This is a genomic window from Marinobacter sp. RI1, from assembly GCF_041155085.1.
Classification (GTDB): domain Bacteria; phylum Pseudomonadota; class Gammaproteobacteria; order Pseudomonadales; family Oleiphilaceae; genus Marinobacter; species Marinobacter nauticus.
In genome coordinates this window covers 2,809,301-2,865,276 of the sequence record NZ_AP031605.1, presented here as the reverse complement: position 1 = coordinate 2,865,276, position 55,976 = coordinate 2,809,301, and the positions used below count along the sequence as shown (strand labels likewise).

The window sequence follows — 55,976 nt, the reverse complement described above, 5'->3', positions numbered from 1 at the left end:
CACTGCTGCGGCGTTCCTGCCATTGCTGGGAGCACTGGCCATGGCGCAGGATGTGTCACCGTTGCTACTGACGGTTCCTGCCGCGATTGCGGCCAGTTGCGCGTTTATGATGCCGGTGGCTACGCCGCCCAACGCGATTGTTTTCTCCAGCGGTCACATGCAGATTTCAGACATGATCAAAGCGGGCTTTGCCCTGAATCTGATGGGCATTGTGGTCGTCACTCTCATCACATACGGGTTGCTGGGGCTGGTGTTCTCGCTCTGATGCTCCCCGCCACTTCATGGCTTTGCCTCCGGTCTTGAACCAGTTCTCATACAGGTTCCCGGAGGCCCCTTCTGCAGCGACAGATTTGAGGCACAGTTATCTTTAAGCCCGTTACGATTTCGGTATCGTACGGTAACAACATGTAACCCGATAAGTTGCACGTCTAATAAAAACAGGGACTTTCCAAAATGCTGCTGGTGCTGGCCGGATCCATTCTCACGTTCACCATGGTGCAGGAAGCCACCGAGGTCGAGCCATTCGATCGTGGCACGATTGTTCTGGAACAGAAGGTGGATGCCAGCCCTGTCGAGCTTCGATGGGATACCCGGGTCGAACCCCTGGTAGAGCAGAAATTCCGCAATATCGTTCGGCAGGCTTACGACTATAGTTGCGGCAGTGCGGCCCTGACCACAGTGCTCAATTTTTATGTTGGACGGTCTCTGACTGAACGGCAGGTGATGGAAGGCTTGCTGCACTACGGCGAGAGCGAGCGAATCGTTGAACGCCGCGCTTTCTCGATGCTCGATATGAAACGGCTGGTTACGGCGCTGGGCTATCCCTCTGGTGGTTTCAAAGCGGAAATAGAAGACCTGATGGAGCTGGACCATCCAGCGATCGTTCCCATTGATCACGCAGGTTTCAAGCACTTTGTAGTGTTGAGAACCATCCGGGACGGCCGCGTGTATCTGGCTGACCCGGCGGTTGGCAACATTTCCTTCACGGTGGCGCAGTTTCAGGAAAAGTGGGACGACAACGTACTGTTCATTGTCTTCCCGGGCAGCGACAAACCCCTGGATAACCTTGAGTTGAAAGAGGAAGACCTGCGCTTTGTGGATGACCAGACAATGACTCTGCTGGCCATGCAGCAGATTCCAGCGTTCCACGAGTCAACGGAGAGACGCATTCAGAACTTGCTGGAACGCCAGAAGAATAATCCGGACGGTAGCGTGGAAAATACCCGCAAACAGCTCCATTACCGTCGTCATTAATTTTCCCGGTTGTTTGATCGGGCAGGAATAAAACAAATAAAAGTAGGGAGTCAGGATGAATCGTTGGTTTGTGCGAGGTTTTATCCTTGTTTCCGCGGCTGGGCTGCTTCCGGGCATGGCCATGGCTCAGGAAGGGAATGTGGATCAGGCGCGGGAGGCACTGGCGCGTCAGGAAGGGGATGAGGATTCTACCAAACAGCTGGAGGAAGTGTTCCAGGCTGCCGAAAAGAACTACTCACTTCAGAAGAAGGGCACCCACTCCCTGAACTATTCGTTCGATTATTCCTATACCGGCGACCAACGGCTGGATCTGGCAATATCGAACGGCTCGGTGCGTAATCTGGACGTTGTTCCATCGGCCACCCATAACTTCACAAATGCCTTTTCCTACGATTACGGGTTACTGGATAACCTGACGATCGGCACCCGTGTTCCACTGGTGGTGAAGTACGACACCCAGGACGAGCTGAACGTTTACGACTTCGGCGACATCTCCTTCACCGGACGTTGGCAGCCGTTTGCCTATGTGCCTGGCAAGATGTCGACCACCTTCTTTGGCACCCTGAACAGTAAAACCGGCGTCAGTCCCTACGAAATTGACATCAACGAGCAGTTGTCCACCGGCAGTGGCTATTACTCCGTGGGCGGTGGCCTGAGTATGTCGAAGGTACTGGACCCGGTGGTGGTCTTTGGCTCGGTCAGCGCAACCTACAACCTCACTGTCGACGGTCTGGAACAGGTTCGGGGCGCCCGGCTGCTACAGGAGGTGGAACCAGGGTTCGGCTTGTCCGGTTCTCTGGGTTTTGCCTACTCCCTTTCCTATGACATCTCTCTCAGTGTGTCTGGCCAGCTCAGCTACAGCGACGAGACGGTGCTGACCTTCTCCAACGGTGACCAGGCCGTGGCCCAGGACCAGATGACTGGCTTCCTCAGTATGTCGCTGGGCACCCGTCTCAGTGACATGACCATTGTAAATACCAGCCTCGGGATCGGTTTGACGGAGGACGCGCCGGACTTCTCCCTGGGTGTATCCCTGCCCATCAATTTCTCTGGCCTCAAAGAGTGATTGAAGTCGAGGACGTTTCAAGGGAAGGGGAAGGATTTCATGGGACAAGCTAGTCACAAGCGACATCTTCTGGCCGCCGCCATGGTCGCAGGCGTTTCCTGCGGGGCCCAGGCACAGATGACGCAGAACCTGACGATACATCCGAAGGCGCTGGCACTGGGTAACGCCGTTACAGCAGATCCCCCGGGGCTGATGGCCATTCACTATAATCCTGCGGGCCTGACCAAGCTCGACGGGCGCCAGCTTGAGGTGAACCTGCTTAGTATCTATCTGGATATTGATGCCGACTTCTATGCAGACGAAGATTACGAGATATTCGGAATCAGCGGGCTCGAAACAGACCCTTTAACCGGAAAGCAGCGCGACCCGATTGCGAACAGCAGTAGTCATACCAACAACGTGGCGCTTTATGTGCCGGGTTACGGCATTCTTCGTATGCCCCCTGGCCCTGCCGTTGCGCCATCAGCGGGTATCAGTATCAAGCCGCCGGGTTCGAAGCTGACGTTCGCCAACGCTTTTTATCTGCCGATGGCCGCAGGCTTCTACCGGGATAAAAACGACCCCGGTCGCTACCAGCCCCAGGCGGCCACCCTCCAGCGGACCACCTACCTGTCTCCCACCGTCGGCTATGAGATCAATGATGAATGGTCTGTCGGCGCGGGCATTCATCTCTCGCATTTCGGCTTCGCAGCGGACCAGTACATGCGGGCGCCAAACCTGCTGATGGGGGTGGCAGAGGTTCTGCAGGATGCCTTTAACTGTGAAAGCGGTGACGAGCCCCTGCAGCCCTGGCTTGCGTTGTGCGGCGGTAATGTCGGCCCCTGGGATGATATCGGGGCCATGAGCCTGAATCTGCAGGAAACCATCTCGCCCACCTACGCCCTGGGCGTTATGTGGGAGCCGACGGACTGGTTCCGCTGGGGGGCCAGTTATACCTCAGAAGCCGACATGAACCTCAAGGGGCAGTTCGAGATACAGTACACCGATGACTGGTCCGGATTCTGGCAGAGTGTGAATGGCTCTATTCTGGGCGCCATATCATCGGCCATTCTGAGCCTGCCCTCCGGCGCACCGCGGGAGGCGGGCAATGTCAGCATGGATCTGGTTTACCCGCAACATTTTCAGACCGGTATCAGCGTGGATGTTCATCCCAAGCTGACCGTGAACGCGGATGTGGGCTGGACGGATTTTGCCCAGTGGGATGCCTTCAATTTCCAGTTTGATCGTAACCTCGAGTTCCTGAACGCGGCACGCATTCTGTCGCCGGACAATGCCACCTCGGATACCCTGCGCTTGCCGTTGGGTTTCAAGAGCCAGTGGAACTGGGCTTTTGGTGTGGAGTTCCATGCATCATCTCGTCTGGATCTGCGGGCTGGGGTGGAAATCCGGGACTCGGTTATTCCGGACGACCAGCGCTCGATTATGGCGCCATTCGGGGGCGCGAACCTGTACAGTATTGGCATGGGGTACAAGTGGGATAAGGACACGGAAATTGATATGAACCTGTCGTATCTGCAATCGATTGAGACCATTCCGGCCGACACCAGTTGCAACGTGAACTGCGACAACATCACCAACATCATCTATAACCCCTATGCCGACCTCACCATCAAGACTTCCCTGCGGGTGGTGATGGCAGGCTTGAGCTTCCGAACCAAATTCTGATCCTGACAGGGGGGCTGTGATGGGACTTGGTCGATACAGCGGACTGGCGGTCTGTGTGTTTGCGCTCGTGTTGCTGGCAGGTTGCCAGACCGGAAGCAGCGGCGTTGCCGAGCGGGAAGGCTACTTTTCCTGGGTGGATGAGCAGGGCAGGGTGCGTTATTCCCGGATTCCCGACGCCCAGCGCGAAGACGTTACCCCAGGTGAGCCGGATGCCAAGTCCGTCGCCATCTCAGGCGAAGCCACCGGGTCTGAGGCTTATCGGTCGGCCTCTGGCAGCGACCGGGGCGCCGCCGCAAAGCTGGAAGAAAACCTCGAATACACCACCGAGAATTATCCGGATGGTGAGGAGCTGGCGAAAAAAGGGTTTATCCGGCCTGGCCAGCGGCAACCCTATTTCACATGGCGTGATGCCGACGGCATTGTCCGTGTCAGCTATTACACCCCGGATATGCGAACCGAAGAGCAGAAACAGGCGGATCAGGCGCCGGTCATGCTCAGCGATGCCAGCGTATACCTGCCGGTCACTGTAGATGACCATACGCCGGTTGAGGGCCATGATCCCGACGCCTTTGCCATACTGGGGATTGAGGAAACGGATTCGTTTTTCCGGGTATTTGCCGAAAGCTGTTGCCAGACCCTGCCTGCCCGGGATTTCCTGCAGTGGCAGGAAGGCCGTGAGTTTGGTGTTGATTTTGAGGAAGACACGCCCCGCCACCGTTTCAGCACGGGTGATTCGCCCTATCGGCTGATTGCCCTGCCATCCAGCACCTTTGTCCCCGGGTTTGTGATGCGGCTGCGTTCCTACGCCCACAATGGCGTGCTGGTACCAAGCCTGGCATTTCTCGACAAGGACTTTCAGCCCGTGCGGGTAGTGACGGACCTGGTTATGAACTACGAACCGGAAAACTGGCGTCGTCGCGGGTATCTGGAAAGCTGGGTGCCGGCGTTTCCCGGCCAGGGCGAGCGCTGGCTGGTGGTATTCACCCGCCCGGAAGACCTGGCTGGGCAAACGGTGACGGAAGCGGGCGACACGCCCAAAGCGATTCCACACGTTGAAACCGGAGAAATTGGCATCACGACATTTGAGGAGTGATGGCGACCATCAGTCTTCCGGTGCGTCCAGATTCAACCACTGCTGGGACAGCCAGTAGAAGCTGCCGTTACCCGCCGGATGGGTACAGTTGTATCGGAACCGACGGCTGTTGATGGCTTTGGGTGCCTGCACCTCTATGCTATCTCCCACCACTTCAAAATTGATTCGACCGAGTCCTGACGCGAAACAGGTAAGCCGGGAGGGGCTGATGGCATCGGTGGGCGTAAACCTCAAACGCGGCGGATTCTGCTCGAACACCCCGTCGGGCAGGTCTTTGGCCGGTACCGGAAAAGCCTTGCTCATCAGTTTGTCTTTCAGACTGCCCAATTGGCCGTAGGCATTGGCCATGGGGAAACGGGGCAGACGGGTTTTACCTGAGTATTGTCCGATAGCTCCCGATTGTTGCCCGTATCCAAGCCAGCCTCTCTCGCTGAGCTTCTGTTCCAGGGCTTGATCGAATTCGCCGTAGGGATAGGCGAACAGAGGTTCCTCCACGCCAAGACGGTTCTTCAGCTCTTGCTGAGCCTCGTCCAGGCTGCTGGTAATCCGGTTTTCCCATGCCTCTTCGGGTTCACCCCGTCTGCGTGCCAGGTGAGCGTGATCCGTACTGTGATTGGCGATGGTTGCCAGCTCGTTGTCTGCCATTGTGCGGAGTTGCTTCCAGGTCATGTAACCCTTGGCGCCCACTGCGTCAGTATTGACGAAGACAGTGTATGGAAGCCCGAGCCTGTCCAGTAACGGCGCAGCAAAGGTATGGACGGATTCATAGGCATCATCGAAAGTAATGGCCACTTCATTGGTGTCAGGGTGTTCGCCGGCCAGTGCCGCCCTGGTGCCGGCTTCCAGCGGCACCACGTCAAGGTCAAGATCCCGGATCATGTTCATTTGCGCCTCAAACAATGATCGGGACGTGCTGGTCGCCGGAGGTGTACTGTCATCCACGTGGTGATACTGCAGAACCACCAGGTCGGCCTGAGCCTGTGTTCCGGCCAGCAACAGGGCACTGATCAGGGGATACGCAATCAGTTTGTTTATTCGAAGCATGGTCTTGTTTCCTGACACACGGGATCTCGTAGGATGATTTAGGCGTAATGGGCTTTCAGAACCGAGAAGGCCTGATTCAGTTGTTGGATTTCTCCGGTATCACCGCCCCGGTCCGGGTGCGCACGCATCACGAGTTTTCGGAAGCGCTTCTTGACGGTAGCGAACTGCCCCGGTAATTCATCGAAACCCAGCGTCCTGGCCGCCTCGGCGGCTTCCGAGTGCTCGGGCCGGGACAGGGTGTTGCCGGCCCAGAAGTTGTCCATCATTTCCTGAATGGCGGCTTCGGAGAGAAAGTACTGTGATAGATCCAGATAGAACTCACGCAGGGCGTCGGTAGAATCCGGCAGTGCCGTTGATTCGGTGCGCGTCACCATTTGTCCGATACTGAGCCGAAGCGGAGAGATATTCAGGCTCTCGCCCTCCAGGGCAATCTGATCGCGCAGACGGTAGAGTACGTGGAACAGCAGGAAGTGCACCGGGTACAGTCGATCGGGCTCGTGAAAGTCGACGGTGCCAATCAGGCTCCAGCGCTCGCCCTGCAAGGCCCGAATTAGCTCCAGCTCGGATAGCCCGGCCGGGCCTGCGGCCCGCAGCTCGTGCTCCACGGCAACCAACAGGTGCTGCACCTGTTGCTGTAGCCAGCTGCGCTCTTCACCACGGGCTTCGGGTGAGTCATCGAGTATCTGGTTATCTGCGGAGATGGTCATGGCCATCATGGTATGCCAGTCAGCCTTCGCTTGAAAGCCTGGTCAGGGCCGGGAAGCCGCCCAGAAACAGCTGGGTGGAAAACTCAGCCGCTGTTCTGGCTTCGTCCTGGGCGAGTTCCGGCTTCTGGTGAGCCCGCCTGGCCACCAGCATGCTGGTGTCGTAGGCCACGCCAAAAAACGCGGCGCAAAGATAGTCCGCATCGACTGCCGGCAGCAGCCCACGGGTCATGGCGTTGCGAACGTCTTCCTCAAGGGACAGCATGGTCAGGCCCAGAATATCTGAGCCGAACAGGTTTCTCAGGGCGCGCTGATTCTGATGGGCCAGTTCATACACCACCGGATCTTTCGCGGTGGCACTGTAGAGCGCCAGATAGGCACGGTAGACAAATTCCTGGGTTGAGGATGCAGATTGTCGCTGCTGGCTCATGTCGTTGTTGAGCGAGGTCAGGAAATCGCTGAGCAGGGCCGCGAAGATATCCTGTTTGCTGGAAAAGTAGTTGTAGAAGGTGCCGGCGGCGAGACCGGTTCTGCGGACAATGTCCCGAATGGTGGTGTTGTCGTAACCGTGTTCCTGAAAACAGTCTCTGGCCGCCCTGAGAATGGCGTGACGATTTCGGATACGGTTGAGCGCGCGCTTGCCCGTGGCTTGTGGTGAAGTCAATTTCAACATATCCATGTTGCTATCCTGTCCCTGATGGTTTGTGGCGCGTATAATTGCCCGCTCACTTACCTTGTGAGCGTGAAAACGAATGCCCGAAGCAATGACTGCCAGCCCTGAGAAGACACCGGCTTCTGATTACGAACGTCGCCAGAAACTGGAGCTTAACAAATTGCAGAAACGTCTGCGCCGTGAAGTTGGGCAGGCGATTGCTGATTTCTCGATGATTGAAGCCGGAGACAAGGTGATGTGCTGTCTGTCCGGCGGCAAAGACTCCTACGCCATGCTCGATATTCTGCTCAATCTGCAGAAGAGTGCGCCAGTGCGTTTCGAACTGATTGCCGTGAACCTGGACCAGAAACAACCGGGTTTCCCCGAGCATGTCCTGCCGGACTATCTTGAGTCGATGGGTATCGAGTATCACATCATCGAGAAAGACACCTACAGTATTGTTAAGGAAAAAGTGCCTGAAGGGAAGACCACTTGCGGACTGTGTTCACGCCTGAGGCGGGGCATTCTCTACAATTTCGCCGAGGAGCATGGTGTAACCAAGATTGCCCTGGGCCATCACCGGGATGATTTGCTGGAAACCCTGTTCCTCAACATGTTCTACGGCGGCAAACTCAAATCCATGCCACCGGTGCTCCACAGCGACGATGGCCGCAATACGGTTATTCGTCCTCTGGCCTATGCCAGGGAGAAGGATATTGCCCGCTACGCGTCACTTCGGGAATTTCCGATCATTCCCTGCAATCTCTGCGGCTCCCAGGAAAACCTTCAGCGACAGGTCATCAAGGAAATGTTCCAGACCTGGGACAAACAGCATCCTGGCCGTCTGGAAACCATGTTCCGGGCCCTGTGCAATGTCGAGCCGTCGCACCTGGCCGATCCGGAATTATATGACTTCAGGGAAGGGCGGCGTCTTGGCGGCAAGCGTCAGGCCGTTCAAACCGCGGAGCCCCAGCAGGATTTTGGCCGGCTGGATGTACTGAATCTCTGATCGTCAGTGATTCAGCAGGGCCTGGAAAGGCAGCGTCCAGAGGCCAAACAGGATTAACAGCAGGCCACTGAGCTTGCGGAAGCTCTGGTTGCTTTTCAGGCCTCTTATCCAGTTGGCGGCGAAGCCCGTCACCAACATCGACGGCAGGGTTCCCAGTCCGAAGAACATCATCGTGAGAGCGGCGCTGCTGACGGTTGGTTGGAGCGCCGCCCATCCCAGTGTGCTGTAAACAAGGCCGCAGGGCAGCCATCCCCACAAGGCACCGAGAGCAAGGGCCTGGCCGCCATTGTGAACCGGCAGGAACTTGCGGGTAAGCGGCGACAGGAAGCGCCATGCCGGCGCCCCGACCCGTTCGATGTAGCGAATACCCTGCCACCATTGCCCCATGGATAACCCCATCATGATCAGCAGCAATCCCGCCAGGGTCATCAGAGCCAATCCGGCACCATGCCACTGGCTGGCGGCACTGGTGCTGAGCAGGGCAATCAGGGTTGCGATCAGGGCGTAGCTGGCAATCCTGCCAAAATTGAATGCCAGCAAGAGCAGGGTCTGCCGAAAGCGGAAGCCCCGGCCTACCGGCAATGCCATGGACAGCGAGGCGCTGATGCCGCCACACATGCCCAGACAATGGGTACTACCGAGCAGTCCTATCAGGAAGGCACTGGGGTAGCTCAGATAGAGTTCAGGCTGCATCCGCTATCCTGTCAGCCCTTGTCGGTATCGGTATCGGTTTGCTCCGCTTCGTCTTTCTGGCCGTCAGGTTTCGACTCGTTACGGCGGGCTTCCTTGGGAATCATATCCTTGTCATCGTCGTAGAGAATGCGATGAGCGGGGCCGTCCATGTCATCGTACTGCCCGTTCTTGACGGCCCAGGAAAACAGAAGGACGCCCAGCGCCACCAGGATGAGCATAAGCGGAACCAGTATCATGACAATCTGCACGATAACCTCCTGTTCATAAGTGTATGGCCCAAGGTATCAGGCTGCTTCTGGTGCGCCAAGGGTGGCCTCCGGGGGCGGTGTGCCCTTGTTGGACCGGCTGAGTCGTAAGGCGTTCAGCACAACGATCAGTGAGCTCAGGGACATGCCGATGGCAGCAAGCCAGGGGGGCACCAGGCCGGCTGCGGCCAGGGGCAGGGCGCAGACATTGTAGCCGAACGCCCAGATCATATTCTGGCGGATGATTTTCCGGGTTTGCTTGCTGGTTTCAATCGCGGCGACCAGGGAATTCAACTGGCCGTTAAGTAGCACCGCGTCGGCTTTCAGTTGAGTCAGGTCTGCCGCTGTACCCATAGCCACTGAAATACCGGCTCCGGCCATGGAGGGCAGGTCATTCAGTCCGTCACCCACCATCATCACCCGGTGCCCGTCCGCGCGAAGCTGTTCCAGTACTTCCAGTTTCTGCTCCGGTGAGGCTTCACCAATGGCTCGGTCAATGCCCAGTGCATGAGCCACCTGCTGCACGTGGCCGGAGCGATCCCCACTAAGCAGCAAGGTCTCGATTCCGGATTTCCGTAACGCCTGCAAGGCTTGTGACGCGTCTTCCCGTATCTTGTCATCCAGCCGGAAGCGTGCCAGCCATTCCTTGTCTGTCGCGAGCCAGATTTCCATGCCTTGGGCGTCTTCACCTTCTGGCGCAATTGCTGACGTGTGCTCGGCGACAAAGGCTTTGTGCCCGATGTAGACCGCTCGGCCATGGTAATGCCCGGACAAGCCACCGCCCAGGTGGTTACTCACCTGGCTGACGGTTAGCGAAGGCTGCTCGTGGAATACCCTGGCAATCGGATGTTCTGAATGCTTCTCCAGCCCTGCGGCGATCCGGATGCAGGTGTCCTGATCCAGACTGCCGAACACCGATTGATCGGTCAGGCTGAGTTCTCCCCGGGTCAGAGTCCCGGTTTTATCAAACACCACGGTATCGATGGTGTTCATGGATTCCAGGGTGTGACCGCGAGTAGGCAGGAAACCAAGCTTTCTCAGGCGCACCGTGGCAGATGTGATCGCCGTTGGCGTAGCCAGCGACAGGGCGCAGGGGCAGGTAACCACCAGTACGGAAAGCGTGATATCGAAGGCGTTGTCGGCGCCGGCCAGCCACCAGCCTGCCCAGACCACTGGTGCCAGTATCAGCACGCGGCCAACGAACTTGCCCGCAATGCGATCGGCCATTCGGGCCACCGGCGGCTTTTCGGACTGTACGCGATCCAGAACTCGCAAGATGCCGGACAGCCGGGTCTGGGCCCCGGCATGGGTGACGCGGATGTCGAGCGGATTTTCCCCATTTACGCTGCCGGCATGAACGGTGTCGCCCGGCTTGCGGGTTTCTGGAAGGTATTCACCGGTGAGAGCGGCTTCGTTCAGGGTAGACTCCCCCGAGACGATTTCGCCATCCACAGGTAGCGTTTCCCCTGGTCGAACCCGGATCACATCACCCGGTTGTACCTGGTGAATGGCGATGATTTCTGCCTCACCGTTCAGGACCCGCGCCGCGACAGAAGGCTGGAAGCCCGCAAGGGCATTGCCGCTCAGTCCGGCGCGATAGCGAGCCTGAACTTCAATGTATCTGCCCAGCAGCAGGAAGAAGGTGAACATACATACGGATTCGAAATACACTTCCTCGCCGCCGATCAGCGTTATCCAGGCGCTTGCGCCGTAGGCAAGCCCGATGGCGATGGCCACCGGTACGTCCATGGTCAGATGACGGGAGAGCAGATCCCGGCGGGCATTGGTAAAAAATGGGCGAGCGCTGTAGAACACCACCGGAGTGGCAACCAGCAGACTGAACCAGCGGAAAAAATCCACAAAATCCGTGGAAAGATCACTGACAAGTTCAAAGTACAGGGGAAAAGCCAGCATCATGCTCTGGAAGGAACCGATCCCGGCCACCGCCAGACGAATGAGCATCGAGCGGTGCTCTGCCTTGAGCGCCTGTTCGGCTTCGTCTGCCTGATAGGGGCGGGCGGTGTAGCCAAGTTCGTGGATGGCAATCAGAAGGTCGCTGAGACGTGCCTTGTCCGATGCCCAGACCAGGCGAGCCCGCTGTGTGGTGTGGTTTACGGTAAAGCTCTGCACGCCTGGCTGCTGCTTCATGTGATTCTCAAGCAGCCAGATGCAGGCGGCGCAGGTAATACCGCCGATCAGCAGCTGTGCCTCCTGGCCAGCCTTGACTGGTGCCACAAAGGCTTGCTGAACCAGGGGGTGATCCAGTTCCCGGATACGATCGAGTTCTGACCGGGTCAGCTCTCTTGGCGTAACGGCGGGTTCGGTGCGAAACTCATAGAAACCGGTCAGACCCTCCTGGTGGATGGTCTGACACACAGCCTTGCAACCCTGGCAACAAAAATGCCTTTGCTGTCCCTGCAGTTCCAGGGTGATCGGGGGTTCGCCATCCGCTGGTTCTCCGCAATGGAAGCAGTTCAGGGTGGTCACCCTTGGGCGTCGCCTTCTGCGTTAATGCGTATAGGGGTGGAGGAAGGAAGCCTTACCTCACCCTTTACCCGCCAGTCGTTGTCTGGCCCCTGAAGGTCGTAGTACCAGCGACCACTGACATCCTCAAGGAGCTGGCCCCGGTATTGACCAGGAGCAACCTGGGTAAACTGGATGGTTTTATCCTGACCAGACAATGTCGGGTGATACAGGTTGAACACCAGATACGGGTAATCGGCGGCACCATTCACGGTGCTCAGATCCAGTGTTGCAGAACGACCATTCAGGCTCAGCGTACCCGCCATCTTCAGATCGGCCGCCTTTTCATCACGGGCAATGGACATATTGATGCCACGGCCCTGTTTGGAGTAGTCGTCGGTTACCAGCGAGTTGTCCATGCTGGACGATACTGTCAGGGCAGTGATTCCCCACATGATCGACGCCAGCGGAAAAATGGTCAGGAACCAGAACCACGGCTGGCGATACCAGGGGGCAGGTGTTGCGTTATCAGTCATTACGGTCTTGTCTCGGTTTATGGCTTCAGAGCCGGTTGTCGGGCCCTCTTGTTAGCGGGGCCTTGGACCAACAAACCGGCTTTCAGTTTCAAGTTTAATCAATGAATCCGGTTGGGACTCGGCGTAGAAACGAATGTCGTTATTGGTATCCACCAGCGCTTCCGGTGGCACATCAACAACCGTGGGCAATGAGAGATTCTCGCCACTGCTCACCGTTACCGTGGTGTCTGTCAGAATACGCATGTCTTCAAGGCCGTCCACAGACAGGCTGAAGGTTTGCGGTACTTCTGACATGTTCTGGATCTTGACGGTATACGAGTTTTCCACCCGCCCTTCGCCGTTAAAACTGAACAGGGCGCCGCGATCCCGCAGTACATCCATCTTGGCCGGAACCCGGGTGGCAATGGTAAAGATCACCGCGCTGATCATCAGTATGAGCACGGCGCCGTAGCCAAAGGTACGCGGCCGTAGCAGTTTGGAAGTTTTACCCTCCAGTTCGTTCTCAGTGGTGTAGCGAATCAGCCCCTTGGGATAGTTCATTTTCTCCATAACTTCATCGCAGGCGTCGATACACAGGGCGCAGCCGATACACTCGTACTGGAGGCCGTCACGGATATCGATGCCGGTGGGGCAGACCTGAACACACTGGCCGCAATCAATACAGTCACCCAGGCCAACTTCGGCGGGTTCGACGCCTTTCTTGCGGCTGCCGCGTGGCTCGCCCCGGTTGGGGTCGTAGGAAACAACCCGGGTGTTGGGGTCAAACATCACGGATTGGAATCGGGCGTACGGGCACATATACAGGCACACCTGCTCCCGCATCCAGCCGGCGTTCAGATAGGTGGCGACGGTAAAGAAGGCTACCCAGAAATAGGCCCAGCCGTTGGCCTGTAAAGTGAAGAGGTCAACGATCAGTTCGCGGATAGGGTAGAAATAGCCAACGAAGGTGACGCCAGTCGCCAGCGCAACAAACAGCCAGAGCGCGTGCTTGATCGATTTTTTGGCAAGTTTCTCCCTGGAGTTCGGAGATTTATCCAGTTTCATCCGCTTGTTGCGGCTGCCCTCAACCTTTTCCTCGATCCACATGAAAATAAAGGTCCAGACAGTCTGGGGGCAGGTATAGCCACACCAGACCCGACCGAACAGAGTGGTGATGAAAAAGAGTCCAAACGCTGAAATGATCAGCATGCCCGATAGCAGGAAGAAATCTTTCGGGAAGAAGGTCACGCCGTACAGGTGAAATTCTCGTGCAGGCAAGTCGAAGTGGATCAGGGGCTGCCCGTCCAGGGTAAGCCAAACGAAGAGAAAGTACATGCCCATCAGCAGGGTCAAGCTGACATTCCGGATTCGCTGGAAAAAGCCTTTGACTTCCTTGACGTAGATTTTCTGTCGACTGGCGTACAGGTCGACGGTTTCTGGCTTTTTCTTGTTATTGGAGGAATCGCCGTTCGGGTCAACCTGTTTGACCGGAATCTCGTTGCTCATGGGTACCTCCCGGTGAGTGGTAAAGCTGGGAGCGGGCCTCGGAGGGTCAGCTGATCTTCTCAAGCCTGTACCCGCGGGCGCAGATACAGGGTTGAGAAGACCAGGCCAGGGCGAGCCTGGCCGGGTCGGATTCAGTTAGACAGGCTGTAAACGTATGCCGCCAGGATCTGAATCTGGTCGTCGGTCAGGCGACCGCCTTGTGCAGGCATCTGGTTCTGGCGACCGTTCATCACGGTCTCCTTGATCCACTCATAGGTGGAACCGTAAAGCCAGACATTGTCGGTCAGGTTGGGCGCACCCATGGCTTCCATACCTTTGCCTTCCGGACCGTGGCAGGCAACGCAGGCCTGAGCGAACACCTGGGCGCCAGCTTTGGCCGCTTCGGCATCTTCTTCGCGTCCACTGAAGCTCAGCACGTAGTTAACCACCTGGTCGACCTGCTCATTGGTCATATTCGGCATGACGCCCTTTGCGGGCATATTGCCGTTACGACCCTGGGCAATGCTGTGCAGGATCTGGTCTGGTTGACCACCCCACAGCCAGTCGTCGTCGGTCAGGTTGGGGAAGCCCACCTGGCCGCGAGCGGCGGTGCCGTGACAGACCGAACAGTTGTTGGCAAACAGGCGCTGGCCGATCTTCATGGCGTCATCGTTCTGCGCCAGTTCAGGAATGGCAGTGTCGCCGAACTGGGCATAGATTTCGCCATATTTCTCTTCGGCAGCTGCCACTTCCGCTTCCCACTGGTTGGTGGATGTCCATCCCAGCAGACCCTTGAAGTTGCCCAGGCCCGGGTACAGAGCCAGGTAGCCAAGGGCGAAGATGCAGGTTGCTACGAACAGGTAGAACCACCATTTCGGCAGAGGGTTATCGTATTCCTCAATGCCATCAAAGGAATGGCCCATTGTCCGGTCGGTTTCAGTATCGGTTGTCTGGCTCTTGCGGGTGGCCCAGAGGAGCCACCAGCAGCCGAAAACGGTACCGAGCACGATCACACTGACCCAGATGCTCCAGAAGGTACTCATTGTTTCTTCTCCGTTTTTTCCTGTTCGAGAGTACGCTTTTCGACTTCGTCGTCATCGAAGGGGAGGTGTGCTGCCTCGTCGTTGGCCTTCTTGCGGTGGGCGCTGTACGCCCACCAGACGATTCCGAAGAACGCTGCCATTACCAGCAGCGTGTGAATGCCGCGTAACTCATTAATATCCATGGGATCACCGCTTCTCTGAAATCACAGTACCCAACTGCTGCAGGTATGCGACCAGCGCTTCGATTTCAAATTTGCCTTCGATCTCATTCGCTGCGTTGGCAATCTGTTCGTCGCTGTATGGCACGCCGAGCGTTTGCAGCGTCTTCATCCGGGACTCAATGGAACCGTGATCAACACGATTCTCGAACAGCCACGGGAAGGCAGGCATGTTGGATTCGGGTACCACGCTGCGCGGATCGTACAGGTGCTGGCGCTGCCAGGCATCCGAGTAACGACCACCTACACGAGCCAGGTCCGGCCCGGTACGCTTGGAACCCCACAGGAACGGACGGTCATAAACGAACTCGCCCGCAACGGAGTAGTGACCATAACGCTCAGTCTCAGCCCGGAACGGACGGATCTGCTGGGTATGGCACACGTGGCAGCCTTCACGGATGTAAATGTCCCGGCCTTCCAGTTCCAGAGCGGACAGAGGCTCCAGGCCTTCGACCGGCTCGTTCACCTCTTTGTGGAAGAACAGGGGCACCACTTCCGCAAGGAAACCGCCACTGATGGTCAGCACGATCAGCACGATCATCAGACCAAGGTTCTTTTCGACTATTTCGTGTCTCATCTGGTCTCTCTCCCTTACGCCGCCTGAACCGCAGCATTATCTTCTGCAACGGCGTCTTTCTGGCGTACGGTCATGTACACGTTGTAGGCCATGATCAGCATGCCGGTCAGGAAGATCGCGCCACCGATGAAGCGTACAAAGTAGCCCGGGTAGGAGGCTTCAAGCGCTTCTACGAAGCTGTAGGTCAGGGTGCCGTCTTCGTTCACTGCACGCCACATCAGACCTTGCATGATGCCATTCACCCACATGGCGGCGATGTAAAGCACGGTGCCTACGGTAGCCAGCCAGAAGTGAGCGTTGATCAGGGCAGTGCTGTACATGGCCTGGATTCCCCACAGTTTCGGAATCAGGTGGTAAACCGCGCCGATACTGATCATGGCAACCCAGCCCAGGGCGCCGGAGTGCACGTGGCCGATGGTCCAGTCAGTGTTGTGGGACAGAGCGTTGACGGTCTTGATAGACATCATCGGGCCTTCGAAGGTAGACATACCGTAGAAGGACAGAGAAACCACCAGGAAACGCAGGATAGGGTCAGTGCGCAGTTTGTGCCAGGCACCGGACAGGGTCATCATGCCGTTAATCATACCGCCCCAGGACGGCGCCAGCAGAATCAGGGACATGACCATGCCTGCGGTCTGTGCCCAGTCAGGCAGAGCGGAGTAATGCAGGTGGTGACCACCGGCCCATACGTAGGTGGCGATCAGTGCCCAGAAGTGCACGATAGACAGGCGATAGGAGTAAACCGGACGGTTGGCCTGCTTGGGAACGAAGTAGTACATCATGCCCAGGAAGCCAGCAGTCAGGAAGAAGCCCACCGCGTTGTGACCGTACCACCACTGCATCATCGCATCGGTAACACCCGCATAGGCGGAGTACGACTTGAAGGCGGTGGCCGGCAGCGCCATGTTGTTACCGATATGCAGTACAGCAACGGTAATGATGAACGCGCCGTAGAACCAGTTGGCAACGTAGATGTGCGGAGTGCTACGCTTCATCACGGTTCCGAAGAACACCAGGGCGTAGCTGACCCAGACAACCGCAATCGCGATGTCAATCGGCCATTCCAGCTCGGCGTATTCCTTGGACGTTGTCAGGCCCATCGGAAGGGTGATGGCAGCAGCCACGATGATCGCTTGCCAGCCCCAGAAGGTGAACGCCGCCAACCCGTCAGACATCAGGCGAGCCTGGCAGGTTCGCTGAACGACGTAGTAGGACGTTGCAAAAAGGGCACTTCCGCCAAAGCCGAAGATTACGGCGTTGGTATGCAGCGGCCGCAAGCGACCGAAGTGAGTAAAGGGCAGGTCGAGGTTGAGGGATGGCCAAACCAGCTGTGCTGCAATCAGCACACCCAGAGCCATACCTACAATACCCCATACCACTGTCATGATGGCGAATTGTCTCACCACCTTATAGTTGTATGTCAGGTTTGCATTTACTGTGCTCATAGCCTTACCAATGGGTTCAGGATGGGGAATTATGCGGGGGCAAGTATGGAGAAACGATTATTCCTTTGCAATGATCAAGATCAAGTTATGACATCCGTCAAATCCGCCGGAATCAGTAGGCTGGCCAGTAAGTTGCAAGTCTATTCAATGTGTTTTTATTGACGCTTTAATGGCTTGCCAGATCCATTCTGTCACCGGGTTTGATCTGCGACAGGAGCGAGAGAGGGAAAATTGGTGAAAAGAATTAAGACCAAAGGCTACGGAAAAGATGCCAAAGCCGTAATGATACTGGCCCACGGTGCTGGCGCGCCCATGGATTCATTGTTCATGGAGTTGTTAGCGGAGGCTCTCGCAGGGCAGGGCATCGAAAGTGTGCGGTTCGAGTTTCCCTATATGGTGAAGCGTCGGGAGGATGGCAGAAAACGACCGCCCGATCGGCAGCCGGCTTTGCTGGCGGCATTTGAAGATCAGGTGTCCCTGGCCAGAGAGGAGCTCGGAAGTCAGGTACCGCTGCTGGTGGGGGGGAAATCAATGGGAGGGCGGATGGCCACGCTTCTGGCTGCCGGGAGGTCCAGGGATGTTGATGGCGTTGCCTGTTACGGCTATCCGTTTCACCCGCCGGGGAAGCTGGATCGTTGGCGGATTGAACATCTGGGTGAGGTTGCGGTTCCTCTATTGGTGGTGCAGGGTACCCGGGACCCATTCGGCAAACCGGATGAGCTGAAGGCGCAGGGGCAGATCCCGGGCCTTACCCGGCTGTGCTGGCTGGACGGCGGAAATCACGATTTTCAGCCTCTGGCGCGGCAGCCAGAGCAACAGTCCGACCTGATTGCGCAGGCTGCTCTTCTGACGCGTCAGTTTGCCGAAGATGCCGTACTTTGATCAGGCGTTGAAACACGATTGGCGAGTACGATCTGATTCCGCCCTGCGCCTTTGGCCTGATAGAGTGCTTCATCGGCTTTCCGGAAGAGGTCGGACGGCTCCTGTCCCGTAGCCAGTTCGGCGATCCCGGCGCTGAGTGTCAGATGAAAAGTCTCATTGCCCGGAGCGATAAGCGGGGTTTTCCGCATGGCTTTGAGTATGGCGAGACAGAGCGTGCGTGCCCCGTCCAGGTCCGTGCCCGGGAGCAGCAGGGCAAATTCCTCACCGCCAAACCGGATGGCCACATCCCTGGGGCGTTTGACATGCTCATCCAGAATACCCGCGATCTGTTTCAGGCACCGATCGCCAAAGTCATGGCCCCAGGTGTCGTTAATTCGCTTGAAGTGATCTGCATCAATCAGGGCCAGGGATAATGGATTTCCGGTTCGACGGGCCTCCCTGCAGAGTTCGGGTAAAAGGTTATCCATGTGACGCCGGTTGTACAGGCCGGTGAGCGCATCATTGAGGCTTATAGAGGCCAGTTTCCGGTTTGCCTGCTCCAGTTCCCGCATGGTGTTGCGGAGCTGGGCCGTGCGCTCATGAACCTTTAGTTCCAGTTCCGTCCGGGCCTGGTGTTCGACATCCAGCAATTTCTGGTTAAGCAGGCGCCAGCGTTGCACCAGGGCATAGTTCAGAAGGATCACCTGGCCACCGACGACCGCCTGCATCATCACTTCCCGGGCCGGGTAATCGCCCAGATAGCCAAACGCGGCCATGGCATAGATCAGTGCGCCGATAACCATCACCATCCAGGCTGCCAGGTACCAGAAGGCGGGTTTGTAGCCCTGTCGCCAGCGGACGTAGGCGATGACCTGCAGAGCCACAATTACCACAAGCGCCAACGCGGTGTTGATCAGAATGGATTTTGTATAGGGAATGATGAGTGTCACTGTCACAGCGCCCGCGGCGATTGTGGCCAGTGATTTCAGCGCTTTGGCCGAAAGAGTTCCCGGGCCGACCTCCAGAAAGGAACTGCCAAAAAGGGCCATTGCCAGTGCACAGACCGCGAGCGTCAGTGGAATGGAGAGATTTGCCAGCGCCGTACTGTTGGGCCAGAAGTACTGGTTGGCAAAGCCGCCCATGGCGAACAGGAACATACCCAGAGAGGCAATGTAGAAGGCGTTGTAAAAGTAGTAACGGGTGCCGGAACTGAAGAACAGCAGAAGGTTGAATGCCGCCAGTACCAGCATCGCGCCATAAAACAGGCCGTGCACGAGAGTGAGATGATTGCTTTCGGCAACAACCTCACCCGGTGTCATCAGGCCCAGGGGCACATTCAGTGCGCCACTGCTATGCACCCGGATGAGGATGGCGCGGCTTTCCCCGGCATTCAGTGTGACGGGGAGCAGGTAATAACGGTAATCTATGCCTCTTGTGGCGAACGGGAACAAGTCGCCGGTCGCCAGTGGCGGTCGGACGTCTTCAGGGCTGTAGCCGCTTTGGTAGCGGCTTTTTTGCCAGAACGTCACCTCATCCAGCAGTGGGTAATGAAGCTTCAGGTACCAGAGACCGGATTCTGTGCTGCTGTTGCGGACATTGAGCTGAATCCAGTACACGGAATCCGTGTGACTGAATACCAGATCATGGCCCCGGGCTGATTTCCAGGCCAGTTCAGCCGGCAGGTCCTCCGGTGCGGTTGCTGAATGGGCGGGTTCACCCGGGCGGGCCGAGTAGAAACAGATGTGGTGGTTGATCGCACTTCGGGCGTCCGGGCTGGCGGCATCAAGAGCGGGACACGGTTCCATAGCCGCAAGCTGGCCGCTGAACAGCAGGCAAGCCGTGGCCAGAAAACAGGCCGTAAGCAGGTTCCAGAGTCGGAGCATCTTCCACCAAGCGGTACGTTGGGAGGCAGAAAGTGTAGCCAGCGTGAACAAGTGCTGCCGTTAAACACGTTCAAGTTTTATCGCTGTCAGTGCGTCAGAATCCTGACAGTGGTCACCAACAAGGTTATGGAATGCAACAGATAATGCTGATGTGTCGCCCGGGGTTTGAAACCGAGGCGGGCCAGGAGTTGATGGATTCGGCGGCCGCTTGTGGTCTGTTCGGTTACTTTCAGCCGATCAGGAACGCAGGGCTCGTGCGGTTTACCCTTGGCGGGCCCGAATCTGCCTTTGAATTGATGCAGAGAATACCGTTGGACGAGCTGGTCTTTGTGCGGGACTGGTTTCTGGTGATTGGCGATTGCCCGCTGCCGGCCAGGGACCGGGTTGGAGCCGTTATCGAGTTCCTCCGGGGCGCCGATTGGCAGGGCAGCCTGGCATCACGACTGGAAACCCGGCTTACGGAAACCAATGAAGACCGCGATCTGGGTAACTTTGCCCGAAAATGGGTGGCACCCCTGTCCCGCGGACTCAGGGAGGCGGACATGCTGGCGCAGGACTCGGCCAGTGCCAAAGGTGACCGTCTGGAGTTGCTGTTGCTGGATTTCGAAACGGCTGTTGTCGGGTTAAGCCTGGCCGATAATCGATCCCCTTTTCCGCAGGGCATACCCCGTTTGCGTTTGCCTGCCTCAGCGCCCAGCCGGTCTGCGCTCAAACTCGAAGAGGCGTGGAAAGTCTTCATTCCTGAAGATCGTTACCTGGACTATCTGGGTGGGGGGCGGAAAGCGGTGGATCTGGGCGCCGCTCCCGGCGGATGGACCTGGCAACTGGTACAGCAGGGCATGATGGTGACGGCGGTCGATAATGGCCCCATGAATCCAGAGTTGATGGCCACAGGGCATGTTGAGCATGTCCGGGCTGATGGCTACGCCTGGCGCCCGAAGCGGGCCGTGGACTGGATGGTCTGCGATATCGTCGACAAGCCCCGAAAAACAGCGCGCCTGGCGCTGGAGTGGGTAGGCGGCAAGCTGTGTCGCTACACCGTGTTCAATCTCAAGCTACCTATGAAGAAACGTTATGAGGAGTGGCTGATCTGCCGGGACATACTGCTGCAGGGGCTGGCAGAGGCCGAGCTCAATTGCCGGCTCCGGGCCCGGCACCTCTACCACGACAGGGAAGAAATAACCTGCTTCATCGAGCGCCTGGACTGATCGCCGGGCTCACGGCATATCGCTGTGCTGGAGCACGGTAATGGCTTCATCCCGGTCCATCATGGGGGTGAGTTCCGCCATTAATTCCCGGCGTTCAGGAGAGCGGTACCAGCGATCCCAGTCTGCCTCTGAGCGCCAGTTTGCCAGTGTCATGCGATGGTTGGGGTCGCGGCAGTCGACCAGGGTCTCACCGGAGATAAAGCCCGGGGCACTGACGGCCTGCTGTAACACTTTTCTGGCCCGGTCTTCGTATGCCGACTCCAGAGTTTCGGCAATATGGCGTTCAATAAGTACCCGAATCATGACAATCTCCCTTTATTTTCGCTGCTATAAACAATAATTTAGCACTGGATTCAGAAAAATCACGCTACTTGCAGGAGGTCACGCGTGTCCGATCATGATTATCACGCAGAACTGGATGCACGGGGACTATTCTGTCCCGAGCCGGTCATGATGCTGCACAATCGCATCCACGATGTTGAGATTGGGCAGGTGCTGCGGGTGGTGGCCACCGATCCTTCAACCACTCGGGATATCCCGAGGTTCTGCCAGTTCCTCGGGCACGAACTTCTCAGTCAGCAGGAAGCGGGCGGCGAATTCCTGTTTCTGATCCGCCGCTGTCAGGACGCCTGACTCAGAGTTTCTGACCAATGTTGGCCACGTGCTCCAGAAACTGATCCCGATCCATCTCGCCCAGTACGCGGGCGTTGCTGAGCTCTGACCCGCTCGCCTGATAGAACAGTATTGCCGGGGGGCCAAACAGGCCGAGTTCATCCAGCAGGGCCTGCTGGGCGGGCGTGTTGTCCGTCATGTCGATCTGCAGCAGGGTGTAGGGTGACAGTGCCTGGATGACCTGGGGATCGCTGAACACATTGCGTTCCATGACTTTGCAGGAAATACACCAGTCCGCATAGAAGTCCAGCATGACGGGCTGCCCCCGGTCACTGGCATTGGCCAGCAATGTGCGGATCTGGTTCGGATCCTCAACACGCTGGAAGCTGGCATGTGATAGCTCGCCCGCCACTGGTCCCGGCGCCGCGGAGGCGACAAAGGGCGCCAGCGGCTTGAGCGGGTCGTTGGCGCCGCTGACGGCACCGGCCAGCAAGGCCAGGCCATAGGCAAACATAACTAGCCCCAGCCCCTTACGGGTGCGCTGCCAGCCAGCCTTGGCGGCATCGAATGCGCCCAGCTGTACGCCAGTAATAGCAATCAGCAGCCCCCACATGGTCAGGCTGAACCAGACCGGTACCAGGCGCTCAACCAGCCAGATAGCCACGGCCAGCAGCATGACACCGTAGAAGTGCTTCACCGTGGTCATCCAGTGCCCTGAGCTTGGCAGCAGTTTCCGGCCGCCAACGGCAACCAGAATCAGGGGAACTCCCATGCCCAGGCCCAGTGCCAGCAGCGCCACACCGCCGATCACGGCATCCTGAGTGGTGGAAATGTACAGCAAGCTGCCGGCCAGTGGCGCAGACACGCAGGGCGAGACAATAAGTGCTGAAAGGGCACCAATGCCGAAGATGCTGGCGACACGGCTACCAGTCAGGCGATGGCTGGCATCGTTGAGGGGTTCCCGAATAAAACGTGGTAGCTGGATTTCGAACAAGTCGAACATCGACAGCGCAAAGACCACGAACAGGCCAGCGAAAACACTCAGCACCCAGGGCGACTGTAGCTGCGCCTGGAGATTGAAGCTGGCGCCCAGCAGGCCGGTAATGACACCCGCCGCGGCGTAGGTTAATGCCATGCCCAGCACATAGCTGCCAGACAGCAATAATGCGTGGCTGGTGGTTCTTGTATTACGCCCGGAGACCATGGAGGAGATGATGGGGACCATGGGCAGAACGCAGGGCGTAAAGGTCAGCCCCAGACCAAGCAAAAAGAATACGCCGGCGATCATCCAGATCGACTGGCTGGACAGAAAGCCGGCGAGGCCGGTCGCGGTGGAGGTATCTGCGGGCGCCGCATTTCCGGTATTGGAGGTCACTCTGTTGGCAGCGGTGCCGGCGGTGTCGCCACCAGGGTAATAGAGGATGTCCCGGGTCTGCGGGGGATAACAAAGCCCGGCCTCTGCACAGCCCTGGTAGGTCACCTGAAGCTCCGCTTCCCGGACACCGTCGGGCAGGGTGATGGGGACCCTGGCCTGGACCGGATCAAAAAAAACGGTGATCTCACCAAAGAATTCGTCTTCAGTCAGCGTGCCCGGCAAAGAAAAGCCGGGTTCGCCAACCTGTACACCATCAGTTACGGCATTGATCTGTATGCGGCTTTTATAGAGGTAATGGCCGGGGGTGATATTCCAGGCCAGCACCACAGCCCCGTTATCAGTGGTGTAATCAAAGGGCAGTGCTTCATCTACCGGCAGAAATTCGCTGTTACCAAACAGGCTGCCATTGCCGGAGCCCAGAGCCTTGACTCCGGGAGACGCCAGCGACAGTACCACTGCCAACACAAGCAGAAGATGGTAGGACAGATTTCGCGTAGGAGCACTGAAGGCCTGGACTGCTGACATGGATACGGTCATTTCCTGATTCTGGTATGCATGAAGTCGGTTCGAAGCCAGTGGACACCATGCTGTGGCGAAAGTTCCCACTGGTATTGGCCGCGTTAAAGTCGCACAATAGCCAACCGATGAATCACAATCCAGACGATCTTATCATGCTGTTCAATGACCTGTTCCGGGAATCATACCGGACGATTCTGGTCAGGGGCAGCGAAGAACCGGAATATCTCCCTGTGAGCGAGCCCGAGGGTCTCGCCAGGGTAGTCTTTGCCCATGGTTTTTTTGCCAGTGCCCTGCACGAGATTGCCCACTGGTGCATTGCCGGTGAGCATCGGCGCACAATGTACGATTACGGATACTGGTACTGTCCGGATGGACGAACACCTGAACAGCAGCAAGCGTTTGAGCAGGTGGAGGTGAAACCTCAGGCCATAGAGTGTCTGTTTTCCCTGGCGGCCGGCTTCCGCTTTCACATCAGTGTCGACAACCTCGCCGGCGGAGGCGCTGCCGATGGAGATGCATTCCGCCTGAATGTGCTCAACCAGGCGAGCGAGTATCTTGCCTGTGGATTACCCCGCCGTGCACAGCAGTTCTACGATTCGCTCCTGCAGTTCTACAGCACTGGCGCCCGGATAGATGAAACCTGGGCTCAATTGAAGACCCGTCTGTTAACTGCAGAGCAGGAATACGATCAATCAAGGATACCTGAACCCCTATGACATCAGAACCAAAGCATACCGGCGATTTACGCTTCAGCGACCTCAACCTGGACAAGCGACTGCTGGATGCCATTTCCAAAATTGGCTTCGAGTACTGCACGCCCATTCAGGCAGAGACGCTGCCCTGGACCCTGGCCTGTGAAGACCTCATTGGCCAGGCTCAGACGGGCACCGGCAAGACTGCAGCCTTTCTGATTACCGCGATTCAGTCTTTGCTGGAGACTCCGATCGACGAGAAAGAGCGTTTTGCCTCCGAGCCCCGTGTTCTGGCGCTGGCGCCCACCCGCGAACTGGCGATGCAGATTGCCAAGGACGCCGAACAGCTGTGTCATTACACTGGCCACAATGTGGTTACTGTGGTTGGCGGGATGAACTACGACAAGCAGCGGGAGCAGTTGCAGAACGAAATTGTCGACATCCTGGTGGCTACCCCGGGCCGATTGATTGATTTCCTGGGCTCACAGGATGTTTTCCTGGATCAGCTCGACATCCTCATTCTGGATGAGGCGGACCGGATGCTCGATATGGGCTTTATCCCGGACGTCAAACGCATCATTCGCAAGTGTACCCCCAAGGATGAGCGCCAGACCCTGCTGTTCAGTGCCACCTTCAACCAGGACGTCCTCAACCTGGCATCCATGTGGACCCGAAATGCTGAGTTTGTCGAGATCGAGCCGGAACAGAAGACCGCCGAACGAGTCGAACAGACCGTTTTCCTCGTGTCCGATAACGAAAAGCTGCCGGTACTGGTGAATTACCTGAAGCGACCGGAAGTGGAGAAAGCGATTGTTTTCGCCAACCGTCGTGACCAGTGCCGTGATCTTGAAGAGGATCTTAAAAACCAGGGTGTGAAAGTGGCGTTGATGTCTGGCGAGATCGCCCAGAACAAGCGGCTGAAAACGCTAGACCAGTTCAAGAAGGGGCAGATCCAGGTGCTGGTTGCTACCGATGTGGCGGGCCGTGGCATCCACGTAAACGGCGTGACCCATGTATTCAACTACAATTTGCCAGACAATGCCGAAGATTACGTTCACCGCATTGGTCGTACTGGCCGTGCCGGTAAAACCGGCGTATCGGTGAGCTTCGCTGGTGAAGAGGACGCGTTTGCCCTGCCGGAGATTGAAAAATACATCAGCCAGAAGCTGAAGACGGCGGTGCCAGATGAGAATCTGACAGCCGCCATGGATAACCCGCCGATTACCCGCAAGCGGGGTGGTCGCCGGCCGCAGGGCAACAGCGGTCGCGGGCCCAGACCACGTCGTCATTGAGAGTCACTGGTGAGACCACTGTTATGCTGATCGTTGCGGACGAGAATATTCCCTTACTGGATTCCTTTTTTGGCGACATCGGAGAGATTCGCCGGGTGAATGGCCGGACGCTGGCTCCGGACCAGGTAAGGGATGCCGATATACTTCTGGTCCGTTCGGTAACCCGGGTAGACCGGCAGTTGCTGGAGGGTGCCCGGGTGCGGTTCGTTGGTACGGCCACGATTGGAACGGACCACATAGACCAGGCCTGGCTCCAGGAACAAGGCATCGGTTTCGCCGCTGCGCCAGGCTGCAATGCCGTCAGTGTGGCAGAGTATGTGCTCTCGGTATTGTCGCTGTACGCAGAAAAGCGGGGTATTGAAGACTGGTCATCCCTGACGGTAGGGATTGTCGGGGTGGGTAATGTCGGTGGTGAGTTGGCCCGAATGCTGGAGCGGCTGGATTTCACGGTAAAGCTCTGTGATCCGCCCAGGCAGGAAGCTGAAGAAGAGCACGCAGAGGAGTTTGTGCCGCTGGCCGAGGCTCTGGAGTGTGACGTTGTAACCTTGCACACGCCGTTGACGCGAACTGGAGACCATCCCACCAACCGGATGATCGCGGGCAGCGAGCTCGCGGCGCTTGGGCAGGATCAGTTGTTGATCAACGCCGGCCGGGGCGAGGTGATAGACGGAGAGGCATTGCTTGCCCGGCTTCAGCAGGCAGACGCGCCCACGGTGGTGCTGGATGTCTGGGAGCATGAGCCCAGAATCAACCCGGATCTGCTAGACCGGGTGTGGCTGGCCACGCCCCACATTGCCGGCTACAGCCTGGAAGGCAAGATGCAGGGCACGGAGATGATCTACCAGGCCCTGTGCCGTTACCTGGGGCTGCCTGTGCGCAAGAAAGCCGGACAGTTTCTGCCGGAGCCGGCCCTCAGTAAAGTGTCCTTTACCAGCAGTGCTGATGAGGATGAGGCCGTTCAGGTTGCTTTGCGCGCCTGTTACGATCCCCGCCGGGACGATGCCCGCCTGCGGCTGACCATGCGCGGTAATCCTGAAGAGCGGGCGCAGGCCTTTGACAGGTTACGCAGGGACTACCCGGTGCGCAGGGAATGCTCGAGTCTGAAAGTGCAGTTGAAGGGTAGCAGCAAGTCGATTCAGGACAGCTTCAGGGCCATCGGGTTCAAACTGAAGATCTGACACCCTGAATGTCTTGCTCGTCAAAAGAGAAAGGCGCCTGTGTGGCGCCCTTTTTCATGTGATTACAGTTTGGCGTTCTGTAGCGCTGCAATTCGGTCCTCCAGCGGCGGGTGGGTCATGAACATTGCTGCCAGACCTTCGCGGGCGCCCCGGTTGATACCGAATGCCTGCAGGGTGTCCGGCATCTGATCCGGAACCTCGCTTTCCTTTTTCAGGTGCGACAGGGCGCTGATCATGGCGCCTCGCCCTGCCAGTTGGGCACCGGCAATGTCGGCACGGTATTCCCGGCGGCGGGAGAACCAGAACACGATGGTGCTGGCCAGGATGCCGAGCACGATTTCTGCCACGATGCTCACGACCAAAAAGCCGATTCCATGGCCGTTCTCATTCTTGAAGATGACCCGGTCCACGAACGAGCCGATCACCCGCGATGCGAAGATAACAAAGGTGTTTACCACGCCCTGGATCAGCGTCAGAGTCACCATGTCGCCATTGGCTACATGGCCAATCTCATGACCCAGTACGGCCCGGATTTCGTCCTTGTCAAAGCGGCTTAACAACCCCTCACTGACCGCCACCAGAGAATCGTTTTTATTCCATCCAGTGGCAAAGGCATTGGATTGCTGAGCAGGGAAGATCGCCACTTCGGGCATGCCGATGCCAGCTTTCTTTGCCAGCTCCGCGACGGTTTCAACCAGCCAGCGCTCCGCCGGCGTGCGAGGTGAGTCGATCACCCGGGCTTTGGTGCTCCACTTCGCCATGGGCTTGGAGAGGAACAGCGAGATAAACGCACCAGCGAAGCCGAACACCGCCGCAAACGCCAGTAGCGAGCCGTAGTCGATGCCTTGTTGTGCCAGATAACTATCGACCCCCAGCAGTCGCAGGGTAAAACTCGCAACCAGAATAACGGCCAGGTTGGTGGCCAGAAACAACAGAATACGCATGGTTTTTTCCTGTATCAGCTTACCGGGAAACGTATTGCCTTTCTGACCGATATATGTGGATCCGGTTCAGCGGTTCAAGAACCTTAACGCCATTTAATGAACGGGTTGCAGGCCTGAATCGTTAAAGAAGGTTGATTGCACCGCCAGACTGATGCGGCTGGAACTGCCGCTTTTCAGGGCGGAGCGCAGCAGATGAATATAGGTGGACAAGTCCTTCTGAACGGAAGGCGGCAATTCGGGTTCGTTTGAAGCCGCCGACAGTTCCCTCAGAAGCGCCTGCGGGGCCGGGGCGCTGAGCCGAACAAATGCCTCCCGGGTCAGCACCGCCTGATCCAGAGCTTCCTGGCGAATGGTATCCACGTATCGGAGCAGGCCTTCTTCGGACAGCCAGAGCAGGGCGCCGAAACAGGCCATGTGGCGCTTGCTGTGCAGGCCGAATTCGTCGGGCTCGTCTGGCCCGGCGATATCCTCCACGAACAGGTTTACCCGCCGGGGAAACGACATGTAGAGCTGAACCAGGGCGATTGCCACGTCCTTGTAGAATTCCTCGACATGAATGTCGGCCATACTGACTCCGGTTTACTGGCGATAGTGTTCAAGGAAATTGCCCAGACGGCCCATGGCATCCGACAGCGTGTCCGCTCTGGGCAGGAAAACAACCCGGAGATGCTGCTTGTCATCAATGTTGAAGGCCGAGCCCTGAACCAGAAGTATTTTCTCCTGGAGCAGCAGATCCAGAACCAGCTTCTCGTCATTCACCACCGGGAAGTGCTTTGGGTCCAGTCTTGGAAACAGGTACAGCGCCCCTTTGGGCTTGACGCAGCTCACCCCGGGAATGTCATTCAGCATGCGCCAGGCGGTCTCACGCTGCTCGTACAGACGACCGCCCGGTGCTACCAGGTCGTTGATGGACTGATAGCCGCCCAGAGAGGTCTGGATCGCCAACTGGGCCGGTACGTTGGCGCAAAGGCGCATGTTCGACAGCATGTCGATGCCTTCGATCAGATCCCGGGCCTTGTGTTTGGCTCCGCTGATGATCATCCAACCAGAACGATAACCAGCCGCCCGGTAGTTCTTCGACAGGCCGTTGTAAGTGAAAAACAGCACATCGTCCGCCATCGAGGCAATGGATGTGTGCTGGGTACCGTCGTAGAGGATCTTGTCGTAGATCTCGTCCGACAGGATGATCAGATTGTGTTCCCTGGCCAGTTCCAGAACCTGCTGTAGCAGTTCCTCTGAATACACGGCACCGGTCGGGTTATTCGGGTTGATCAGCACAATAGCCCGGGTCCGGCGGGTAATCTTTTTGCGAATATCGTCAATGTCCGGGAACCAGTCCTGTTGTTCGTCGCAGCGGTAATGCACCGGCTTGCCGCTGGACAGCGTGACGGCGGCGGTCCAGAGCGGATAGTCGGGGGCCGGAATGAGCACTTCATCGCCGGTGTTTAGCAATGCCTGCATGGACATCACGATCAGCTCGCTGACGCCATTGCCGAGGTAGATGTCATCAATATCGACTTTGGCAATGCCCCGCTGCTGGCAATAGTGCATCACGGCCTTTCGGGCCGAAAACAGGCCTTTGGATTCCACGTAGCCCTGGGCCTGATGCATGTTGTAGATGACGTCTTGCTGGATTTCTTCCGGCACGTCGAGCTCGAAGGCTGCCGGATTGCCGATATTCAGCTTCAGAACGCGGTGCCCTTCTTCTTCGAGCCTGCGGGCCTCACGCAGAACCACGCCACGAATTTCATAACAGACATTGTCGAGCTTGGCGGATTTGAAAAAGTTCTGCATGGGAGCCTGGGTCCTTCGCTAAGGTTCTGAACGAAAGCCTTATTCTAGCGGAGGGACGCCTCGGGGTAACAGGGGCAATTGTGTGGAATTGTGGCCAAATCAGGATAGTTTACGGACCGTCTTTGAAGTGATGTGTCATCAGGCTGACCCGAACTGACAATTCGCAGTATTGTTGCGGGAAATTAAATTGTGCACAATACAATTCGGTCGTTCATACAAATCGGCCCGAGCCGGCCACTACAGGAGAGACATTTCATGGCGAGCGAAACCATCTACAGCTTCAGTGCCAAAGATATTAAAGGGCAGGAAGTTTCATTGGACGATTATCGGGGCAAGGTTCTGCTTATCGTAAATACGGCCTCAAAATGTGGTTTTACACCTCAGTTTGAGGGGCTGCAGTCGCTCCATGAGGAATTGGGGGAGCGTGGGTTTGAGGTACTGGGTTTCCCTTGTAACCAGTTCATGAATCAGGATCCTGGTAACGACGATGCCATCAGCCAGTTCTGCTCCCTGAACTACGGTGTCAGTTTCCCCATGTTCGCCAAGATTGAGGTGAATGGTGACGGCACACATCCGCTGTTTCGGTTCCTGAAACGTGAGGCCAAAGGCCTGATGGGTTCTGAGAAAGTGAAGTGGAATTTCACCAAGTTTCTGGTCAACCGGGAAGGTCAGGTTGTGCGGCGCTATGCGCCAACGGCCAAGCCGGCCGACATCCGCGCCGATATCGAGAAATTGCTCTGACCATGACAGATAACGATCAGATACTGGCGCTTGATAACCAGATCTGTTTTGCACTGTATGCAGCGAACCGGGCGGTGACTGCCAGATACCGGCCGATACTTGAGGAGCTGGGGCTGACCTATCCCCAGTACCTGGTCATGCTGGTGATGTGGGAAGCGGACCGTGAGGGAATCAAGCCGCGGGTCAGCGACCTGGGGGCCAGATTAAGACTGGATTCGGGCACTTTGACGCCGCTGCTTAAACGCCTGGAGCAGCGGGATCTGTTGCAACGGGCTCGGCTCGCCGAGGATGAGCGGGTGGTTCGGCTGAGGCTGACCAATGCCGGACGGGCGCTGCGGGCCAAGGCGGCGAACGTGCCTGGCCGACTTATGTGTGGTCTGGATATTGATCCGGAGCGATTGCTGTCACTGCGACAGGAACTCAGGAGTCTGTTGGAGATTCTGGAGGCAGTGGAGCCCAGCGAGCGATAACCGCCCTGAGTTCGTCACGATTGTAGGGCTTGGTGATGTAGTCATTCATGCCCGATGCCAGGCAATCCTCCCGGTCGCCCTGCATCACATTGGCGGTTACCGCAATGACGGGTAGCGTCTGCCATTGGGGGTTCTGGCGGATAGCACGGGTTGCTTCGTAACCATCCATAACCGGCATCTGGCAGTCCATCAGCACCAGGTCGTAAGTTTTGTTTTGGAGTGCCTCAAGGGCTCTGCGCCCGTTCTCCGCGTGATCTACCCGGTGCCCCAGTTTCTTCAACAGGCTGCTGGCCACCAACTGGTTGACCTGATTGTCTTCCACCAACAGAATGTTTAGAGCCGGTATCGGTTGCTGGCCTGTGCCAAGCGACCGATCCGGGCGTGTTGAGTGCCCACCCGAATCCAGTCCGCCGGCTGCGCAGAGGCATCGGAACAAGTCGTCCCTGCGCAGCGGCAGTGCCACGACGCAGTGTCTGGTGTGATTGCTGGTTGCGGTTCCGGACTGATCGGCCAGAATCACCCCTTCTCCGCGCCAGTCATTGGCAAAGGCAAGGCTTTCCCGGGGCGAATTTGCGGCATCAATCAGCAGGATTCCTTCCGGATGCCGACTGGCACTTCGCACCGGTATGTTCCAGGAACGTAACTGGGACTCAATGGCCAGTCTGTGAGGGTTGCTCTGGGGCAGGGCCATGGCAATACCAATATCGCTCAGGCGTCGTAGCACGCCTTCTGCGATCTCCGGTTCATCGCCCTGGTGTACCGGAAGCGGCAGGGTCACGGTAAAGTGGGTTCCGGCGCCTTCCTTGGAATCCACCAGAATCTGGCCATGCATTCGCTCCACCAGTTGTCTGCAGAGTGTCAGCCCAAGCCCGGTTCCGCCGTAGAGGCGGGTGGTGTCAGTATCGGCTTGGGAAAACGGTGAGAATATCCGGTGCAGGCCTTCTCTCGACATACCGATCCCGGTGTCGATGACTTCCAGTCGCAAGCTGCCCCCGGACCAGCTGGTGCGAATCTTTACGGTGCCTGCATCCGTGAATTTGATGGCATTGCTGAGCAGATTGTTCAGAATCTGACGGGTACGGGTGGGGTCCCCCAGAAAATGCTCTGGCAAATCCGGCGCGGTCTCGTTAACCAGGTTAATGCCTTTGCGCCGGGCTTGTTGAGCGTGCAGGGTTGCGCATTCTTCAATCAGTTTTCTCATGCTGAAAGGAATGCTTTCCAGGGAGAGTTTGCCAGCCTCTACCTTGGAGATGTCGAGAATGTCGTTGAGCAGGCCGAGTAAGCTCTCACCGGCATTCAGAGCGATTTCCAGGCGATTGCGTTGACCTGCGTCTTTCTCGCTTTCCAGTGCCAGACCCAACATGCCCAGAACACCGTTGAGTGGTGTGCGGATTTCGTGGCTCATGCTTGCCAGAAAGTTGGCCCGGGCGCGAGCTCTGCGAACAGCGTCTTCCTTGGCGCGGACCAGCGCCCGGTTACCGCGCAGCAAAGCTTCATTTTTTTCCGAAATCTCCCGGGTGCGGTCCTCCACTTCCCGTTCCAGCTGGCTGGAATAGTTTTTCATGGCGCTTTCGGCGGATCGCAGCTTGGCTACGCTCACTTCCATGTTTTCCAGGTGCTGGTTGATGATGCCCACCATGGTGCCGATTTCATCACCTTTGTGGTTTTCCGGAATCGGAAGCCGGACTTTCTCCGGAGAACTTGCCCGCACCTGACTGAGGGCGTTGATGACGTTCATCATGGGCCGGGTCAACACAAAATAGAAAATGGCGAGCAGTACACCGGAGAGCGCAAGGCTTTTCAGCAGCCCGATAATCAGGGTATTGGTCGCCCGGGTGAGAAACTGTATGCCGTAATGATAGGTGTCGATGGTTACAACAAGCTGGCCCAGAGGCAGATCCGCCAATTGCGGCACCTGCAGTTCCTCATTGAACACGCGGCTGGCGCCAAACAGCAGATCGCTGATCCAGCGATAGCGGGAAACCGGGCTGCTCTGGCTGGCCGCAGCCATGGTCTGGCCATCGCTGTCAATAATTCGGGCGTCTATGGTGGCAGGGTGTTGCAAGAGGCCGTCGAGCAGCTCCTCCGCGAGCCGGACATCAATGTTATAAGCAATCTGGGAGGCCGGGCTCTGGCTGATTTCAATCAGGGCGCGAACTTCGCGGTCCATCGATTCCCGGGCGGTGAAGTAGTCCAGGGTAATCTGGATCAGGTTCAGTACCAGGCCCAGCACCATGGCGACCAGGACCGTGTCCCGGGTGAGGCGATAGGAGAGCCGTTGCCTGATTCTGTTAAACACGATGTTGCGTCATCCTTGAGATATGGGCGTTTACGAAGCGGCGTTCAGTCGTCGTAATCCGCTTTTTTCTTCCAGGTGCCGTCGTCCTGCAGAAAGTTGTCCCATTCCTTGTCCAGCTTGGAATGGCTTTCCTCATTCATCTTGCCCTCTGTGCTCATTTCCTCAAGTTCCTTGATGCGGGTACGGAAACTCTTCACCGCTTTCATGGCCAGAGGGTTGTCCCGGGATTTGCCCATCTCAGTACTGGCAAGGTGGTAAGCGTGAATGGCCTTGCGGATCTGGTTCTGGCGAATGAAATCCCGGGCCTGGAATACGTGCAGGTCGGCGTGGGTCTTGTGCACCAGAAACAGAACATACTTCAGATTTTTCTTGGCGGTGGCAGAGTCAATCCGACCGGCTTTGTGCATAGCCTCAATCAGCTTGAATAAGGCCTGAAGCAGTTCTTTGATGTAGGTGGACTTTTCCGGAGAGTCGACTTTTACGGGGGGGCGTTGGTCGTTTTTCTCCAGAATCTGTTTTCTGGTTTGCGCAATATTCTCAAGCCACTGTTTTACCGGCTGGTCACTCTTCAGCGCGGTCAGTTCCTGGCAGGCATCTTCCATGCGCTTGAGCAGCAACAGTTTGAGGTCTGGTGTGAGGTATTGGCCGGGAATCTCGGTAAGCAGGCGGTAGGCCTTGTTGTAAGCATCTTCCTGAGCCGTCATTTTGCGAACGCGTTCGATTCTCGCTTTTTCCCGCATCTGACTGAAAACGATAATAACCAGGGAAACGGTGACGATCGCGGCGAGCAGCAGCACAATGGTAGTGGTATCCATGGTGTGGATTATGGCTCCGGATTGAATGAACGTCTGGCCCGAGGGCTTTTATTAGTTTTGATGTTATTCGGTAACGCCCTGAAAGCCTAGCAGAAATATGCTATCCCGTCCGTTTCTGGTTGTAAGCACGACGGAAGCCCCATTTATTACGTGAATTTTTGGTTTCCTGTATATTACGGTAATGAATAATACACCCTGCTGATGGCTGTGAGGACTGGCTGCTTATGGATATTTCCCGCGTTGATCTGAACCTGCTGGTATACCTGGACGTGCTGTTGCGGGAGCGCAATGTAACCAAGGCGGCCAATCATCTCGGCATAACCCAGCCCGCCATGAGTAACGGTTTGCGGCGGCTGCGGGATCTGTTTGGCGACCCGCTGCTGGTGCGAACCAGTGAAGGCATGACGGCCACCGAGCGGGCCAGGGAATTGCAGCCACTGGTTCGCGGGATTCTATCGGATATCGAGCAGGCGGTGCAGGAAAAAACACCGTTTGCGGCCGGTGAGAGCCAGCGGGTGTTCCGGATCATGGCCAGTGATTACGCGGAATCCTGCCTGATGCCACGGGTGTTGCGCCGTATCCGACAGGAAGCACCGCATGTCACGCTGGATGTTCTGACGCCCAGTGATGTCAGTTTTCTGGATGTGGAGCAGGGTCGCCTGGACATGGCGATTAACCGTTTCGATAAAATTCCGCAGTCGTTTCACCAGAAAACCCTCTGGACGGAATACTTTGCGTGCTTGATGAACGCCCGGAACCCGATCCTGAAAGAGCCTTTCACACTGGATACCTATCTGGATGCCAGTCATATCTGGGTCAGCAAGACCGGTTTTGGTGTCGGGGTGGGGGTGAATCCGAAGGATGTTCAACGCCTGGGCTGGGTGGACGAGGCACTGGGCAGAATGGGGCGCAAGCGCCAGATTTCCGTGTTTACCCGCCATTATCAGGTAGCGATGCTGCTGGCGGAACAGCACGACCTGATCGCCACGCTGCCATCAAGAGCCGCCTGGCTGCAAAAGGATAATCCCAACCTGGTGGTTAAGGTGCCGCCTTTTGAGATTCCGCCCTTTGAACTCAAGATGGCCTGGAGCCCGCTGCTGCAGCACAACTCTGACCATCAGTGGCTACGGAAACTGATTGTGGAAGTGGCGGAAGAGGTGGATGAGGAATTTGCGCCCTTCGGGGCCAGTTTCGAGTCACCTCAGGCGGTTCATGTGTCCCATTCAGAGCGGTAGTTCGCGTAACTCCAGAGAGGGGCGCGCGGCGTCCCACATTTTCTGGAACGCCTCTTCCATCAGCCGGACCCGCCGGCCGGCGGAAAAATCGGCAAAGCCCTCGGTCTTGTCAAAGCTGTGTCGGTACAACACGCCCTGGCGGTCGACCAGCAGGAAGGGCTGATCCTCCATGGGGTAGTCCTCGTTCACCAGCCGGAGCTCAATGCGGCTGGTGAGCCGGCGCATCAGTTCCACCAGCTGGTGTCGCCGTTGCACCAATGGCTTGTCGTCGTGAATCAACAAACGAACTTCGCTCAGGCGATGGCGACGGGCAAGGGCGGATACCAGTTCCCGCAGGCGATGCCTGTCGTAGAATTCATGATCCAGAATCCGGTCGTAAAGCCACAGGCGCTGGCCAGCCTGGCCAACCAGGGAATCCATCAGGTTCATGAAGGATGAGGGCTGGTCAAACAGCCAGGATTCTTCATCCGCCCCCAGGATTAACGGATTGCTGCGCTCTGCACCGGCCCTGTGGGCGAGATCCGGTGCCAGACAGCGCATGTCGAGGTGTGGAATGCCGGCATCGTCATAGGGGGTAAGCGAACAGATGTGGAAGCCGCAGCGTTGGTAAAAACCGGTGGCATGTTCCTGCGCTGAGAGCCGGATTTCCTGGTAACGGCCGGCAGACTCGGCGATCAGGTGCCTGAGCAGGGCTTCTCCAACACCTTTGCCCCGGGCTTCCGGTAACACGGCCATGCGGCCGATGTAGCCGGTTTCTTCCAGGGCGGAAAACAGGCGGGCGGTGGCCACGGGTTGGTTGGACGCATTGACGGCAAGATAATGATCAGCAATCTCGTCGGTGTCATCCCACTCAAGCTCTGGCGGCACCTTCTGCTCATCGATAAACACCCGCTGGCGAATCTCGCGAACCGACCCGGGTGCCAGTTGCCAGCTGTATTTGCGAAATCTCAGATCCATGGCTTACTCGAAATAGATCGAGCCCTGGTTGTAGAGGTTGGTCAACAGCCCCAGCAAGGCTTCGTCGCCGGCAAATTCTGCCAGTGTCGCCATGTCAATACGGGAGCGGGCACAGAGCAGGGGAGCCAGCGGACGGGCGTCGCCCTTGAGCAGGAATTGTTCGCCATCAACAAACAGAGCGGTCTCGTTGTCCAGCTCATGGTAGGCGAAACGGGAGCCTTCATTCCAGCGCAGTTGTTCACCGGCCCGAATGGCTTCGGCCAGATCTTCGGCCTCCGCCGGCTCCTCGGCTGGAACGACGATGTCCATGCTTTTGGGGACGGTAGCGAACTGCCCGAACCAAAGGGCCAGATTACGCCGATCACCGAGTTGCTCCCGAATTACCGCGTCGAGACGTTCAACCACGTCGGCGCCGATAGTCCCGGGGTTCTCCTGAACCTGAAGGTCAGGGTCATCCAGATGTTCAGCCGCTTTTTCCTTCTGGCTCAGGTAGTCGGTAAAGCTGGTCAGTACGTCGTCGACCGTAGGTGCCCGAAAACCCACAGACAGGGTAATGCAGTCGTCTTCCGCCACCCCATGATGGCCAACGCCTGGTGGCAGGTAAAGCATGTCACCCGGCGCCAGGGTCACAGTTTCTTCGCCGTCCCAACTGCTCAAAATCCGTAAGGGTGTACCTTCTACCCGTGGCGATCTGTGGTCACAGTGTCCGCCGAAGGTCCAGCGGCGGTGGCCCTGGGCCTGCAGCAGAAACACGTCATACATATCGTAGTGGGGCCCAACGCTACCGCCTGTCGGTGCGTAGCTGGCCATGATGTCGTCCAGCCGCCAGTTAGGGATGAACCGGAAGTTGTCGAGCAGATCAGCAATTTCCGGTACCCAGTGGTCCAGGCCCTGGACCAGCAAGGTCCAGTCCTGCTCCGGCAGCTCGCTGAAACGATCCGGAGTGAACGGGCCATTGTGAAGCTGCCAGGGTTTCCCGGCATCGTTCTCGATGACGATGCGGGATTCAACGGCTTCTTCGCAGGCCAGTCCGGCCAGCTCATCCTGGCTGACCGGGCATTGAAAACCGGGAAACGCCTGGCGGATAACCAGAGGCTTTTTCTGCCAGTAGTCGCGCAGAAATTCATTGGCCGTCAGCCCGCCAAGCATATCCATGGTGTTGCTCCTGCCTAGATGTCTTTGGCCTGGTCGATCGCGTTACCGATGTAGTTGTCCGGGGTCAGGGCGCGCAGTTCGGCCTTCGCCTGTTCCGGGATCTCCAGGGTTTCCACGAAATTCTTGATGACTTCGGGCGTCATGGCCTTGCCGCGGGTCAAGTCCTTGAGCTTTTCGTAGGGTTTCTCGATGTTGTAACGGCGCATCACGGTCTGAATCGGCTCCGCCAGTACTTCCCAGGCGTTGTTCAGGTCTTCGTTCAGACGGGCCGGGTTGATTTCCAGCTTGCCCAGACCTTTGAGGGTGGCTTCGTAGGCAATCAGGCTGTGGGCAAAGCCAACGCCCAGGTTGCGCAAAACGGTGGAGTCGGTCAGGTCACGCTGCCAGCGCGAAATCGGCAGCTTGGCTGACAAATGGCCGAAGAGGGCATTGGCGATGCCGAGATTACCTTCGGAATTCTCGAAGTCGATCGGATTCACCTTGTGGGGCATGGTAGAAGATCCGATTTCACCGGCCACCGTTTTCTGTTTGAAATAGCCCAGGGAGATGTAGCCCCAGATGTCCCGGTCCAGGTCGATCAGGATGGTATTGAAGCGAGCAATGGCATCATAGAGTTCGGCGATGTAGTCGTGGGGTTCGATCTGGGTCGTGTACGGGTTCCAGTCGAGGCCCAGGCTCTCAATGAATTCTTCGGCGTTGGCAGCCCAGTCCACGTCCGGGTAGGCAGACAGGTGGGCGTTGTAGTTACCCACTGCACCGTTGATCTTGCCCATGATTTCCACTTCGCGGATCTGCATCAGCTGGCGGCGCAGGCGATAGACCACGTTGGCCAGTTCCTTGCCGACCGTGGTCGGGGAGGCGGTCTGACCGTGGGTGCGGGACAGCATGGGCTGTTCAGCGTGCTCCCGGGCCAGCTCGGCCAGCTTTTCGACCAGGTTGTCCATGGCCGGCAGCAGGCCGTGATCCAGGCCTTCGCGCAGCATCAGACCATGGGACAGGTTGTTGATGTCCTCTGAGGTGCAGGCAAAGTGAACAAATTCGGTCACCGCGTGCAGCTCAGGCACGTCGGCAATTTTTTCTTTGATCAGGTACTCAACCGCTTTCACGTCGTGGTTGGTGGTGCGTTCGATTTCCTTGATTCGCTCAGCATCGGCCAGACTGAACTCGTTGACCATCTTGTCCAGAAACGCATTGGCTTCGGCGGAAAACGCGGGCACTTCGGTAATCGCCGGATGGGCAGCCAGTTTCTGCAACCAGCGGATTTCGACGGTTACCCGGTTACGGATCAGGCCGTATTCACTGAAAATACTGCGAAATACACTGACTTTGCTGCCGTAGCGGCCATCGACCGGAGAAATAGCGGTCAGGGCGGTGAGTTCCATCGAAAACCTCTCAGTTCATCAAAGAAAAAGCGGGACAGGAAAATGAAGCTGCTAATGATACACCAGCCGGCTCGCTGAATCAGCGCAGCAACTCCCGGGCATGGCTGATGACCTTCTTGCGGGTGAAAATGAGTTGCCAGCGATGGCCGCCACTTTGCCTCCACAGCACGGCAGATCGGATGCCGGCCAGCAACAGGGCCCGTACCTTGTCTGCATTTTCATTACGCTGGAGTATCTGCGGGTTGCCGGTTACCTGAATGCGCAAACGGAAGGTGCTGATGGTATCGGCATAGATCGAGGCGACATTGCCCAGAAGGTTGCTGTGACTGTAACCGAAATGGCTGGCGGTATGCCGGGCCTGCTCGATCCTGTTCCCGATAACGTCCAGCATGTCCGGGGAGCGTTTGAGTTTGGCTTCAAGCTGGATCAGGTTGAACACGTACCGCAGGATTTCTACGTCCTGGGGTTGGCCGTGCTGGGCCAGTACCGTCGAAAGCACCGTCAACCCTTCCCGTATGTCAGACAGTTCGCCGCCGTAGACATCCAGTGTGGAGGCCGGGTTGGTGGCAAACAATGAGCGAATACAGGTTTCCAGGCTGTCTTCATTGCAGTTGCCATTATGGGCAATCTGCTGCACCAGGGTCGCAGCCTGACACAGGCCGGCCAGCGCCAGGGTCTGGTCATGCAGGGAGCGGCTCATGTGTCAGATCCTTCACTTGCCAGGCGCTCAAGTCTTGCCGGTAAGGCTTCGTTATCGCGCCAGGTTTGCTCAATAACACCGCCGCCCAGGCACACCTCACCTTGATAGAAAACCACGGATTGACCGGGAGTTACGGCACGCTGGGCGTCGTCGAAGATGACCTTCACGCCACCCTCTATGACGGTAACCTCGCAATCCTGATCCGGTTGGCGATATCGGGTTTTCGCCTTGCAGCGGAACTTCTGTGCCGGAGGTTCGCCGGCCACCCAGTCAACAGGGCCCGAGACCAGTCCCCGCGAAAATAACAGCGGGTGATGCTTGCCCTGGACGGCAATCAATACATTCCGCTTGAGGTTTTTTTCTGCCACATACCAGGGGTCGTCGCCAAACTCCGCAAGACCGCCAATGCCAAGGCCCTGACGTTGCCCTATGGTGTGATACATCAGGCCTTGATGTTTGCCAATCACCGTGCCGTCGGGCGTTTCAATGTTGCCGGGCTGAGCGGGCAGGTACTGTTTCAGAAAATCGGTAAACTTCCGTTCCCCGATAAAACAGATTCCTGTCGAATCTTTTTTATCGTGAGTAACGAACCCCTGCTCTTCAGCAATCCGGCGAACCTCCGGCTTTTCCAGTTCGCCCACCGGAAACAGGGTGCGGGCGATGCGCTCGCCGGAGACGGCATGGAGGAAGTAGCTCTGGTCTTTGTTGGGATCCAGTCCCTTGAGCAACTGGGCCTTGCCGCTACCATCCTTGAGCGGGCGCTGGCGTGTGTAATGGCCGGTCGCGATATAGTCGGCGCCCAGAGTAACGGCGTAATTCAGAAACGCCCGGAATTTTACTTCCTTGTTGCAGAGGATGTCCGGGTTGGGGGTTCGGCCGGCACTGTATTCCGACAGAAAATGCTCGAATACCCGGTCCCAGTACTCCGCGGCGAAGCTGGCGGTGTGCAGTTTGATGCCGATGGCATCGGCAACAGCCTGGGCATCTGCCAGATCAGTCATTGCAGTACAGTATTCGGTCCCGTCGTCCTCGTCCCAGTTTTTCATAAACAGGCCTTCCACCTGGTACCCCTGATCTTTCAGGAGCCAGGCCGCAACGGAGGAATCCACGCCGCCGGACATGCCGACGATCACGCGGGTGTGCTCGGGGGATTGGGGCTCAGTATTCTGGGTCATTTCGTCTGGGAACCGGTCAAAAGCGCGAATTTTAACATCATCCGGTGATTACGTCTGTCCATCCACAACCACATCAAGGGGGAATTTGCGTCCGTTTCGGTAATCCTCGATGCACTGGAGCACCAGGGGGCTTCGAAGCTGGTCACCGAGTTTCCGGATTTCCTCCGGCGTCAGCCAGTGTGGGCCGATGATGCCGGTATCCAGCTTGTCGGTGGCGTGCCGGAGAGCTTTGGCGGCATAACAGAACCGGTAGTAGGTGACACCATTGGCGGGGGCCTTGTAGGTGTAGATGCCGAGGAAATAAACCGGTTCTATCTCCCACCCGGTCTCTTCGAGGGTTTCCCGGCGTACGGCATCCAGAATGGCCTCGTTCTCCTCGATATGGCCTGCGGGTTGATTGAAAACCACCTTCCCGCCACTGACTTCCTCAACCAGAAGAAACCGGCCCTGATCGTCTTCAACAACCACCGCCACGGTGGCATGGGGTTTCCAGGTCATGATCGGTGACGCCTCCTTTTGGGCCTGGTTGATAGTTTCGGGGGAGTGTCGGGCAGATTGACCGTAACACTTCGGTATTCGCCGGGCTTCAGGTTATCCAGGGTCCAGTCCCCGATGCGGACCCGGATCAGTCTCAAGGTAGGGTGGCCCACCGCCGCTGTCATTCGGCGAACCTGCCGGTTTTTGCCTTCGGTAATAGTCAGCGCCAGCCAAGTGGTAGGCACATTCTGTCGAAATCTCACCGGCGGATTGCGGGGCCACAGGTCGGGTGTTTCAAGTCGCTCCGCTCTGGCCGGCCGCGTGATTCCGTCTTTCAACACGACACCTTTGCGAAGCTTGTGCAGGGCCTCGTCTGTGAGCTCACCTTCGACCTGAACCCAGTAAGTCTTGGGCATTTTGTTGGTGGGCGATGCGATACGATGCTGTAATGCGCCCTGGTCGGTGAGCAGTAAAAGCCCTTCGGAATCGTAATCGAGTCGACCGGCCGGATAAACGCCGGGTTGGTCAATCCAGTCGGCTAGGGTAGCTCTGGGATGGCTGGCGCGCTCGTCGGTAAACTGACTCAATACGTGAAACGGCTTGTTGAAGAGAATCAGCTTCGCCATAGGTGAAGTCCTGTGCCGGAAATGCGCGAAAGCGCCAAGACTACTGCAATCACCGTTGATTAAAAAGCACGAAGCCTCCCCACCGGCAGAACCGGCGGGAAAAGGAAAGAAATGGCAGGCTGCCGGCGTTGGCTGAGGGCTTCAGGCAACGCCTGGCATCAGCCGTTTACAGCACGGGGCGTGTAGCTCTCGTTGCTGTTGCTGGATTGAGCCGCCTGATCCGACGAATTCGATGCCGTTTTTGTCCCGGTCTCTCTGGACGGAACCTCGTCCGGGACAATGTTGATGGCGTGAACGCCCTTGTCGCTGGGCTTCTTGTCGAACGTTACCGTCTGACCGGCCTTGAGGGTTTTGTAGCCATCCATCTGGACTGAGGAGAAATGGGCAAACAGGTCATCGCTGCAGCCATCTTCAATGATGAAGCCGTATCCCTTGGCATTATTAAACCATTTGACTTTGCCTCTTGGCATGATGAACTCCCCTGTTCCTTTGCTGTCACTTTGGGAGGCGCTGACTGTTCCTCTGTACTTGGTGCCCGTGTATGGCGGGCAAGTTCCAGAGGCTCGGCAGGTGCTCCCTTATTATTGGTCTTGTGTGTTGAATTCACAGCGCCCTCGTGGCGCCTGAACTGTTGCCAACAACGTGAAACCGGTATTGGCTGTGGTTTCCGGTTACACGATGAAGCATGAGTTTACATTCTTTAACAATGCACATTAACTGTCGGCCAAACCGGCGCCTGAGTCAAGTGCCGGATACTGCGGAACAGGTGGTTCTGGCAGGTCTGGAAGCGGTATCATGTTCGTATTGATAAACAACGCACGCTTGTGGGCAGTGTTGGCTTGAAAACACCCTGCCACGCATCCACATTTAAGTCAGGAACCGAATAACCGGTATATGGAACCATGCGGACAATTGAGAATTCTCTACTAGTATTCAATCAGGGGGAGGATGAACAACCCGGGCGCCATGAGGGGGTCAGTGTTGCGCCGGAGAAGCCTGCCCTGAAGCGCCCGGCGCGTTACCGGGTTGTGCTTCTGAATGATGATTACACACCCATGGATTTTGTGGTGGACGTACTGATGAAGTTCTTCGCCATGAACGAAGAAAAGGCGACGCAGGTGATGCTGCTCGTCCATACGCAGGGAAAAGCCGTATGTGGGGTATATACCCGAGACATCGCGGAAACAAAGGCAGCACAGGTGAACCAGTATTCCTCGGAATGCGAACATCCGCTCCTTTGCGAGATTGAACGTGCGGACTGACAGACGTTGGGGTGGCCCATGCTGAGTAAAGATCTGGAAATTACGCTGAATACGGCCTTCAAAAATGCGAGGGACAAGCGTCATGAATTCATGACCGTCGAGCATTTGTTGCTGGCCCTTCTCGACAATGAATCGGCAGTGGGTGTCCTGAAAGCCTGTGGTGCAGACCTGAAGCGCCTTGAGGAAGAGTTGGTAGAGTTTGTGGACTCCACCACACCCCTGATCCCTAGCTCCGACAGTGAGCGCGAAACCCAACCCACATTGGGGTTCCAGCGGGTACTGCAGAGAGCGGTATTCCATGTGCAGTCGTCTGGCAAGAAGGAGGTAACCGGAGCAAACGTACTGGTTGCCATCTTCAGTGAGCAGGAAAGCCAGGCGGTTTATGTGCTGAAAAAGCAGAATATCGCCCGGATTGACGTGGTTAATTTCGTCTCCCATGGTATCTCCCGGGTTCAGGGAGCAGAGGACCAGGAAGGCGCGGATCACGCTGCCCAGGACGAAGCAGCGGAAGAGGGCGGTCATTCCCGTCCGCTGGAGAGCTACGCCACTAACCTCAACGAGCAGGCACGGCAGGGTCGTATTGATCCGCTGATTGGCCGTGAGCATGAGGTTGAGCGGGTGGTACAGATTCTGGTTCGCCGCCGCAAGAACAACCCTTTGCTGGTGGGCGAGGCCGGCGTTGGCAAGACAGCCATTGCCGAGGGTCTGGCCAAGAGGATTGTGGACGGGCAGGTGCCAGAGATTATCTCTGATGCCGTCGTCTACTCACTGGATATGGGCGCGTTACTAGCCGGTACCAAGTATCGTGGCGATTTTGAAAAACGCCTCAAGGGCCTTTTGAGCGACCTGAAGAAGCAGAATCATGCGATTCTGTTCATCGATGAGATCCACACCATTATCGGTGCCGGATCTGCGTCGGGCGGCGTGATGGATGCCTCCAACCTGCTTAAACCTATGCTCAGTTCAGGCGAACTCCGTTGCATTGGTTCGACCACGTTTCAGGAGTTCCGCGGTATTTTCGAGAAAGACAGCGCCCTGGCGCGTCGCTTCCAGAAAATTGATGTCAACGAGCCGAGCGTTGAGGACACCTACCAGATCCTCAAGGGCCTCAAGCCAAACTTCGAGAAACATCACGATCTCAAGTACACCGACAAGGCGTTGCGGGTAGCCGCAGAGCTGGCAGACCGGTACATCACCGACCGGCACCTGCCGGACAAGGCCATCGACGTGATCGACGAAGCCGGTGCACGGCAGCGGCTGCAGCCGGAAGACAAGCGCAAGAAGACCATTGACGTGACCGACATCGAAGACGTGGTCGCCAATATTGCGCGAATTCCGCCGAAGAATGTTTCCACCAGCGACAAGGATCTTCTGCGCAATCTTGAACGCGATCTGAAAATGGTGGTGTTCGGTCAGGATCCGGCGATCGAATCCCTGTCAACCGCCATCAAGCTGGCGCGGGCTGGCCTGAAAGCGCCTGAGAAGCCGGAAGGTGCCTTCCTGTTCGCCGGGCCGACCGGTGTCGGTAAAACGGAAGTCACCAAGCAACTGGCGAAGGTGCTGGGCATCGAGCTTGTTCGCTTCGATATGTCAGAGTACATGGAGCGTCATACTGTCTCACGCCTGATTGGCGCACCTCCGGGCTATGTCGGCTATGACCAGGGCGGCCTGCTGACCGAAGCGGTCAACAAGCATCCGCATTGCGTGTTGCTGCTGGATGAGATAGAGAAGGCGCATCCTGAAGTCTTCAACCTGCTGCTGCAGGTGATGGACCACGGTACTCTGACGGATAACAATGGCCGTAAGGCGGATTTCCGCCACGTGATTCTGGTGATGACCACCAACGCGGGCGCTGAAAGCATGGCCCGCCGCTCGATCGGCTTCAATGAGCAGGATCACAGCACCGACGGCATGGAGGTGATCAGCAAAACCTTCACGCCGGAGTTCCGCAATCGACTGGATGGCATTATCCAGTTCGCCGATCTGCAGAAGGACACCATCACTCACGTGGTGGACAAGTTCCTCACCGAGCTTCAGGCTCAGCTGGATGAGAAGCACGTTGTGCTTCACGTTGATGATGCGGCCAAGCTCTGGCTGGCGGAGAAAGGTTACGACGTAACCATGGGTGCCCGACCGATGGCGCGGCTGATCCAGGACAAGATCAAGCGCCCGCTGGCGGAGCAGATCCTGTTCGGTCGGTTATCGGAGCACGGCGGTGATGTATTCATTCAGCTCAAGGACGATGAGCTGACCTTTGATTATGAGGACGAGCCGGCCGAGGCGGTCTGACCTCTCCGAGCCTCATGAAACCGCTGGTCGGGCTACCCGTCCAGCGGTTTTTTTTGTCTGATCATTCCTGGTCCTGAATGCCCGTTGGCCAGATTCTGCATAAAACGCTGGCGGAACCGTCAATTCATTGGTCGTGAACATCTGGCATTTTGTAGGTGTCCGCGGCCCGACTCGCGGTATGCAAACAACAATAAGGATGCAGCCGTTGATGACTAAGAATACCCCTTCAATTTTTGCGTTATTGGCATTTGTTTCTTTTGTTGTGGCGAGTCCTGCAAAAGCCTCAACTGACCCTAAAGCGTTCTGCGTGTTTGATGTTGCCGGGGCCAGCGGATTTGTCTACCAGTTGCTTCGGGAGTATCAGCGAAGTGCACTTCAGAACAGAGTGCTTCTGAACATGCAGCCCTATACCGATGAAGATGCGGCGGTCAGGGATTTTCGGGAAGGCCGATGTGATCTCGTTGCCGTAACCGATATGGGAGCCCGGAACTTTAACGATTTTACGGGCTCGATCAGCGCAATCGGTGCCATACCATACTACGAAGATCTCCGGGTTCTGTTGTACGGCCTGTCGCGACCAAGGCTCGAACCTTATTTAACGCAGAATGGCTATCAAATGCTTGGAGTGGCGCCAATGGGCGCTGCTTATCTATTCGTGAAAGACAGGGCGATTGATCATGTCGATGCACTCAAGGGCAAGCGCTTCAGTGTTTTCCAGGGACATCACGATGCCCGCCATATGGTGAGTTTCGTTGGTGCTGAGCCGGTTGAGGCCAAAATTTCCAATTTTGCCAATCTGTTCAATTCCGGCGCGGTGGACATCAGTTATGCACCCGCGGCGGCGTGGGAGGTGTTGGAGATGTTTCGCGGCGCAGGTGAAAACGGGGGAATAGTTCGTTATCCGGTTGGTCAGGTGACCGTGCAGCTCTTTGCCAGAGAAGGGACCTTTACCGACGGCTTTGTTCGTGATTCTCGAAAGACGATGGCCCGTTTGTATCCCGAAGCCATCCGGATCATCCGCCAGTTCGAAGAGCGTGTCCCCGAGGACAGGTGGATCGATATAGCTGCCAAAGATAAGCGGGATTATCAGGAAATGCTCAGGCAGGTCCGGCTGGATCTGTTGTCTTCATCGGACCCGGAATCCCGGTTAGCGGCCGCGGTGTATCACGAGGACATGATGACCATCCTGAGAAAAATCCGCTGCTACACGAACCCTGGGGGTCGTGAGTGTTCGGATCAGAACCGGGAATAACGGATGGTATAAATCAAAAAAGCCCCGCATTTGCGGGGCTTTTCAGATGTCAGCCTGGCCGATTAACGGGCGCGGTATACGATGCGGCCCTTGCTGAGGTCGTAGGGAGTCAGCTCAACCTTGACCTTGTCACCAGTCAGAATGCGGATGTAATTCTTGCGCATTTTTCCGGAGATGTGTGCAGTCACAACGTGGCCGTTGGACAGCTCAACGCGGAACATGGTGTTGGGAAGGGTGTCGATAATAACGCCTTCCATTTCAATGACATCTGATTTCGCCATTCAGTAGAAACCTCGTTCGGAATACTTTTCGGTGATTTTAAATTGCGCAATTCTGCCTGAATTCTCCACGTTTGGCAAAACTCAGTCGGTCGACATCTCGCGCCAGTGGCCATCCCGCAAGGCCTCAATGGGCTTAAAGCGGGTTTTATAGTTCATTTTCCGGCATTCTTTTATCCAGTACCCCAGATACAGATGCGGCAATTCCCGCCGCTTGGCTTCCTCAATCTGCCAGAGCACGGCAAAAGTGCCCAGGCTCCGGTGCTCCAGTTCCGGGGCGAAGACGGTGTAGATGGCCGAGAGGCCATCATCCAGCAGGTCAACGGCTGCCAATCCCACCAGGTCACCATCAAGAGACATTTCGAGGAACCAGGAGTCGGTAGCCCCCTCCACGAGGAACGAGGTAAATTGTTCTCTCGTAGGTGGATACATGTCACCGTCGCGGTGACGCTCCTCTATATAGTGGGCATACAGCCGGTAATAGCGTTCACTGAATGCTGCTGGCACCAGCTTGCAGTCGAGGTCAGCATTTTTGCGAAGCACCCGGCGTTGATTCCGGTCTGGCTCGAATTGGCCTACCTGCAGGCGTACCGGAACACACGCGTTACAGCTTTCACAGTGCGGACGGTAGTAATGTGAGCCGCTGCGGCGAAAACCCAGTGCGGTTAACTGGCTGTAGAGTTTTCTGTCGATGTGGGCGCGTGGGTCCACAAACATAGTGGTCGCTTCACGGTCTGGCAGGTAACTGCATTCGTGAGGAGGGGTGGCAAAGAAAACGAGCGTTCTGAGATTACTCATTTCACCTCCGGGCAGGGCCACTGCCAGCTGAAGTTCCAGTCTGGCTGGTCCGGTTTCCGATCGACACATGCCCTGAGTATAGATAAAAACTCCGCCCTCGGAATACTGCGCGCGCCCATCGTCAGCAAGTGGTCGCTCTCTACCTGGCAATCCATGAGCTGGTAACCCCATTCGCCGAGCTGGTGGGCCAGATGCACCATCAGTACTTTGGAGGCGTTGGTTTCCAGTGAAAACATGGATTCGCCGAAGAAACAGCGGCCGATAGCCAGACCGTACATGCCGCCTGCGAGCTCATTGTTGCGATTCCAGACTTCAATGGAGTGGGCGATACCACGTTTATGCAGCTCGGTATACGCTGCCATCATGTCGTCAGTAATCCAGGTGCCCTCAGCGCGGGTGTTTGCGCAGAGCCGAATGATGCGGCCAAAGCATTGATCGGTGGTGATATGGAATCGACGCTGGTTCAGCGTCCGGCGCAGGCTCCGGGAGATGTGGATGTCAGAGGGAAACAGCACGCAACGAGGGTTCGGTGACCACCAGAGAATGGGCTGGTCGTCACTGAACCAGGGGAAAATGCCATTCCGATATGCCAGAATCAGGCGTTCCGGAGACAGGTCGCCACCCAGGGCAAGCAGTCCATCGGGATCCTCCAGCGCTTCTTCTGCGGGAGGAAACCAGAATTGATCAGGATCCAGCCAGGGTAGCGACGTCATTCTGCTCCTGAGTAGTTAGCCTTGTTGATCAAGAAACTTTTCGGCGTCGAGCGCAGCCATGCAACCAAACCCGGCGGACGTCACAGCCTGCCGATAGACGTGATCGGCTACGTCGCCAGCCGCGAACACGCCTGGAATGCTGGTCTGGGTGGCCATGCCGTCCAGGCCGGAGCGAATCCGGATGTAGCCGTTAGCCATATCCAGTTGCCCTTCAAACAGGCTGGTATTCGGCTTGTGGCCGATTGCGATGAATACGCCGGCCAGCTCCAGATCCTGGGTGCTGCCATCTTTGGTGTTCCGGATGCGCATGCCGGTAACACCGGTGCCATCGCCGAGCACTTCGTCCAGGGTGTGATCCCAGATGATGTTGACGTTGCCGTTTTCTGCTTTCTCGAAGAGTTTGTCCTGAAGGATCTTCTCGGCCCGAAGCTTGTCACGGCGATGAACCAGGGTGACTTCATCAGCGATGTTCGAGAGATACAGCGCCTCTTCCACAGCGGTATTGCCGCCGCCGATAACCGCGACTTTCTGCTTGCGGTAGAAGAAGCCGTCACAGGTGGCGCAGGCCGACACGCCCTGACCCTTGAACTTCTCTTCCGACTCAAGCCCCAGATACATGGCAGAGGCGCCAGTGGCAATGATCAGAGCGTCGCAGGTGTATTCGCCGTTGTCGCCTTTGAGCCGGAACGGGCGGTTGTTCAGGTCAGCTTCGTTGATGGTGTCGTACACGATGCTGGTTTCAAAACGCTCGGCGTGCTTCTGCATGCGCTGCATGAGCTCGGGGCCCTGAACGCCGTCATTGTCGCCCGGCCAGTTGTCTACGTCAGTGGTGGTGGTCAGCTGGCCGCCAACTTCGATACCGGTGATCAGGGTCGGGTTCAGGTTGGCGCGCGCGGCATAGACTGCAGCGGTGTAGCCGGCCGGGCCGGAGCCAAGAATGATCAGTCGGGAATGTCGGGTTTCGCTCATCTGTGTCTCACTGAAATGAAGTATGCGTATTCGACGGCTCTCCTCTGTCCCTGCCGAGGGCAGAACAGGAACCGCTCATCTGAAATCTGGCAAAAGGCTAACATGAAATGACCGGACTGCCATTTGTTTACGCCAATGCGGCTTATAAAACCTTGCTATGTGGTCAGACCCGGATTATTCAAGCACCGATACGGTCGTTAACAGCTGGCGCACCCGCTCCCGGGCTTTACCGGATTCTCCCTGTTCCAGCCGGTGCTCGGCTACGGCGGGGAAGACGGCCTGCACGTCGTCTGGCAGTACGTGATTACGACCTTCCATCAGTGCCCATGCTTTGGCGGCTCTCAGCAGGCCGAGGCCCGCCCTCGGGGACAAGCCGTAAAGCAATCCGGGCATGCGCCGGCTCTGCTCAAGAAGGCGTTGCAGGTAATCCAGCAAAGCCGGGCTGGCGGATACCTTTTCCACGGCCTGCTGCAAGGCCACCAGCTCATCGTGCGGGAGTATGGCCTGCAAACGATCGGTAAGGTGTTTGCGGTCTTCGCCCTCCAGCAGCTCCCGTTCCGCTTTCGGGTCGGGGTAGCCCAGCCGAAGTCGCATCAGAAACCGGTCAAGCTGGGATTCAGGCAGGGGAAAGGTGCCGCCTTGCTCTATGGGGTTCTGGGTTGCGATCACGAAGAACGGGGTAGGTAGTGGTCGGGTTTCCCCCTCAATGGATACCTGTCTTTCTTCCATGGCTTCCAGCAGGGCGCTTTGGGTGCGCGGTGACGCGCGGTTGATTTCGTCTGCCAGAACCACCTGGGCGAAGATGGGGCCGGGGTGAAACACGAGCCCGCCGGCCTGCTTGTCATACATGGAGTAGCCGAGAACGTCTGCAGGCAGCAGGTCATTGGTGAACTGGATTCGCTGATAGCTTAACCCCATGATTTTTGCCAGCGCATGGGAGAGGGTGGTCTTGCCCATGCCCGGAATATCTTCAATCAACAGGTGGCCGCGGGCAAGCAGGCCGCAGAGCGCCAGACGAACCTGATTCTCCTTGCCCAGCAGTACCCTGTTAAGAGCGCTGACGACCGTGTCCATTTTCTGTTTCATGCCGGTTTCAGTCCCTTACCCGTTTCAGAATATCGCCGTAGGCATCGATGCGCCTGTCCCTGAGGTACGGCCAGATTCTCCGGATGGATTCGGTGCGCTGGCGATCCAGGGTTACCGACAGGATACATTCGTCAGTCTCGTTGGCCCGGGCCAGAAACTCGCCCTGAGGGCCGCAGATGAAACTGTTCCCCCAGAACCGGATGCCATCGCTGTGGCCGGAAGGATCTGGCTCGGTCCCAACGCGATTCGGGGCGATAACCGGAAGGTTGTTGGCTACCGCATGGCCACGCTGAACGGTCACCCAGGCGTCCAGTTGCCGGGCCTGTTCGTCGGGATCGTCGGTCACGTCCCAGCCAATGGCGGTCGGGTAGATCAGTATTTCCGCGCCGGCCAGTGCCATCAGCCGGGCCGCTTCCGGGTACCACTGGTCCCAGCACACCAGCACGCCCAGTTTGCCAACCGACGTCTGGATAGGTGTAAACCCACTGCGACCATCGTTGAACGTGGCATCGCCGGGGGTAAAGTAGAATTTCTCATAAAAGCCCGGGTCGTCCGGGATGTGCATTTTCCGGTACAGCCCGGCCAGGCTGCCATCGGTGTCGAGCACCACAGATGTGTTGTGGTAAACGCCATTCATGCGCCTTTCAAAAATAGAACCCACAAGCACAACGCCTAATTCTTTTGCGAGACCAGACAGATAGTTGCTGGTGGGCCCGGGAATGGGCTCTGCAAGCTCAAAAATGGCGGTGTCTTCGGTCTGGCAGAAATACTGGGTGGCGTGCAGCTCCTGCAGGACAATCAACTGCGCGCCATCCGCCGCAGCCTGCCGTATCAGGCGTTCGGATGTCGCGAGACTCTGGTTCTTGTCGGGACTGCAGGTTTGCTGAATGGCGGCGACCTTCAGGTTGGAGCTGGTGTTCGTGCTGGTCATACCGTTACCACCCCCGCAGGAATTTGCATGGTTACGCAGTGCAGACTGCCGTGTTGGTAAATAAGCGGGCGGCAGTCAATCGGAATAATCTCCCGGTCTGGGAAGATGCCCGCCATGATGCGGACGGCTTCTTCGTCCTGCGGCACATCGTAGACTGGCAGCAGAACTGCGCCGTTGATGATCAGGAAGTTGGCGTAGGTCGCTGGCAACCTTTCGCCGTCCTCATCGTAAATCGGGTCGGGCCAGGGCAGGGGCGTCAGGCGATAGGGGGTGCCGTCGGCCTGACGGAATTCCTGCAATTCTTCTTCCATCGCCGCCAGGGCGCTGTAGTGCTCGTCCGCAACATCCGGGCAGGTCACATAGCAGATATGATCAGGCGCGCAGAACCGTGCCAGGGTATCGATGTGGCTGTCGGTATCGTCGCCCGCCAGATATCCGTGGTTGAGCCAGAGAATACGATCGACCCCGAGGACCTCCTCCAGCAATTGCTCGATAGCCGTCCGATCCATGGATGGGTTTCTGGACGGAGTCAGCAGGCACTCGCTGGTAGTGAGCAAGGTGCCGGCGCCATCGGATTCTATAGAGCCGCCTTCCAGGACAAAATCCACTGGCTGCAGTGGGTGTTTGCCGAAAACGCCCGCGTTTGCCAGGTGCCGGTTGAGGGCATCGTCTTTTTCCCAGGGAAATTTGTCTCCCCAGGCATTGAACCGGAAGTCCAGCAGAGCGGGGCCGTCAGCGGTATCCACGGTGATGGGGCCGTGGTCCCTGGCCCAGGTGTCGTTGGCCGGGGCTGGCACAGTGATTACGCGACCTGGTAACCCGTTGCCTTCGGCATAAGCGTTCAGCTGCTGGCCAAGTTGCTGGAGACGTGCCACGAACTCGCAGCTGATCACCAGGTGTTCAAAACGGAGGACCGCTTTGGCAATGGCCTCGAACACGGGCTCCACGTCGGCCATGCGCTTTGCCCAGTCGGTTCCGGGATGAGGCCAGGTCAACATGACTGCGCTTTGGGAAGCCCACTCCGCAGGCAACGTACGTCTGGAAGTCACTGTATAAGTCACCTTGGTTTGCAAAAGCCGCCATTCTATCTGAGCAATGCAGCCCGTGCATTGTCATTCCTTGGCCGGTGTTTGATGAAGCGGGTGTTTATCAGTCTTTGTGTTGCTTTGCCACTGCATGTATTACGCGGTTACCTTCGAAATAGACGACAAAATCCTGATAATGCCACTGACTGATGGGGGGTTCTCCGACCGGGCCTTTGATGTTCTGGGGGGCGCCCCAGCGATTCCGGACGGAGTCTTCACTCATGCCGTTCGCGGGCAGGCTGATCTGGCTTCTGTCGGCCTGGCTGCCGACCGGTACCCTCAGTTCCTCAGCAAGGGCCAGTGGCGCTGAGCCGGCGAATACAGCCGTAGCCAAAACGGCGGCAGCCATCACATTGCGGTAGTTTGTCATAGAGGAGTCTCCAATAATGCATGATTACTGCGCACTGTCTGCGGCAGATGAATAAAACGTAATATCCCGAAAAGCTTAGCAAAAGTCAGCACTTTTTCAGTATCTTACTCTTTTTGGCGTTGCCGAATCTGCCAACGCATCACATGCCGGGCAATTTGCTGACGGTCGCTGTCATCCAGTTCAACAAACAGCGTGTGAACCCGTGTGCCGCCTTGGTTGTCGTGCTCGGTATCCAGTACTTCAGCAATGGCTCTTGGCTGGTATAGCTCTGGTGGTAGAGTCATCCGAATGGCCAGTCGGTCACCCGCGCCAAAGGTTGCTGTCGGCCAGCGGAATGAGAGCCCGCCCTCACTCAGGGTTACATCCTGCCAGTCCTCCGGTTGCAACGGATTTTGCTCAAAGGCGATAATGCGCGCCAGCGTATCGATCTTGCTGTTCAGGGATTTGACCAGCCCGGCCAGCAGGCGGTCGCGCTCAGCCAGGCTTGCCAGGTGTGCACGTACGTCCTGGTCCAGCCTCCGGAACTCGGCTTTCAGGGCTTCCAGTGGAGAGTTATTGAACGGATCGTCGCCGGGATGGGCGTCGTCCAGGCGGCGTACCTCAAGCCCGATACGGTCGTCTATCCGGAAGAACTCCCGGCGCTCCCGCTGGCTGTCTCCGCTCGGTGGCGTTTTATTCTGGCTTGGCATCCTGTCTCCGGACGGGTTTTTATTGATTATAGAACAGTTTAGCAGTTTCCCAACGGCTGGTAAGAGGCCTGGCAAATCTCCGGGCCAGGTAATGATCGAGGCCAGCGGGGATTCAATAATCGACGGACCGCAAGGTAGCGACAGGCACCCCTACATGTTCAGACCCTTATCGTTTTATATTGGCCTGCGATATACCGCCGCCAAACGACGTAATCACTTCATCTCCTTTATCTCCCTGACCTCAATGATTGGCCTGATGCTGGGCGTTGCGGTATTGATCATCGTGCTCTCGGTCATGAACGGGTTCGATCGCGAACTCAAGCAGCGCATTCTTGGGATGGTGCCTCATGCCACGATTCAGGGGGCTTCCGGTCCCCTGGAGAACTGGCAGGAGATTGACCAGAAGGTTGAAGCCTACCCGCGAGTGCTGGCGGCCGCTCCCTTTATCCAGGGCCAGGGCATGGTAACCGGTGGTGGTAACGTCCGGGGCGTGATGCTCAACGGTGTCCTGCCGGAGCAGGAGGCCAGCGTTTCGATTATCGAGAACCATTTCATCGAAGGCAGCCTTGAGGAGCTTCGGTCCGGGGAATTCGGAATCATCATTGGCCGGTTGATGGCAAACAGCCTTCGACTGGGGGTAGGCGATAAACTCACGGTGGTATTACCGGAAGCCTCGGTAACGCCGGCCGGCGTGTTGCCCAGGCTCAAGCGCTTTACCGTCAAGGGTATTTTCAGCGTTGGTGCCGAGCTTGATGGGAACTACGCGCTGATTCATATGGATGATGCGGCGCGTTTGATGCGTACCGGTGGCCGCGCGGAGGGTATCCGGCTTTTAATGGATGACCTGTTTGCGGCGCCCAAAGTTGTCAATGATGTTGCCCGGACCCTGGGAGGCCGCTATTACGTATCGGACTGGACCCGCACCCACGGCAACCTGTTTCAGGCAATTCGCATGGAAAAAACCATGATCGGGTTGTTGCTGATGTTCATTGTCGCAGTGGCGGCCTTCAATATTGTGTCAACGCTGGTCATGGTGGTGACCGACAAGACCGCTGATATCGCCATCCTGCGAACCATGGGCGCCACGCCCGGGCGCATTATGAGGATCTTTATTATCCAGGGTGCCGTGATTGGCGTGTTTGGCACGCTCATAGGTACTGCATTGGGGATCTTCGGTGCCCTGAACATCAGTGGCTTTATTTCGTGGCTTGAATCGGCACTGGGGCATCAGTTTCTCAGCGCTGATGTCTATTTTATTAGCTACCTGCCGTCGCAGCTCCAGTTGCAGGATGTACTGATTATCAGCGGTGCGGGCCTTGCCATGAGCCTGCTGGCAACTATTTATCCGGCCTGGCGTGCGTCGCGGGTCGAACCGGCGGAGGCATTGCGTTATGAGTGACGGGCAGACGACATCTCTGGTGATTGATTGTCAGAAGGTTACCCGCACCTACAGTGAAGGGCCGGAAACACTGACGATTTTCTCGGACATCTCACTTCAGGTTAAGGCCGGCGAGACGGTTGCCATTGTGGGCAGTAGCGGGGCAGGGAAAACCACCTTGCTGAACCTGCTGGGCGGTTTGGATCGCCCTTCGTCAGGGCATATCCGGATCTGTGGCAAGGATATTCATCAGCTATCGGAAGCAGGCCGGGCGCGGTTCCGGAATCAGCATCTGGGGTTTGTGTATCAGTTCCATCATCTGCTGCCGGAATTTACCGCACTTGAGAATGTCATGTTGCCCTGCGCGCTGGGTGGCATGCCACCCAGGCAGGCCCGCCCGAAGGCGGAGCAACTGCTGCAACGGGTGGGTCTGGGTGAGCGGCTCAGGCACAAACCCGGCGAGTTGTCCGGTGGTGAGCGTCAGCGGGTAGCGATAGCCAGAGCGCTGGTTAACAGCCCGGAGTGTGTGTTGATGGATGAGCCTACCGGCAATCTGGATGAACACACAGGGGAGGGTATCCGTGCCCTGATCGGCGACCTGCGTGATAATTCCGGGACGTCATTCATCATGGTTACCCACGACATGACCATGGCCCGGAGCCTGGGAAGGGTGCTGCGACTGGAGCAGGGGCGATTGGTTCAGGAGGCCTGATTGCTCGCGGGCGTTCGCTTGTTGCGCTGGCGACGCCGTAATTGCCATTCAGTGCGGATCTTGCGGCGCCATAGATACTGGATGATCAGGTAAGCGACGCAGGCGGTCACCGTGGCCAGAACCAGAGAACCCAGGTACAACGGCACGCCGATATCGATCAACCTGTGGCTGATCCAGTCCCAGGAAAGCTCGAATTCGAACGCCAGGACGGGCCGATTGAGTATCCAGGCCCCCACCTTGTAATTAAAGTAGAACATCGGGGGCATGGTCAGCGGATTGCTGATCCAGACCAGAACCACGGATAAAGGCAGGTTGGCGTTAAACCAGATGGCGCAGAATGCGGCTGCCAGCATCTGGAAAGGCATCGGAATAAAACAGAACCAGACGCCCACCAGGAAGGCCCTGGCAACACAGTGCCGGTTGATGTGCCACAGGTTGGGTTCATGGAGGATATCGCCCAGAAAACGCAGCGATTGCATCGACTGCACCTTTTCAGGGGTGGGCAAATACCGTTTCATGAACTTCTTCGGCATAGGAAGTTCGGCCTGTTTCCTGGCTTTGAGTAATCACTGGAGCCCAGAGGCTGCCAGCGCTATCGAAAAT

The 55,976-nt window shown here is 57.1% G+C and carries 58 protein-coding genes (1 of these 58 cut by a window edge); 20 read left to right on the top strand and 38 right to left on the bottom strand.

The genetic code is table 11. From position 1 onward, the window contains the following. From ACAM27_RS12945 to ACAM27_RS12925, 5 genes are all read left to right on the top strand, one after another. Positions 1–265, top strand: the final stretch of a protein-coding gene (locus ACAM27_RS12945) for a DASS family sodium-coupled anion symporter (protein WP_369612096.1). It extends 1,199 nt beyond the left edge of the window; only the last 265 of its 1,464 coding nucleotides appear in the window; its start codon lies beyond the left edge, outside the window; the stop codon is at positions 263–265. Positions 266–453: 188 nt separating this feature from the next. After that, entirely contained in the window at positions 454–1,254 is an 801-nt protein-coding gene (locus ACAM27_RS12940) for a C39 family peptidase (protein ID WP_011785280.1), read from the top strand. A gap of 55 nt (positions 1,255–1,309) precedes the next feature. Next, positions 1,310–2,320: a hypothetical protein gene (locus ACAM27_RS12935; RefSeq protein WP_011785279.1), complete on the top strand. Its 1,011-nt coding sequence runs from the start codon at positions 1,310–1,312 to the stop codon at positions 2,318–2,320. Between the two features lie 39 nt (positions 2,321–2,359). Further along, complete coding sequence (locus ACAM27_RS12930) at positions 2,360–3,985, top strand: OmpP1/FadL family transporter (protein ID WP_014421190.1); 1,626 nt, start codon at positions 2,360–2,362, stop codon at positions 3,983–3,985. 19 nt (positions 3,986–4,004) lie between these two features. Next, positions 4,005–5,078: a MalM family protein gene (locus ACAM27_RS12925; RefSeq protein ID WP_369612095.1), complete on the top strand. Its 1,074-nt coding sequence runs from the start codon at positions 4,005–4,007 to the stop codon at positions 5,076–5,078. A gap of 9 nt (positions 5,079–5,087) precedes the next feature. Here the strand turns inward: ACAM27_RS12925 and ACAM27_RS12920 are convergent, their stop codons facing one another. The 3 genes from ACAM27_RS12920 to ACAM27_RS12910 are packed head-to-tail and all read right to left on the bottom strand — an operon-like array spanning position 5,088 to position 7,505. After that, the gene (locus ACAM27_RS12920; protein ID WP_014421192.1) at positions 5,088–6,122 is read right to left on the bottom strand and encodes a polysaccharide deacetylase family protein; all 1,035 of its coding nucleotides are present in this window, start codon (positions 6,120–6,122) and stop codon (positions 5,088–5,090) included. A 38-nt stretch (positions 6,123–6,160) separates the two neighbouring features. Continuing rightward, positions 6,161–6,829: a DNA-J related domain-containing protein gene (locus ACAM27_RS12915; RefSeq protein WP_227499484.1), complete on the bottom strand. Its 669-nt coding sequence runs from the start codon at positions 6,827–6,829 to the stop codon at positions 6,161–6,163. Positions 6,830–6,848: 19 nt separating this feature from the next. After that, entirely contained in the window at positions 6,849–7,505 is a 657-nt protein-coding gene (locus tag ACAM27_RS12910) for a TetR/AcrR family transcriptional regulator (protein WP_022991796.1), read from the bottom strand. Between the two features lie 73 nt (positions 7,506–7,578). Between ACAM27_RS12910 and ttcA the strand changes: the two genes are divergently transcribed. Further along, the gene (gene ttcA, locus ACAM27_RS12905; RefSeq protein ID WP_011785273.1) at positions 7,579–8,487 is read left to right on the top strand and encodes a tRNA 2-thiocytidine(32) synthetase TtcA; all 909 of its coding nucleotides are present in this window, start codon (positions 7,579–7,581) and stop codon (positions 8,485–8,487) included. Between the two features lie 3 nt (positions 8,488–8,490). Here ttcA and ACAM27_RS12900 read toward each other — a convergent pair whose 3' ends face one another. The 9 genes from ACAM27_RS12900 to ccoN all read right to left on the bottom strand — a co-directional run bounded on the left by ACAM27_RS12900 (position 8,491) and on the right by ccoN (position 17,171). Further along, complete coding sequence (locus ACAM27_RS12900; protein WP_222180072.1) at positions 8,491–9,180, bottom strand: sulfite exporter TauE/SafE family protein; 690 nt, start codon at positions 9,178–9,180, stop codon at positions 8,491–8,493. A gap of 11 nt (positions 9,181–9,191) precedes the next feature. Then, a complete protein-coding gene (gene ccoS, locus ACAM27_RS12895) occupies positions 9,192–9,428 on the bottom strand; it encodes a cbb3-type cytochrome oxidase assembly protein CcoS (protein WP_023009979.1) in 237 nt (78 codons plus the stop codon). 36 nt (positions 9,429–9,464) lie between these two features. Continuing rightward, a complete protein-coding gene (locus tag ACAM27_RS12890; protein WP_369612094.1) occupies positions 9,465–11,912 on the bottom strand; it encodes a heavy metal translocating P-type ATPase in 2,448 nt (815 codons plus the stop codon). Then, the gene (locus tag ACAM27_RS12885) at positions 11,909–12,424 is read right to left on the bottom strand and encodes a FixH family protein (protein ID WP_014421197.1); all 516 of its coding nucleotides are present in this window, start codon (positions 12,422–12,424) and stop codon (positions 11,909–11,911) included. Before ACAM27_RS12885 ends, ACAM27_RS12890 begins: the two co-directional genes overlap by 4 nt. Positions 12,425–12,475: 51 nt before the next feature. Continuing rightward, complete coding sequence (gene ccoG, locus ACAM27_RS12880) at positions 12,476–13,909, bottom strand: cytochrome c oxidase accessory protein CcoG (protein WP_113879050.1); 1,434 nt, start codon at positions 13,907–13,909, stop codon at positions 12,476–12,478. A gap of 131 nt (positions 13,910–14,040) precedes the next feature. After that, complete coding sequence (ccoP, locus tag ACAM27_RS12875) at positions 14,041–14,931, bottom strand: cytochrome-c oxidase, cbb3-type subunit III (protein WP_011785267.1); 891 nt, start codon at positions 14,929–14,931, stop codon at positions 14,041–14,043. After that, positions 14,928–15,113, bottom strand: coding sequence for a CcoQ/FixQ family Cbb3-type cytochrome c oxidase assembly chaperone (locus tag ACAM27_RS12870; protein WP_011785266.1), 186 nt, complete (start codon positions 15,111–15,113; stop codon positions 14,928–14,930). The genes ccoP and ACAM27_RS12870 overlap by 4 nt, the downstream gene beginning before the upstream one ends. 4 nt (positions 15,114–15,117) lie before the next feature. After that, positions 15,118–15,726: a cytochrome-c oxidase, cbb3-type subunit II gene (gene ccoO / locus ACAM27_RS12865; protein WP_011785265.1), complete on the bottom strand. Its 609-nt coding sequence runs from the start codon at positions 15,724–15,726 to the stop codon at positions 15,118–15,120. A gap of 14 nt (positions 15,727–15,740) precedes the next feature. Next, positions 15,741–17,171: a cytochrome-c oxidase, cbb3-type subunit I gene (ccoN, locus tag ACAM27_RS12860; RefSeq protein WP_011785264.1), complete on the bottom strand. Its 1,431-nt coding sequence runs from the start codon at positions 17,169–17,171 to the stop codon at positions 15,741–15,743. Positions 17,172–17,405: 234 nt separating this feature from the next. Between ccoN and ACAM27_RS12855 the strand changes: the two genes are divergently transcribed. Next, positions 17,406–18,053, top strand: a complete 648-nt coding sequence (locus ACAM27_RS12855) for an alpha/beta family hydrolase (RefSeq protein ID WP_369612093.1) — start codon at positions 17,406–17,408, stop codon at positions 18,051–18,053. Here the strand turns inward: ACAM27_RS12855 and ACAM27_RS12850 are convergent. After that, positions 18,026–19,915, bottom strand: a complete 1,890-nt coding sequence (locus ACAM27_RS12850) for a diguanylate cyclase (protein WP_369612092.1) — start codon at positions 19,913–19,915, stop codon at positions 18,026–18,028. The two genes, ACAM27_RS12855 and ACAM27_RS12850, sit on opposite strands and share 28 nt — an antisense overlap. Before the next feature lie 131 nt (positions 19,916–20,046). Between ACAM27_RS12850 and rlmM the strand changes: the two genes are divergently transcribed. Next, entirely contained in the window at positions 20,047–21,123 is a 1,077-nt protein-coding gene (gene rlmM, locus ACAM27_RS12845; protein WP_369612091.1) for a 23S rRNA (cytidine(2498)-2'-O)-methyltransferase RlmM, read from the top strand. Between the two features lie 9 nt (positions 21,124–21,132). Here the strand turns inward: rlmM and ACAM27_RS12840 are convergent, their stop codons facing one another. Then, complete coding sequence (locus ACAM27_RS12840) at positions 21,133–21,426, bottom strand: antibiotic biosynthesis monooxygenase (protein ID WP_011785260.1); 294 nt, start codon at positions 21,424–21,426, stop codon at positions 21,133–21,135. Between the two features lie 84 nt (positions 21,427–21,510). Between ACAM27_RS12840 and tusA the strand changes: the two genes are divergently transcribed. After that, a complete protein-coding gene (gene tusA / locus ACAM27_RS12835) occupies positions 21,511–21,756 on the top strand; it encodes a sulfurtransferase TusA (RefSeq protein WP_014421203.1) in 246 nt (81 codons plus the stop codon). A gap of 1 nt (position 21,757) precedes the next feature. On the opposite strand, the gene dsbD is transcribed toward tusA, so the two are convergent. Further along, on the bottom strand, positions 21,758–23,635 hold the full coding sequence (gene dsbD, locus ACAM27_RS12830; protein WP_369612090.1) for a protein-disulfide reductase DsbD: 1,878 nt from the start codon (positions 23,633–23,635) through the stop codon (positions 21,758–21,760). A gap of 119 nt (positions 23,636–23,754) precedes the next feature. Between dsbD and ACAM27_RS12825 the strand changes: the two genes are divergently transcribed. The 3 genes from ACAM27_RS12825 to pdxB are packed head-to-tail and all read left to right on the top strand — an operon-like array spanning position 23,755 to position 26,791. Beyond that, a complete protein-coding gene (locus ACAM27_RS12825; RefSeq protein ID WP_222180076.1) occupies positions 23,755–24,345 on the top strand; it encodes an elongation factor P hydroxylase in 591 nt (196 codons plus the stop codon). Then, on the top strand, positions 24,342–25,613 hold the full coding sequence (locus tag ACAM27_RS12820) for a DEAD/DEAH box helicase (RefSeq protein ID WP_014421207.1): 1,272 nt from the start codon (positions 24,342–24,344) through the stop codon (positions 25,611–25,613). The genes ACAM27_RS12825 and ACAM27_RS12820 overlap by 4 nt, the downstream gene beginning before the upstream one ends. A gap of 23 nt (positions 25,614–25,636) precedes the next feature. Further along, positions 25,637–26,791, top strand: a complete 1,155-nt coding sequence (gene pdxB, locus ACAM27_RS12815) for a 4-phosphoerythronate dehydrogenase PdxB (protein WP_113879054.1) — start codon at positions 25,637–25,639, stop codon at positions 26,789–26,791. A gap of 62 nt (positions 26,792–26,853) precedes the next feature. On the opposite strand, the gene htpX is transcribed toward pdxB, so the two are convergent. The 3 genes from htpX to ACAM27_RS12800 form a co-directional block, all read right to left on the bottom strand. Continuing rightward, entirely contained in the window at positions 26,854–27,735 is an 882-nt protein-coding gene (gene htpX / locus ACAM27_RS12810; RefSeq protein ID WP_141066870.1) for a protease HtpX, read from the bottom strand. A 93-nt stretch (positions 27,736–27,828) separates the two neighbouring features. After that, the gene (locus ACAM27_RS12805; protein WP_014421210.1) at positions 27,829–28,302 is read right to left on the bottom strand and encodes a hypothetical protein; all 474 of its coding nucleotides are present in this window, start codon (positions 28,300–28,302) and stop codon (positions 27,829–27,831) included. Between the two features lie 12 nt (positions 28,303–28,314). Continuing rightward, entirely contained in the window at positions 28,315–29,529 is a 1,215-nt protein-coding gene (locus ACAM27_RS12800) for a pyridoxal phosphate-dependent aminotransferase (protein ID WP_011785252.1), read from the bottom strand. Positions 29,530–29,784: 255 nt separating this feature from the next. On the opposite strand from ACAM27_RS12800, the gene ACAM27_RS12795 reads away from it, so the two are divergent. Beyond that, positions 29,785–30,270: a glutathione peroxidase gene (locus ACAM27_RS12795; protein WP_014421212.1), complete on the top strand. Its 486-nt coding sequence runs from the start codon at positions 29,785–29,787 to the stop codon at positions 30,268–30,270. 2 nt (positions 30,271–30,272) lie between these two features. Continuing rightward, complete coding sequence (locus ACAM27_RS12790) at positions 30,273–30,740, top strand: MarR family winged helix-turn-helix transcriptional regulator (RefSeq protein ID WP_014421213.1); 468 nt, start codon at positions 30,273–30,275, stop codon at positions 30,738–30,740. Here ACAM27_RS12790 and ACAM27_RS12785 read toward each other — a convergent pair. Further along, on the bottom strand, positions 30,691–33,039 hold the full coding sequence (locus ACAM27_RS12785; protein ID WP_369612089.1) for an ATP-binding protein: 2,349 nt from the start codon (positions 33,037–33,039) through the stop codon (positions 30,691–30,693). The two genes, ACAM27_RS12790 and ACAM27_RS12785, sit on opposite strands and share 50 nt — an antisense overlap. A 44-nt stretch (positions 33,040–33,083) precedes the next feature. Continuing rightward, positions 33,084–33,854, bottom strand: coding sequence for a hypothetical protein (locus tag ACAM27_RS12780; protein ID WP_369612088.1), 771 nt, complete (start codon positions 33,852–33,854; stop codon positions 33,084–33,086). 224 nt (positions 33,855–34,078) lie between these two features. Here ACAM27_RS12780 and ACAM27_RS12775 point away from each other — a divergent pair, with 224 nt between their 5' ends. Continuing rightward, entirely contained in the window at positions 34,079–35,089 is a 1,011-nt protein-coding gene (locus ACAM27_RS12775; protein ID WP_369612087.1) for a LysR family transcriptional regulator, read from the top strand. On the opposite strand, the gene ACAM27_RS12770 is transcribed toward ACAM27_RS12775, so the two are convergent. The 8 genes from ACAM27_RS12770 to ACAM27_RS12735 all read right to left on the bottom strand — a co-directional run bounded on the left by ACAM27_RS12770 (position 35,078) and on the right by ACAM27_RS12735 (position 42,031). Beyond that, positions 35,078–36,046: a GNAT family N-acetyltransferase gene (locus tag ACAM27_RS12770; protein WP_369612086.1), complete on the bottom strand. Its 969-nt coding sequence runs from the start codon at positions 36,044–36,046 to the stop codon at positions 35,078–35,080. The genes ACAM27_RS12775 and ACAM27_RS12770 overlap by 12 nt on opposite strands. Before the next feature lie 3 nt (positions 36,047–36,049). Then, complete coding sequence (locus ACAM27_RS12765) at positions 36,050–37,201, bottom strand: JmjC domain-containing protein (protein WP_369612085.1); 1,152 nt, start codon at positions 37,199–37,201, stop codon at positions 36,050–36,052. A 14-nt stretch (positions 37,202–37,215) separates the two neighbouring features. Next, complete coding sequence (gene purB, locus ACAM27_RS12760; protein WP_014421218.1) at positions 37,216–38,583, bottom strand: adenylosuccinate lyase; 1,368 nt, start codon at positions 38,581–38,583, stop codon at positions 37,216–37,218. A 79-nt stretch (positions 38,584–38,662) separates the two neighbouring features. After that, on the bottom strand, positions 38,663–39,283 hold the full coding sequence (gene hflD, locus ACAM27_RS12755) for a high frequency lysogenization protein HflD (RefSeq protein WP_022991054.1): 621 nt from the start codon (positions 39,281–39,283) through the stop codon (positions 38,663–38,665). Then, positions 39,280–40,458 (bottom strand): tRNA 2-thiouridine(34) synthase MnmA, encoded by a 1,179-nt coding sequence (mnmA, locus tag ACAM27_RS12750; protein ID WP_369612084.1) that lies wholly within the window; start codon positions 40,456–40,458, stop codon positions 39,280–39,282. The genes hflD and mnmA overlap by 4 nt, the downstream gene beginning before the upstream one ends. Positions 40,459–40,506: 48 nt before the next feature. Further along, positions 40,507–40,956: an NUDIX hydrolase gene (locus ACAM27_RS12745; protein ID WP_014421221.1), complete on the bottom strand. Its 450-nt coding sequence runs from the start codon at positions 40,954–40,956 to the stop codon at positions 40,507–40,509. Continuing rightward, positions 40,953–41,561: a pseudouridine synthase gene (locus tag ACAM27_RS12740; RefSeq protein ID WP_369612083.1), complete on the bottom strand. Its 609-nt coding sequence runs from the start codon at positions 41,559–41,561 to the stop codon at positions 40,953–40,955. Before ACAM27_RS12740 ends, ACAM27_RS12745 begins: the two co-directional genes overlap by 4 nt. Positions 41,562–41,719: 158 nt before the next feature. Further along, positions 41,720–42,031, bottom strand: a complete 312-nt coding sequence (locus tag ACAM27_RS12735; protein ID WP_369612082.1) for a cold shock domain-containing protein — start codon at positions 42,029–42,031, stop codon at positions 41,720–41,722. Between the two features lie 432 nt (positions 42,032–42,463). Here ACAM27_RS12735 and clpS point away from each other — a divergent pair, with 432 nt between their 5' ends. From clpS to ACAM27_RS12720, 3 genes are all read left to right on the top strand, one after another. After that, complete coding sequence (clpS, locus tag ACAM27_RS12730) at positions 42,464–42,823, top strand: ATP-dependent Clp protease adapter ClpS (RefSeq protein ID WP_011785238.1); 360 nt, start codon at positions 42,464–42,466, stop codon at positions 42,821–42,823. An 18-nt stretch (positions 42,824–42,841) separates the two neighbouring features. Continuing rightward, the gene (clpA, locus tag ACAM27_RS12725) at positions 42,842–45,112 is read left to right on the top strand and encodes an ATP-dependent Clp protease ATP-binding subunit ClpA (protein ID WP_022991058.1); all 2,271 of its coding nucleotides are present in this window, start codon (positions 42,842–42,844) and stop codon (positions 45,110–45,112) included. Between the two features lie 208 nt (positions 45,113–45,320). Continuing rightward, complete coding sequence (locus tag ACAM27_RS12720; protein ID WP_369612081.1) at positions 45,321–46,364, top strand: putative solute-binding protein; 1,044 nt, start codon at positions 45,321–45,323, stop codon at positions 46,362–46,364. 62 nt (positions 46,365–46,426) lie between these two features. Here ACAM27_RS12720 and infA read toward each other — a convergent pair whose 3' ends face one another. From infA to ACAM27_RS12675, 9 genes are all read right to left on the bottom strand, one after another. After that, entirely contained in the window at positions 46,427–46,645 is a 219-nt protein-coding gene (infA, locus tag ACAM27_RS12715) for a translation initiation factor IF-1 (protein ID WP_014421226.1), read from the bottom strand. A gap of 81 nt (positions 46,646–46,726) precedes the next feature. Beyond that, on the bottom strand, positions 46,727–47,440 hold the full coding sequence (locus tag ACAM27_RS12710) for an arginyltransferase (protein WP_369612080.1): 714 nt from the start codon (positions 47,438–47,440) through the stop codon (positions 46,727–46,729). Next, the gene (gene aat, locus ACAM27_RS12705) at positions 47,437–48,153 is read right to left on the bottom strand and encodes a leucyl/phenylalanyl-tRNA--protein transferase (protein ID WP_022991060.1); all 717 of its coding nucleotides are present in this window, start codon (positions 48,151–48,153) and stop codon (positions 47,437–47,439) included. Before aat ends, ACAM27_RS12710 begins: the two co-directional genes overlap by 4 nt. Before the next feature lie 15 nt (positions 48,154–48,168). Further along, positions 48,169–49,122, bottom strand: coding sequence for a thioredoxin-disulfide reductase (gene trxB / locus ACAM27_RS12700; protein ID WP_022991061.1), 954 nt, complete (start codon positions 49,120–49,122; stop codon positions 48,169–48,171). A gap of 174 nt (positions 49,123–49,296) precedes the next feature. Next, the gene (locus ACAM27_RS12695) at positions 49,297–50,208 is read right to left on the bottom strand and encodes an AAA family ATPase (RefSeq protein WP_369612079.1); all 912 of its coding nucleotides are present in this window, start codon (positions 50,206–50,208) and stop codon (positions 49,297–49,299) included. 7 nt (positions 50,209–50,215) lie between these two features. Continuing rightward, on the bottom strand, positions 50,216–51,139 hold the full coding sequence (locus tag ACAM27_RS12690; protein WP_369612078.1) for a carbon-nitrogen hydrolase: 924 nt from the start codon (positions 51,137–51,139) through the stop codon (positions 50,216–50,218). Beyond that, on the bottom strand, positions 51,136–52,188 hold the full coding sequence (locus ACAM27_RS12685) for an agmatine/peptidylarginine deiminase (protein ID WP_081698959.1): 1,053 nt from the start codon (positions 52,186–52,188) through the stop codon (positions 51,136–51,138). The genes ACAM27_RS12690 and ACAM27_RS12685 overlap by 4 nt, the downstream gene beginning before the upstream one ends. A gap of 100 nt (positions 52,189–52,288) precedes the next feature. Next, positions 52,289–52,594, bottom strand: a complete 306-nt coding sequence (locus ACAM27_RS12680; RefSeq protein WP_023010003.1) for a hypothetical protein — start codon at positions 52,592–52,594, stop codon at positions 52,289–52,291. 104 nt (positions 52,595–52,698) lie between these two features. Further along, positions 52,699–53,283 carry a PilZ domain-containing protein gene (locus ACAM27_RS12675; protein WP_369612077.1) on the bottom strand — a complete coding sequence of 195 codons (585 nt, stop codon included), beginning with the start codon at positions 53,281–53,283 and terminating at the stop codon, positions 52,699–52,701. Between the two features lie 154 nt (positions 53,284–53,437). Between ACAM27_RS12675 and ACAM27_RS12670 the strand changes: the two genes are divergently transcribed. Together ACAM27_RS12670 and ACAM27_RS12665 are read left to right on the top strand one after the other, a co-directional pair. After that, complete coding sequence (locus tag ACAM27_RS12670; RefSeq protein WP_022991067.1) at positions 53,438–54,682, top strand: lipoprotein-releasing ABC transporter permease subunit; 1,245 nt, start codon at positions 53,438–53,440, stop codon at positions 54,680–54,682. Further along, on the top strand, positions 54,675–55,373 hold the full coding sequence (locus tag ACAM27_RS12665; RefSeq protein ID WP_022991068.1) for an ABC transporter ATP-binding protein: 699 nt from the start codon (positions 54,675–54,677) through the stop codon (positions 55,371–55,373). The genes ACAM27_RS12670 and ACAM27_RS12665 overlap by 8 nt, the downstream gene beginning before the upstream one ends. Here the strand turns inward: ACAM27_RS12665 and ACAM27_RS12660 are convergent. Then, positions 55,361–55,906 carry a DUF2062 domain-containing protein gene (locus ACAM27_RS12660; protein WP_022991069.1) on the bottom strand — a complete coding sequence of 182 codons (546 nt, stop codon included), beginning with the start codon at positions 55,904–55,906 and terminating at the stop codon, positions 55,361–55,363. The two genes, ACAM27_RS12665 and ACAM27_RS12660, sit on opposite strands and share 13 nt — an antisense overlap. Between the last annotated feature and the right edge of the window lie 70 nt (positions 55,907–55,976).

Bases quoted from the DNA above. Each gene is read 5' to 3' on its own strand.
- ACAM27_RS12930 (WP_014421190.1), top strand. From the start codon at position 2,360: ATGGGACAAGCTAGTCACAAGCGACATCTTCTGGCCGCCGCCATGGTC.
- ccoO (WP_011785265.1), bottom strand. From the start codon at position 15,726: ATGAGACACGAAATAGTCGAAAAGAACCTTGGTCTGATGATCGTGCTG.
- hflD (WP_022991054.1), bottom strand. From the start codon at position 39,283: ATGAGCCGCTCCCTGCATGACCAGACCCTGGCGCTGGCCGGCCTGTGT.
- mnmA (WP_369612084.1), bottom strand. From the start codon at position 40,458: ATGACCCAGAATACTGAGCCCCAATCCCCCGAGCACACCCGCGTGATC.
- ACAM27_RS12675 (WP_369612077.1), bottom strand. From the start codon at position 53,283: ATGCCAAGCCAGAATAAAACGCCACCGAGCGGAGACAGCCAGCGGGAG.
- purB (WP_014421218.1), bottom strand. From the start codon at position 38,583: ATGGAACTCACCGCCCTGACCGCTATTTCTCCGGTCGATGGCCGCTAC.
- infA (WP_014421226.1), bottom strand. From the start codon at position 46,645: ATGGCGAAATCAGATGTCATTGAAATGGAAGGCGTTATTATCGACACC.
- ACAM27_RS12660 (WP_022991069.1), bottom strand. From the start codon at position 55,906: ATGCCGAAGAAGTTCATGAAACGGTATTTGCCCACCCCTGAAAAGGTG.
- ACAM27_RS12940 (WP_011785280.1), top strand. From the start codon at position 454: ATGCTGCTGGTGCTGGCCGGATCCATTCTCACGTTCACCATGGTGCAG.
- trxB (WP_022991061.1), bottom strand. From the start codon at position 49,122: ATGAGCGAAACCCGACATTCCCGACTGATCATTCTTGGCTCCGGCCCG.
- ACAM27_RS12935 (WP_011785279.1), top strand. From the start codon at position 1,310: ATGAATCGTTGGTTTGTGCGAGGTTTTATCCTTGTTTCCGCGGCTGGG.
- ccoP (WP_011785267.1), bottom strand. From the start codon at position 14,931: ATGAGTACCTTCTGGAGCATCTGGGTCAGTGTGATCGTGCTCGGTACC.
- ACAM27_RS12805 (WP_014421210.1), bottom strand. From the start codon at position 28,302: ATGGCCGACATTCATGTCGAGGAATTCTACAAGGACGTGGCAATCGCC.
- ACAM27_RS12925 (WP_369612095.1), top strand. From the start codon at position 4,005: ATGGGACTTGGTCGATACAGCGGACTGGCGGTCTGTGTGTTTGCGCTC.
- ACAM27_RS12765 (WP_369612085.1), bottom strand. From the start codon at position 37,201: ATGGATATGCTTGGCGGGCTGACGGCCAATGAATTTCTGCGCGACTAC.
- ACAM27_RS12690 (WP_369612078.1), bottom strand. From the start codon at position 51,139: ATGACCAGCACGAACACCAGCTCCAACCTGAAGGTCGCCGCCATTCAG.
- ACAM27_RS12790 (WP_014421213.1), top strand. From the start codon at position 30,273: ATGACAGATAACGATCAGATACTGGCGCTTGATAACCAGATCTGTTTT.
- dsbD (WP_369612090.1), bottom strand. From the start codon at position 23,635: ATGTCAGCAGTCCAGGCCTTCAGTGCTCCTACGCGAAATCTGTCCTAC.
- ACAM27_RS12680 (WP_023010003.1), bottom strand. From the start codon at position 52,594: ATGACAAACTACCGCAATGTGATGGCTGCCGCCGTTTTGGCTACGGCT.
- htpX (WP_141066870.1), bottom strand. From the start codon at position 27,735: ATGCGTATTCTGTTGTTTCTGGCCACCAACCTGGCCGTTATTCTGGTT.
- ACAM27_RS12850 (WP_369612092.1), bottom strand. From the start codon at position 19,915: ATGCTCCGACTCTGGAACCTGCTTACGGCCTGTTTTCTGGCCACGGCT.
- ACAM27_RS12915 (WP_227499484.1), bottom strand. From the start codon at position 6,829: ATGACCATCTCCGCAGATAACCAGATACTCGATGACTCACCCGAAGCC.
- pdxB (WP_113879054.1), top strand. From the start codon at position 25,637: ATGCTGATCGTTGCGGACGAGAATATTCCCTTACTGGATTCCTTTTTT.
- ccoN (WP_011785264.1), bottom strand. From the start codon at position 17,171: ATGAGCACAGTAAATGCAAACCTGACATACAACTATAAGGTGGTGAGA.
- ACAM27_RS12840 (WP_011785260.1), bottom strand. From the start codon at position 21,426: ATGATTCGGGTACTTATTGAACGCCATATTGCCGAAACTCTGGAGTCG.
- ACAM27_RS12770 (WP_369612086.1), bottom strand. From the start codon at position 36,046: ATGGATCTGAGATTTCGCAAATACAGCTGGCAACTGGCACCCGGGTCG.
- ACAM27_RS12870 (WP_011785266.1), bottom strand. From the start codon at position 15,113: ATGGATATTAATGAGTTACGCGGCATTCACACGCTGCTGGTAATGGCA.
- ACAM27_RS12735 (WP_369612082.1), bottom strand. From the start codon at position 42,031: ATGCCAAGAGGCAAAGTCAAATGGTTTAATAATGCCAAGGGATACGGC.
- ACAM27_RS12745 (WP_014421221.1), bottom strand. From the start codon at position 40,956: ATGACCTGGAAACCCCATGCCACCGTGGCGGTGGTTGTTGAAGACGAT.
- ACAM27_RS12900 (WP_222180072.1), bottom strand. From the start codon at position 9,180: ATGCAGCCTGAACTCTATCTGAGCTACCCCAGTGCCTTCCTGATAGGA.
- ACAM27_RS12910 (WP_022991796.1), bottom strand. From the start codon at position 7,505: ATGGATATGTTGAAATTGACTTCACCACAAGCCACGGGCAAGCGCGCG.
- clpA (WP_022991058.1), top strand. From the start codon at position 42,842: ATGCTGAGTAAAGATCTGGAAATTACGCTGAATACGGCCTTCAAAAAT.
- ACAM27_RS12825 (WP_222180076.1), top strand. From the start codon at position 23,755: ATGAATCACAATCCAGACGATCTTATCATGCTGTTCAATGACCTGTTC.
- ACAM27_RS12885 (WP_014421197.1), bottom strand. From the start codon at position 12,424: ATGACTGATAACGCAACACCTGCCCCCTGGTATCGCCAGCCGTGGTTC.
- ACAM27_RS12800 (WP_011785252.1), bottom strand. From the start codon at position 29,529: ATGCAGAACTTTTTCAAATCCGCCAAGCTCGACAATGTCTGTTATGAA.
- ACAM27_RS12780 (WP_369612088.1), bottom strand. From the start codon at position 33,854: ATGGATACCACTACCATTGTGCTGCTGCTCGCCGCGATCGTCACCGTT.
- ACAM27_RS12665 (WP_022991068.1), top strand. From the start codon at position 54,675: ATGAGTGACGGGCAGACGACATCTCTGGTGATTGATTGTCAGAAGGTT.
- ACAM27_RS12740 (WP_369612083.1), bottom strand. From the start codon at position 41,561: ATGGCGAAGCTGATTCTCTTCAACAAGCCGTTTCACGTATTGAGTCAG.
- clpS (WP_011785238.1), top strand. From the start codon at position 42,464: ATGCGGACAATTGAGAATTCTCTACTAGTATTCAATCAGGGGGAGGAT.
- ACAM27_RS12695 (WP_369612079.1), bottom strand. From the start codon at position 50,208: ATGAAACAGAAAATGGACACGGTCGTCAGCGCTCTTAACAGGGTACTG.
- aat (WP_022991060.1), bottom strand. From the start codon at position 48,153: ATGACGTCGCTACCCTGGCTGGATCCTGATCAATTCTGGTTTCCTCCC.
- ACAM27_RS12920 (WP_014421192.1), bottom strand. From the start codon at position 6,122: ATGCTTCGAATAAACAAACTGATTGCGTATCCCCTGATCAGTGCCCTG.
- ACAM27_RS12720 (WP_369612081.1), top strand. From the start codon at position 45,321: ATGACTAAGAATACCCCTTCAATTTTTGCGTTATTGGCATTTGTTTCT.
- ACAM27_RS12670 (WP_022991067.1), top strand. From the start codon at position 53,438: ATGTTCAGACCCTTATCGTTTTATATTGGCCTGCGATATACCGCCGCC.
- ACAM27_RS12820 (WP_014421207.1), top strand. From the start codon at position 24,342: ATGACATCAGAACCAAAGCATACCGGCGATTTACGCTTCAGCGACCTC.
- ttcA (WP_011785273.1), top strand. From the start codon at position 7,579: ATGCCCGAAGCAATGACTGCCAGCCCTGAGAAGACACCGGCTTCTGAT.
- ccoG (WP_113879050.1), bottom strand. From the start codon at position 13,909: ATGAGCAACGAGATTCCGGTCAAACAGGTTGACCCGAACGGCGATTCC.
- ACAM27_RS12795 (WP_014421212.1), top strand. From the start codon at position 29,785: ATGGCGAGCGAAACCATCTACAGCTTCAGTGCCAAAGATATTAAAGGG.
- ACAM27_RS12775 (WP_369612087.1), top strand. From the start codon at position 34,079: ATGGATATTTCCCGCGTTGATCTGAACCTGCTGGTATACCTGGACGTG.
- rlmM (WP_369612091.1), top strand. From the start codon at position 20,047: ATGCAACAGATAATGCTGATGTGTCGCCCGGGGTTTGAAACCGAGGCG.
- ACAM27_RS12710 (WP_369612080.1), bottom strand. From the start codon at position 47,440: ATGAGTAATCTCAGAACGCTCGTTTTCTTTGCCACCCCTCCTCACGAA.